Consider the following 57,671-nt stretch of genomic DNA (forward strand, 5'->3'; position numbering starts at 1 on the left):
ATAAACGGAAAAAGTAAAATGGAATTCAAGTCACTCAAAAACATCGAATCATCGTTCAGGCAGATACGCCTGTTCGGTATCGTCTTCCTCTCGCTGTGCGCAGTGATAACGGTATGGAGCGTGTGGAGTTCCTACCGCTTCGCGGAGCGGCAGCGGGAAAAGATCTATGTGCTGGACAACGGCAAGTCGCTGATGCTGGCACTCTCGCAGGACCTCTCGCAGAACCGTCCGGCGGAAGCGAGGGAGCATGTGCGCCGCTTCCACGAGCTGTTCTTCACGCTCTCGCCCGAAAAGAGCGCGATAGAACACAACGTGAAGCGTGCGTTGCTGCTGGCAGACAAGAGCGTGTACAACTACTATTCGGACTTCGCCGAGAAGGGGTACTACAACCGCATCATCGCCGGTAACATCAACCAAGTGCTGAAGGTGGACAGCGTGGTGTGCGACTTCAACGGCTATCCCTACCGCACCGTGACCTACGCCACGCAGAAAATCATCCGGCAGAGCAACGTCACAGAGCGCAGCCTCGTGACCACGTGCCGCCTCTTGAACTCGTCCCGTTCGGACGACAACCCCAACGGGTTCACCATCGAGGGATTCACCATCATCGAGAACAAAGATTTACAAACCATCAAAAGGTAAACGGACATGAAGAAAATCAAGAAATCACTGTGGAGTGCGTACTGGAAACTCCACGACAAAAAGAAAATGCTGGTGGAACGGCTCAAAGGGTATCTGGACGGCTTGCCGCCGAAGACACGCAGGCGCATCGTGCTGGCGATGCTCATCGCATTCGCCGCACTTGCCCTCTACACCTTCGGTAAAGCCGTCTATGACATCGGCAGGAATGACGGCAGCCGGATGGAGATAGACCATGCCGGACAGGTGGAACTGTCCGTGAAGCCGGATAACAATCACAATGTAATACCTTATTTATATGGAACAGACGAAGAATGAACCCAAGAACGAAAACAAGGCGGCTCCCGGCAACGACAAGCCGAAAAAGGAGCGCAAGCCGCTGACCGAAGCCCAACGGCTGAAACGCCAGAAAATGATAGTGCTTCCCGCTATGGTGCTGGTATTCATCGGGGCTATGTGGCTGATATTCGCCCCGTCCTCCGGCAAGGAGCAGGAGCCGGGAACAAGCGGCTACAACATCGAGATGCCCGATGCGGACAAGGAGAACCGCCGGATTATCGGTGACAAGGCGAAAGCCTACGAGCAGGGGGCAATGGAGGAACGGCAGGAGAACCGCAGCCGCGCCATGCAGCAGTTGGGCGACCTGTTCGACCGCGAAACGGTGGAAGCGGATGGGGACAGCGACTTCGACCTTGCCAATCCCGGCGGAACGGAAGAGGCGGTGAAGCCAGCACCGAAGACCATCCAGTCCTCGGCAGCCGCCTACCGTGACCTCAATGCCACGCTCGGCAACTTCTACGAGCAGCCGAAGAACGACAATGCGGAGATGGACGAGCTGCTGGAACGCATCGCCACCCTCGAATCCGAACTGGAAAGCGGAAAAGAGAGAAGCTCCACGATGGACGAGCAGGTGGCACTCATGGAAAAATCCTACGAACTGGCGGCGAAGTACATGGGCGGTCAGAACGGCACGCAGGCGGCAGCGGGACAGACCGCAGAGCCGTCCCCCGTGCAGAAAACCGGAAAGAACACGGCAAAACCCGTCAGGCAAGTGACGCATCAGGTGGTGTCCTCGCTCGGACAGCCCATGAGCAATGCCGAATTTGTCGCTTCCTTCTCGCAGGAACGCAACCGCAGTTTCAACACGGCGGTGGGCGTTACAACCGTACCGGACAGGAACACCATACCGGCATGCGTCTATGGGGCGCAGAGCGTGACGGACGGGCAGGCGGTCAGGTTGCGGCTGTTGGAGCCGATGGCGGTAGCAGACCGGATCATCCCCCGTAATGCGGTGGTGGTCGGCGCAGCCAAGATTCAGGGTGAACGGCTCGGCATCGAAATCACCTCGCTGGAACACGACGGTACGGTTATCCCGGTGGAGTTGGAGGTCTATGACACGGACGGGCAGCCCGGCATATTCATCCCCAACTCGATGGAGATGAACGCCGTCAGGGAGGTTGCCGCCAACATGGGCGGTTCGCTCGGCAGTAGCATCAACATCTCCACCAATGCCGGGGCGCAGCTCGCCTCCGACTTGGGCAAGGGGCTGATACAAGGCACGAGCCAGTACATTGCCAAGAAGATGCGCACCGTCAAAGTGCATCTGAAAGCCGGGTACAGGGTCATGCTCTATCAGGAGAAGAACTGATGTATAATCATAAGAAATCCAATCAATAACAACAACCCACTAAATTCAAAGTAAAATGAGAAAAGTAATCATGATGTTTGCCCTCGCTATGGGCATCGCAACTGCCAACGCGCAGGAAAACGTAACCGTTGAAACGACCAACGGAAGTGAAGAACTGACCTTGACAAAAGAGGTCTATCCGCAGAAGGAGGCGGACGGCGACCTGTATCACGGTCTGACGAGAAAGCTGGGCTTTGACCGCATGGTTCCCCCGCACGGCTTGGAAGTGACCTACGACAAGACCGTGCATGTCATCTTCCCGGCGGAGGTGCGCTATGTCGATTTAGGCTCGCCCGACCTGATTGCGGGCAAAGCCGACGGAGCGGAGAACGTCATCCGTGTGAAGGCTACCGTGAGGAATTTCCCGAACGAAACCAACATGTCCGTCATCACGGAGGACGGGAGTTTCTACACCTTCAACGTGAAATACGCCGCCGAACCGCTGCTGCTCAACGTGGAGATGTGCGACTTCATCCATGACGGCGAGGCGGTGAACCGTCCGAACAACGCGCAGGAAATCTACCTGAAAGAATTAGGCAGCGAAAGTCCGATGCTGGTGCGCCTTATCATGAAGTCCATCCACAAGCAGAACAAACGTGAGGTGAAGCATATCGGCTGCAAGCGTTTCGGCATCCAGTACCTTCTGAAAGGCATCTACACGCACAACGGGCTTCTGTATTTCCACACGGAAATCAAGAACCAGAGCAACGTGCCTTTCGATGTGGACTACATCACATGGAAAATCGTGGACAAGAAGGTGGCGAAGCGTACCGCCGTGCAGGAGCGTATCATCCTGCCGCTCCGCGCGCAGAACTACGCCACGCTCGTGCCGGGCAAAAAAAGCGAACGCACGGTCTTCACGATGGCGAAGTTCACCATACCCGACGGCAAGTGCCTCGTGGTGGAGCTGAACGAGAAGAACGGCGGCCGTCACCAGTCCTTCGTGATCGAGAACGAGGACTTGGTGCGCGCCAATACCATCAACGAACTTCAAGTGCGCTGACCATGAGAAAGTACATCGCAATAATCATCGCGTCGCTTGCCCTGTTCACGGGGCAGGCGCACGCCCAGCGATGCCTGCCGAAGATGCAGGGCATCGAGGTCAGGGCGAATCTGGCGGACGGCTTCAAACCCGGCGGCAACGACGGCGGGTACAGTTTCGGGGCGGCTCTCTCCACCTACACGAAGAAGGGGAACAAATGGGTGTTCGGAGGTGAGTATCTCCTGAAAAACAACCCGTACAAGGACACCGCCATACCTGTGGCGCAGTTCACGGCGGAAGGCGGCTACTATTTCAAGATACTTTCCGATGCCCGTAAAATCGTGTTCGTCTATGCGGGGGCTTCGGCTCTCGCCGGGTATGAATCGGTGAATTGGGGCGAAAAAGTGCTGCATGACGGTTCGACACTGCACGACCGGGACGCCTTCATCTACGGCGGTGCGCTGACGCTCGATGTAGAGTTTTACGTGGCTGACCGTATCGCCCTGCTCGCCAACCTCCGGGAGCGTTGCCTGTGGGGTGGCGACACGAAGAAGTTCCATACCCAATTCGGGGTGGGCATCAAGTTCGTCATCAACTGACACGCGGCATGGAACGGACGGATATAGACACCATGAGGCAAATATCCCTCGCGGACTTTCTCGCGCGGTTGGGGCATGAGCCTGTCCGAAGGAGCGGAAACGAACTTTGGTATCGTGCGCCGTACCGCAGTGAGCGCACGCCCTCTTTCCGTGTGAACGTGGCGAAACGGCTCTGGTACGACTTCGGTTTGGGCAAGGGCGGTGACATCTTCACGCTTGCCGGGGAGTTTGCCCGAAGCGGTGACTTCATGGCGCAGGCAAGATTCATAGCGGAAACCGCCCGTATGCCGTTTGTCGCATCGGAAAAGCCGTTGTACCTGCCGGAACCGTCCGAACCTGCCTTTGAGGGGGTGGAAGCCGTCCCACTGCTCCGCTCACCATTAACAGAGTATCTGGCGGAACGGGGCATCCCTTATGCCGTTGCATCCCGTCACTGCTGCCGCTTGAACTACGGCGTGCGTGGAAAACGGTATTTCGCAATCGGTTTCCAGAACGTGGTTGGCGGCTATGAAATCCGGAGCCGTTATTTCAAGGGTTGCGTGCCGCCGAAGGATGTGTCGCTGGTCAAAATGGAAAGTTCTCCGACTGGCGTGTGCAGTTTATTTGAAGGATTTATGGACTTCCTTTCCGCTGCCACGCTTGGATTGGAAACAGGCGACAGCCTTGTGCTGAACTCCGTCGCCAACGTGGGTAAGGCGGTAAAACACTTAGACGGGTACGGGCGCATCGACTGCTTCCTCGACCGTGACGAAGCCGGGCGGAGGACGCTGGAAGCCCTCAAAGGACACTACGGCGGACGTGTCTGTAACTGTTCCGCACTCTATGACGGTTGCAAGGACTTGAACGAGTATCTGCAACTGACAGCAAAAAAGAAATGAACAATAACTTAAAAATCAAAGGACAATGAACATACTGAACAACAAGAACAAGAGAATATCCATCTTCAAGGCGTTGGCACTCTGCCTGTTCGCCGCCGTGTCGCTCACGCTCGCATCGTGTGACGATGACATGGACATCCAGCAATCCTATCCGTTCACGGTGGAAACGATGCCCGTACCGAACAAGGTCACAAAGGGGCAGACGGTGGAAATCCGCTGTGAACTGAAAAGGACGGGCGATTACGCCAACACGCTCTACACCATCCGGTATTTCCAGTTCGAAGGGGAAGGCACGCTGAAAATGGCGGGCGGCATTACTTTTCTGCCCAATGACCGCTACCTGCTCGAAAACGAGAAGTTCCGGCTGTACTATACGGCTGAGGGCGACGAGGCGCACAACTTCATCGTGGTGGTGGAGGACAATTTCAAAAATTCCTACGAATTGGAATTTGACTTCAACAACCGGAACGTGAAGGACGACATTCAGACCGTCATCCCCATAGGCAATTACAAACCTCTGCCAAGATGATGCGTGTATTCATGGCTATCCTCTGTTCGCTGCTGGCGGTCTGCTCCGTGTCCGCACGGGACAGCCGTCGGAAGGGGACGGACAGGCAGGCGGCAATCTACCGCCTGCCGCCTTTTGAGCGGGCGGTTCGCTGTACGAAGTATTTTGAAGGCTGGCACTCGGAGAAACACCACCCATACGTGGGCTGGGGTCATCAGGTGCAGCCGGGGGAAAGGTATTCGGCACGCACCATGACGAAGCGGCAGGCGGACGCACTCCTGCGGAAAGACTTGCGTAAGTTCTGCGCCATGTTCCGTAAGTTCGGGCGTGACAGTCTGCTCCTTGCCACGCTCGCCTACAATGTCGGTCCATACCGGCTTTTGGGGAGCGGGAAGATACCCAAAAGCACGCTGATCCGAAAATTGGAGGCGGGCGACAGGAACATTTACCGGGAATATATCGCTTTCTGCAACTACAAGGGGAAACGGCACGCCATGCTGCTCAAACGGAGAAAGGCGGAGTTTGCGCTGCTGTACATTCCGTAACATGGCAAATGCCTGACAAATGAAACTCCGATGAAGCCGCAACTTCATCGGAGTTTCCGCTTTTCATACATTCGGGATTTTTCCTTTGCCGATTACTTCACCGTCCCTGCAATGCTCTATGATGCCGGGCGAAAATCCCATCTCCCCGATTGCGATATGCCGGATATACTCCACATATTCCTGACCTTGAAAAATCCTGCCCGTGAGGTTTTTGAAAATCATCCTTATGCTTGTTCCGTCATCGCTGTGCAGGATGATTTTTCCGTTCTGTCTGATTTCTTCCATGATTGAAACTTGTTTTTGTGAATACTATCGTAGATTGGGACAGCGGTTTCTTTGCTACTTTCTTTGTCCGCCGTCATGCTCACCGAAAGAAAGTAGGGCGGCTTTGTCCGCCGCCACTCAAAAATGGGTGTAGAGTCCTGTTACCATCGTGAACATTTCTTCCAGCATATCGCAATATATGCCATCGTGTGTTTCGATGTCCTTCGTCTTGCACTCGAATGTCTTTTTGCTGAACGTCCTGCGGTAGAAACGCATATTGTAGAGGTCTAAGCCGGCATCGTAGATGATGTCAAGGCGGTTGGCACTCGTCTTGTTCCTCGCAAGGCTCATGCGCAGTCCGTTACCCATATCTATAAAGTCCTTGCTTCCCGTCATGGCGGCAAAGCGTCTGCCGCCTATCTGCTGTAAAATAGTCTTCGCTATCATGCTTTTCTTGGTTGTAGGTTGGCGGTGCGGACACCGCCAACTTGTTTAACATTCTGTTATCTCGGCAATGGGTGTGTTTCGTTTCAACCATTCCATCAGGCACTCCATATTGTACTCGCTTGTGATGACTGCCGTATGGCTGTTGATGGCGGTAAACCTGCTGCTCTCGTAGTCGTCTATCCACCCTTTTAGGGTATCAACTCCCCACGCTTCGGCATCGTCAAAGATGCCGTCCAATACTTTGATAGGCTCACTGAACTTCACTATCAGCGTTTGATAGGCTGCGTTCATCGTCTGTCCTCCTTTCCTTCCTTTGCCGTGAGCCACTCATCCCGTGCTTCTCGGCACTCGTCCAATGTGGGTTTGACACAAGAGAACAACTCTCCGTCTGTGGGGTGGCGGTAGTCGTACTGCACAAGTGTCCGCTTGCGTCTGCCGATACCTAATTGGAAACGCTCGTATTTCTCCGTACCTGCTTCCGTGCAGGTGCTTACTCCGTTGATGGTCATCCGTGTTGCCATAATCGTTGATTTTAGGGTGGTTAAAAATGTACTGACAAAACTCTGTTCTTCATCACCATTTCGGGGTCGCTCGTGTAGCGTTGGTGCAGGTAGAAATGGTGGGAACCGAAGCCGTAAAGGAAAAACCTGTCAAGTCCGTGCTTCTCGGCAAAGTTCTTTACACTCCGTCTTAACTGCTCCTCACTCGTTGCAAGAGTGAGGAGGTTCACAAATTCAAGGAACATCGTGGGGATTTTATCGTCCCACAGACAAACCATGCTTTCAATTTTTACTTCCATACTATTGGGTATTATAGGTTGATACTATGCCGCTTCCATCCGCTGGCGGATAAGGTTCACGTTGCTGTTCACAAGGTTTACAATGCGGTCGTGGTACTCGGTATTGGAATTGTGCAAGCCACGACTTTGCACCACTTCCAATGTCTTCAAGGAAACCTCCACCGTTTCTATGCGCTTGCCGTCAATGGTAGCGGATAGGATAAGAGAGTTCTTTTCAAGGAAATAGGAGTTGGAAAACACGCAATGGTGCAGTTCCGTCCCTTCCGCTGCAAACTCCGCAACGCTCTCCAACACACGCACCTGCAAAGTGCCGTCCGTGAAGGCGATGCCGAAGAATATGCCTTTGAGTTTGCGGTATGCCTTCTCGTGTTTCTTCGCTTGGCGGATGCGTTCCTCCAACTTCTTGCGTTCTATCTCCTTGTTGCGCTTGTGCATAAGTCTGTCGTGTTCGGCTTTGAGGTCGGAGGGACAGACGTACTTCGGGCTGTTCGTGTCCTTGCCGAAATGCCGCAGGAGGTCTATGGTGTCACGCCACATGGAGCCGTCAGCAATGGTGTAGCCGTTGCGGATACATATCTTTACGGATGCCCAATACCTCTCTATGTCAAAGGAACTGCGGATATAGTGGCGCAACATGGGGTATTGCCCTGCCTTCAACAGCGTTTCGGCTCGGCTGTCGGAAAGGATAGCCGTGAAAAGGTCGTAAGGCAGTATGTTGTGGTATTCGCCATTGAAGCCGTTGCGTTTCAGTTCGGGTATGAAACGCTGTCGGGGATAGGTGCAGACGGGGTTTATATCGTATGCACGGAGTTTGTTGTTCTTGCGTACCTCCATGTCGCTGTATTCCGCCCATAGGTCGTAGTAAAGTATGGACATTCCACGCAGTCGGGCAATGGTGACGGTTGTGCCTTTGGGCGAAATCCACCTTTGCACCACTTCATAAATGGAATACCCGGCTGCCTGCCCTGCCTTGTATTGGGACTTGACGAAGAAGAAGCGTATCACTTGGTACTGCTTGCAGGTGGTGATGATGCAGAAATACTCGTTCTCGCTGAACACGCTCTTTCGGGTGCGCAACGCTTCCAACTCCATGCCGCAATGCGGGCAGGTGCATCCGCAAACGGTGTCCGCAAGGTTGTGTTCACTCCTCCACGAATGTCCGCACTCGGTGCAGATGTTCGTGCCGTCCGCCCTCTTGATGGCGTAATGTTTGAAGCAATGGCGGAAAGCGTAAGCCCTCTGTGTGGCGGTCAATTTCGGCAGTCGCTCGCTCAATCGTGCGACTTCCTGCTGTATGGGTGTTCTCGGTTTCATAATCAGAAATTGAATAGGTTGGGTTGTTGTACTTCTTGTGCGGTCGCTTTGGTGGCGGTTCTCGGCTTGCTGCGGTTCTGCAACTTGCGGAGTTCCTCCTCTTGGTATCTGCGGACTGCGTTCTGCCGTGCTTCCGCCTTTTCCTCTGCCGTGAGTTCCACAACGTGGTTCACCGCCACTTGGCACTGAATGGGCTTGCCTACCTCTATCTCGTTCTCGTCATAGTAGTGGACGGCTTGCCCGAATATCTCCCCGTCCGTGAAGCCGTTGCAACCGCTCCGCTGCACGTAGTTGAGAATGTAGGTGACACAATCGTCTATGTTCTTGGCAGGGTTGCGGTAGTTCCTCGCAAAGAGCGTATCTTCCGCTGCACGCTGCTCCAGATACATCTGTATCGTTCTCTTGAAATGTTCTGTTCCTTTCATATCGCTGTCTTTTTTAGATTGTCTGTTTCAGTATTTCTCTCCAATAGGTCGGCTCTACCTCGCTCAGAAGGAAGTCTGTAAAGTCCCTCCGTGCGTCCTTGTTCAGTTCTCGGTAGAGTTCACGGAACACGGATATGTTGCCGTTGATGTACGTTTCCACCATGTACACGAAGATGTTGTCCACCTCGTAGTATCTGCACTGCTGCGCTGCCGTTTTGCTGCTTCTCTTTGCCATGTCAGTAGGGGTTAAAGGGTGAATAACCAAAGGATGAAGCCGAAGAAGGCAATAGTGGAAAGGATAGCCACGATTACACCTATCGCCACTCGGAACACTCCGTTTACAATCTCTCTAATAATGCCCCAAAAGATGCCGAACATCCCGAAGGCGGTGCGTACCATCAAGCCGCATATCGCAAGCCCTATGTACTGCGCCATTTGTCTGAAATTTGCCGTTGCCGTCATATCTTCGCTGTTTTTGATTTTTTTGTTTTTTAATGCGGATTCAAGAGCTGAGGGAGTTGAGTTTCAAACTATCTTATCTGCCTCTCGTTTATCCGACATTTTTTTTATGCGTCTTTCTGTCGCATCGGTCGTTTTCGTTTCGGGTGCTTGAAAAGGTAGGGATTAGGGAATGCAAGGTTTTTCGGGAAAAATACTACCCGCAGGGCTGGAGATTTTTTCCGAAAACAGGAGGCTTGACCTTGCATTCCCGTCCAATCCCGGAATTACCTTTGCGCCCAGAACGGAAATGACTATCTGATGCGGCTCACTGAAAGACGCGAAAATGGAGGTAAACGGAAGTGGAGGCAGATTGGACAGGAAAACTTCAAAAGAGAAATCCGTAAAAAAGGGAAAACGCCAAAAGGAAAAGGGACATAGCCGGAGGCGTGAAACCGGGCAAACCACCGGCAAGGAAGTATGATTTTATATGTCTGGCCGAGCGTGTACGGTCGGACGGATAAAATCATTCTTCCCGGTTTGCCTGCCGTGTGTGACGGCTTGTTCCATTTATGGATCGGGCGGTCAGACACGGCTTTCCGCTTACGGCTCAAAGGAACAGTGGAAAAAGAAAAATCGTCAGAAACCCGTAAAAGCACCTCTTTGGCATAAGCACAAAAGAAATGGGCCTTGCATCATTAGTCTAAACTGTTGTTTAGGCGTGAGGCAAAGCCCTTTTCTCCGCTTATGCGTAGTCGGCATACGTTCGACCAAAATCCTTTTGGGCGATGGTGTGCCGACGGACAAAACCGCTTTTACGGAAAAACTTGTATGAGAAGAAAAAATTAGGGAGATTCATTTCAAAATCTCCCGTTTTATTGTTACTTTTGCATACGAAGAGTTCTTTGAAGGTTACGCAACGCGCAGAAGGATGATGCAGTAGATAACTAACTAAATCGTAACCTATTACTATCATGAGCAATTAACCTACGCTCAGTTCCAATAAATTACACTCTTTTCGTAACTTCCTACAACAAGTATAAAAAGAATGCGGACGAAACCAAATGGTTAAGCGATAGCCGCTACAAGAAATATGAGTACTTGGATTGCGAAGGTGCTAAGAAGGTAGATGCGAAGGCTTTTTTGGAGGCTCCGGCTTATATGTGGTATTTGACTTCAGAAGGTTCTTTGAAGAATATGATGGCGGAAGAAACTGACACAGAATCTTCTATCGAAGGTGCTATCATCTTGATCAATGAGAAAGAGGGAGTTTACGCTTTTGGTACGGATACGGTTAAGTTGACAAAAGGTCCGAAGGTTGAGGATGCTCAGAAGATGGGCTACAAAGTCGTAACGAAGGCTGACGAGGTGAATGGCGCATTGTCATTCCGTTTGGTTTCTCTATTGGCTGACGATTTGTATATGATCGCTAAGAATAATGGTACGATGTATGTTGCTAACAGCGAGTTGGCTGACGCTCAGAAACTGAAAGTGGTTGCCACTGAGGTTGCTGCTGAAGAGGGCGAAGAGGCTGTGTATGCTACTGTAGGTAACAAGGTTGTTAAACCTGTTTACTATATTACGGATCGTTTAGGCAAGAAAGTTCTTGTATCTGCAGATAGCAATTATAAGTTAGAGGATATCGATGGTGAAAATGGCTCTATCGACAATGAGAACGTTTTGAAGGTTTCTTTCTTATCAATGGGTAAGGATAATCAATATAAGATTGTTTATGGCGATGATGAGGAATCTGCTATTACAGCTAACGCTGCTTCCGGTATCTTGGAGGAAGGCGTTAAGTGTGACGACAAGAACGTAATCTTCGAGTTCGCTACGCAAGAAGCTCCTGCTTATGGCGCTCCTGCTATCGGCCATGTACAGATCACTACTTTGGAGGATGACAACAAGATGATCGCTAACCAGGAAGATGGTTTCGCTGCGTTGAAGGCTGAGGGTCAATCCATCTTGAAGAGCGATGTTTATACTCAAGATACGTTGACTATGTGGTTGGATACAGCTTGTGTGACATTCAATGAGACTATGCCGTTGTATTATATCTCTACGAAGACATTCAACGCAGAGGCTGAGACTCGCAACTTCTTGATTAACCCGGCTAATATTTCTGCCGAAATTGAGAAGAATAATGAAGATCCGGATGCGACAGAGATCGAGAATATCTATGATTATGCTCATGTAGCTGGTGATGATACTTATCGTGCGGCATTTGCGGCAGCTTCTGTATGTGGTCTTGACTCTATCGCTATCGATGGTGATACGATCGGTTTGATGCAATTGAATCCGGCAGCTGTTGCTTTTGAAGTAGCCGCTGAGATTAGCGATGAGGCTTATCGCATCGTTTCTAAGTTGCATGCTGAAAATGAGGAGTATGATGCAGAAGTTGAGGGTTCTCTTCCTTACGTGGAATCAGAAACGACTCTTTATCTGGCTCAATTGAACAACGTATTGTTCTGGACGGAAGATCAAGCTAAGGCTGAAATCTTCGTAATCAACCGTGCTTCCACTCCGACATCTAACGAAGGTATCGAGGCTGAGTCTGCTGTTAAGGTTATCGCTGGTAACGGTACAGTAACCGTACAGGGTGCAGCTGGTCAGACTGTAACGATCGCTACCGTATTAGGTAAGGCCGTTGCTAACGAGGTAGTTGCTTCCGACAACGCTACGATCGCTGCTCCGGCAGGTGTAGTATTCGTAACCGTAAACGGTGAGACTACGAAAGTGGTTGTTAAATAAGCACAATTGATATAGAATGCGAAAAGCATTTGAAGAAGATATATAATTCTAAGATTCCCGTGCGGAGATTCGTCTTCAAGTAAACCGTGAGGTTGAACATGCGGGGATATTAATACTAAAGTAAAAAATTAAAGCTCTCCGTCAGTATTTCCGTGAGGCAAGAAAGCGGAAAAAGAATAAGCCCCGGTCGGTTTCTCGATCGGGGCTTTTTGTCTATTCTTTGTCGTTTTTATCTTTAAGTCTCAATCCGGTTCTAGCGTTGAGGGGAGAGATTACCGAGTGGCCTAAATCGCTTTCAAGTTGTTTGCGGGCGGCCTCTGCTGCTTTTCCTCCTTGTTTGGCGATAACTTCGTGTTCTTCGAGATGTTGCGGATTCTTTTCTTTGGCAGTTTTACCGGCCCACGTTTGATAGATGATATCTGTAAGGGTAGCAAACTGAACGCCCTCTTGTAGTCCGTGTCGTTTCCATTCATCGGTTAGGTCTTTACGTATCTCGATGCTTTTAAGGCGTTGATTAATCCAATTATCCGAGTACCCCAACGCTTTATATTCCCTCATGGCTCGATCTATCGTTAACTCGGGGTCTTGCATTTCATCCAATCGCTCTTTTGCCACTTGGGCCATCCATAGCTTGAAAGGTTCTGCTTTAGGGGATGGGATGGATTGGATAAGCCGGAACAGCTGTTCTGTCGTAGCTACGTCGGTTTTGTAGTATTTCCCATCGGTAGAAGGTAATTTCAGTTGGTTACAATTTGTAACCGACTCATTTCCCTCTTTTCTTAGCCTATGTTTCAGCACCTTCCAGTAATTGCTAGGATTAGGACTATCTGTTAGGATAGCGACAACGCTAGGATCGTCATACTTGCCGGTATCGAAGCCGTGATTGTTGAATGTGAGACCACTGTTAAGGTGGTAGTTAAATACAGTTTCTCGATCGGGGCTTTTTTGGTGAATCTTTTTAATTTTGTACTTTTGTAGGCTTGCACGAATGTTATACATGAATAGGAGAATTAGACAATGGCCAGCGATGATATAAAACAGGCATGGAAAGTGCCGGAACCTACGTTAAGGAGGTTACCGTGGTATCTTGCGTTCGTAAAGTTGATGAAAGGGAAAGGGGAAGCGTTTATCTCATCTACCCAGATCGCTAAGGAGATAAATGTAGATCCTAGTCAGGTCGCTAAAGATCTCTCTTTTGTGAATATCTCCGGGAAGACGAGAGTGGGATACGATATTAACGCGTTGGTTGACGTACTGGAGGATTTCCTCGGTTTTACATCCCAGCATAAGGCATTTCTGTTTGGGGTAGGGAGTCTGGGCGCTTCTTTGTTGCATGACACCGGACTGAGCCAATATGGTTTGGAGATCGTGGCGGGCTTTGATGTCCGTGAGGATTTGGACGGGAGCATGATCAATGGCATTCCCGTTTTTCATATGGATGATTTTCCTGCCAAGCAGAAAGAATATGGCGCGACGATCGGGGTGATCACCGTGCCGGTGGAGAAAGCGCAGGAGGTGACAGACCGGATTATCGAGGGAGGAATCAAGGCTCTTTGGAATTTTACCCCGTTCCGTATATGGGTGCCGGAACATATCGTAGTCCAGAACACTTCTATGTATGCGCATTTAGCTGTTATGTTTAATCGATTGAACTCAATGAATCACTAAAATATGAAGATTATCGCCGTTGGAATGAACTATGCCGCTCACAATAAAGAGCTGCATCATTCGTTAGAATTATCAGAGCCTACTATTTTTATGAAGTCGGACTCCTCTTTGTTGAAAGATGGGAAACCGTTTTTTATTCCGGATTTTTCATCGGAAGTTCATTATGAGACGGAGATCGTGGTACGGATAGACCGTTTGGGGAAAAATATAGCCGAGCGTTTCGCTCATCGTTATTATAATGAGGTTACGGTCGGTATTGATTTCACGGCACGGGATTTGCAGAATAAATTGCGTGCGCAAGGGCTACCGTGGGAAATTAGTAAGGCGTTTGATAATTCGGCTGTGATCGGGACCTTTATTCCGCTGGAGCAAGCGGGGGATGTAAACCGGCTTCCGTTCCATCTGGATATCAATGGCTCGAAGGTACAGGAAGGCAATACCTCGAATATGCTGTTTTCGGTAGATAAGATTATCGCGTATGTAAGTCGCTTCTTTACGCTGAAAATAGGCGATTTGATTTATACCGGAACACCTGCTGGCGTAGGTCCCGTGAAGATCGACGATCATCTGGAGGGATATCTTGGCGAGCGGAAGCTTCTGGATTTTTATGTGAGATGAGAAGATTAATATATATATTCATTATAGGTTTATTACTTTGCTCATATACATGGGCGGATGGTAGCCGTTATGCTTCTAAATCCCTGTTATCGGAAGGGAAATGGGTGAAGATCCGGGTGGATAAGACCGGAATCTACAAATTATCCTATGCGGATTTGAAGAATATGGGTTTCTCGGACCCATCGAAAGTCTCTGTCCATGGCTATGGAGGATGGCCCTTGGATGAGGATTTCAGTAAAGAATATATCGATGATGTCCCTTCTACTCCGGTTTGGCGTGGGAGTGATTACCTGTTATTCTACGGGAAAGGGTCGGTTAAATGGGAATATGACTCGTCGAGCCAGACATTCGTGCATACGAATAATCCTTATTGTTTGTATGGTTATTATTTTGTGACCGATGCCACACCCACGAATGATATGACTTCCGTGGCTCAAGCGAGTGGTGCTTCCACTCGGATTACGACTTATGATGATTATCTATTGCATGAGCAAGAGTTAGTCTCCGTAAACCAATCCGGCCGGGAGTTTTTTGGAGAGGACTTTAGTGGGGCACGCCCTCGTACAATTTCTACCTTTTCTTCTATCCCCGGGATTACGGATGCGGACGGTAAGGTGACCATGCGTTTTATCTCAAGAATTAACTCTGGCTCCGGTACGGCTTCTTTAAGTATCAATGACTCCGAATTGTTGGATATAACCATACCTTCTATCCAAACAGTAAGCTCGAATGTCAGATCGTATACAAAGGCGATTCCCGGGACAACCACCGCGTTATGGAAGGGATCAAAAAGTGAGAAAAATAACGTAGTGGTTTCCTATAGTTCAAGTGGACATACGAATGTACGTTTGGACTATATCCGTATGCAATTTGTCCGTACGTTGCGCCCTTATGGGGCTTGTACTTTTTTCAGAAGCTTGACTTCTGTAGGAAATGCGTCTCGCTTTGTTATTAGCGAGGCGAATTCGAATACCTTGGTGTTTGATGTGACCGATGCGTTAAATGTGAAGAGAGTGGAAGCCGATCTGAATGGTTCTGAACTTTCATTTACAATACCAGCGGGTAGATTGAGGGAGTTTGTGTTGGTTCAAACCAATCAAACATTTCCTTCTCCGGAAGTCGTGGGAGAAGTCGCTTCCTCAAATCTGCATGGTTTGGAACAGAGGGATATGATTATTATATCGGCTCCGTCTTTGGTTCAGCAGGCGGAGCGTTTGGCGGTTGCGCACCGTGAGAAAGATGGCTTGACTGTTGAAGTCGTAACTCCAGAGGCGATTTATAATGAGTTCTCTAGTGGAACTCCAGATGCGACGGCATATCGTCGTTTGATGAAGATGTTTTACGATCGTAGTTCTTCTTTGGGTAATCCTCCAAAATATTTATTGCTTTTCGGAGACGGGATCTATGATAATCGGGGGATAAGCGGTGAGGTGCAAGGTGTTTCACGGAGTAATATGCTCCTGACTTTCCAGTCTCAAGAGTCATTGAATGTCTACTCTTATGCGACAGATGATTATTTTGCGTTTTTAGAGGATATTTCCGGCAGTAATTTTAGCCGAGATAAGATGTGTCTGGGTGTCGGGCGCTTTCCAATCCGTACAGTAACGGAGGCGACTCAGATGGTGGATAAGACGATTTCTTATATGGAGAATAAGGATTCGGGTAGTTGGAAGAATAACGTGACATTCGTGGCGGATGATGGAAATAATGAGGATAGCTTCACAACGAATCATATGAAGCAGGCAGATCAGCTTGCTGAGGCCATTGAAGAGATGCAACCCGGTTTTCTAGTTAATAAAGTGTATTTCGATGCTTATAAGCGTAGCAGCCTCGGGACTTATCCGGATGTGCATAATGAGATTGAGAAACTATTAAAAAGTGGTCAGTTGTTGATTAATTATACGGGGCATGGCAGTACGACCCATTGGGCGGACGAAAGCGTATGGACACAAACCGATATCAATAATTCCAGTTATAAGCATCTGCCGGTGTGGGTGACGGCTACCTGCGACTTTACCCGTTTTGACGATGTGAAAACTTCTGCGGGTGAATCTGTTTTCTTGAATCCTACCAGTGGGGGTATCGCTTTGTTTACGACGACCCGTGTCGTGTTCTCCGGTAATAATGCGAACTTAAATAAGGCACTCATCGATAACCTGTTCCAAGAAGGCGCGAATAGCCGTTATACGCTTGGAGAGGCGATGATGTATACGAAACGTCAACTCAATGACTCAAATAAATTGAACTTTATCTTAATCGGAGACCCGGCGTTAAAGTTTGCGTATCCAGAGTATAAGGCTCGGGTGACGGCTGTGAATGGAGAAGCTGTTTCTGATGAGCCTTTTGAGTTTAAGGCGTTATCCCGGATTACGGTAGAGGGTGAAATCTTGAATCCGTCAGGTTCTTTTGCCGCGGATTTCACGGGCGTATTAAGCTCGACCATATTTGATAGCCAAAGTTCCATTACGACTTTAGGGAATAGCTCTGAGAAATTCACTTATCTCGATTATCCGAATACGATTTATATAGGTAGAGACTCGGTTCGAAATGGAAAGTTCAGCTTTACTTTTATGGTCCCGAAGGATATCTCTTATTCCAATAAGAAAGGTAAATTAAACCTATATGCGTCTTCCGAGACAAAAGAGGCGCAGGGTTCTTTCTTCGATTTTATCGTGGGGGGGACTTCGGATACGGCGGAGACTGATACGATCGGTCCCAAGATCCGGCAGATCTATTTGAATGATTCCAGTTTTGTTTCGGGCGATAAGGTAAACACGACTCCTTATTTTGTAGCGAAGCTGTGGGATAAGAGCGGCGTGAATATAACCGGCAGTAGCGTAGGGCATGATATGATGTTGACGATTGATAGTATGCCCTCTATGAGCTATAACTTAAATAGTTATTATGCGTTGCTACCAGATAGTGAGAACGAAGGACTTGTCCAGTTCTCCATCCCCGAGATGGAGCCGGGAATGCATACGGCCGAGTTTAAGGTGTGGGATATCTTAAATAACTCCACAACCTATACCTTTACTTTTGAGGTGGCGGAAGGGTTGAAACCTAATCTGATCGAGATGTATGCCACCCCGAATCCGGCACGGGATCAGGTGGAATTCTTTCTGCATCACAATCGTCCGGAGTCGAACTTAAAGGTGACGGTTATGGTTTATGATATGACCGGTAAGTTCCTATGGAGTACAGAGAAGAGCGGTTCCTCCGAGTTGTTTAAGGCTTATATCGTAACTTGGAACCTGACGGATAACGGTGGCAGGCGGTTGCGCCCGGGAGTTTATCTGTATCGGGCGGCGATTAGCACGAATAACTCGAAAGAGGCGACGAAAGCGAATAAATTAATCATTCTCGCACAATAAAGTATCGGGTAATTAGTTTATAATAAGCATGGGGGTATGTTTATTACCCTCTAGGAATGATAAATGTAAATGTATTTTTAGAATAGAATATATGGTAAGAGTTTCAAGATTCAGTCTGTTACTAGCGGTTTTCAGCTTTTTGACGGCATTTACGGCTTTATATGCCCAAGGAGGCGCAGACGATGTTAAACATAAATTCGCCCCGATTAATACGGCGATACCGTCTTTGTCTATTGCGCCCGATGCTCGCGGAGGTGCTATGGGTGATAACGGTGTGGCTACTACGCCGGATGTGAATTCCCAATACTGGAACCCGGCTAAGTATGCTTTTAGTTATAGTAAGGCCGGAGTCGCTTTATCCTATACGCCTTGGTTACGTAAATTGGTGAATGATGTGGCTTTAGCATATCTGGCCGGTTATTATAAATTAGGCGATAGCGATATGCAGGCGATCGGAGCTTCCTTGCGTTATTTCTCTTTAGGAGAAGTACAGGAAAGCCGGGATGGAGGAATGGGTAATCAGCTCATATTGAATCCTTATGAGATGGCTTTTGATGTAAGTTATAGCCGTAAATTATCGGATGTGTTCTCTATGGCGGTCGCCTTGCGCTATATTCGTTCGGACATGGGTGCCTCGTCGGATGCGGATATGGTTCCGGATAACGCTTTTGCCGCTGATATCGCCGGTTATCTGGAGAAATACGTGATCTTAGGGAATAGCGAGTGCCTGTGGAGCTTTGGTTTTAATGTCTCCAATATCGGTACGAAGGTCTCTTACGACGGTGGAAATACCAACCAATTCTTGCCTACGATGTTAAAGGTTGGAACTGGTTTACTGTATCCGATCGATGATTATAACCAAATCGGTATCTATGTGGATTTGAGTAAATATTTAGTTCCTACCGAACCTATTCAAGAAGGTACGACTCCCGAGGATGAGGCTGCTTATAAGGAAAAACATGATGAATATAACAATATGTCCCCGATCACGGGTATCTTCAAATCATTCGGTGACTCGCCGAATGGCTTCAAGGGCGAGCTAGAGGAGATTATGGCCTCTATCGGTCTGGAGTATAATTACAATCAGCAGTTCTTTGTTCGTGGCGGTTATTACTATGAGAATAAATATCAGGGAAACCGTCAGTACTTCTCAGTCGGTGCTGGTTTCCGCATGAGTGTTTTCCAGTTGGATGCCGCTTATCTGATCAGTACGGTACAGAGTAACCCGTTGGACCAGACATTGCGCTTCTCCTTGTCGTTCGATATGGATGGAATCAAGAACCTTTTCAGATAAATGGATATGAAGATACGTGTAGGTTTTGGCTATGACGTCCACGCCTTGGTGCCGGACCGGGAATTATGGCTAGGCGGGATTAAGATCGAGCATACGTTGGGCCTATTGGGACATAGCGATGCGGACGTGTTGATCCATGCGATCTGCGACGCTTTACTGGGAGCGGCCAATATGCGGGATATCGGTTATCATTTCCCGGATACGGCTGGTGAATATAAGAATATCGATAGTAAGATCTTGCTCCGGGATACCATGAGGCTTTTAAGAGAGGCGGGCTATGAGTTGGGTAATATCGATGCCACCGTAGCCGCCGAGCGCCCTAAATTGAATCCCCATATCCCTCTGATGAAGAAAACGCTGGCCGAGGTCATGAACGTGGACGAGGAGGATATCTCTATCAAGGCTACGACCACGGAGAAGCTGGGCTTCACCGGACGGCAGGAAGGGATCTCGGCTTACGCTACGGTCTTGATACAGCGCATGGGATCGTAAACCAGAAAGTACTCCCTTTTCCTTCTTCCGACTCTACGCCGATCTTCCCGTGAAGATTCTCTAGGATCGTTTGGCAAATGGATAGTCCGAGTCCGGTTCCTTGGATAAAGGAATCGAATTTGGCGAAACGCTCGAATACGTGCGGGAGGTTCTTCCGCTCAATACCTTTTCCGGTATCTTTTACGTAAAAGTATAATCCATCTTCCCTCTCCTTGTATCCCATGCGGATAGCCCCTTGGAACGTGAACTTACAGGCGTTCGTGAGGAAGTTGGTGATCACTTGGGTCAAGCGATTCTTCTCGGAATAGATAACGCAATCCTGTTCAGGTATCTCGCAATAGAGAGTGACACCGTCTTTCACCCGGCTTTGGAAGGTCTGGTATAAGCTCCGGAATAGCGTGGATACGTTGAACTCGGAATAGATGAAATCCATTTGCCCGGCCTCGATCTTCGATAGGTCCAGGATATCGTTCACGAGTTGAAGGAGAAGCTCGTTGTTCGTCTCGATGATCTCGCAGAACTCTCTCGTCTCCTCGGAGTGGCAAGTTTCCGCTAGCAGGTTGGAAAAGCCTACGATAGCGTTCAGCGGGGTACGTATCTCGTGGCTCATGTTCGCTAGGAAGGCGGATTTCAACCGGTTGGATTCCTCTATCTTCTCCTTGTCCCTCAGTTCTTGTTCCATTTTTTTCCGTTGGTTGATGAGGGTAGTACCTCCGGTTAAGTAGGCGGGTTTTCCTTCCGGATCGGTTTTCCCTACGATCGCAAAGATCTCTATCCATGTATATTCAAGCCCTGTATCGTCTAAATAACGGATCTCCTCGTCGATCGATATGCTCTCGCCGGCGATTAGTTTATTGATCGCGTCTTGCATCTGTTCCAAGTCCTCGGGGTGAATGCCGCTATAAAACTCGTCCGCCGACATGCAGAATTGGCCGTCGGTTCCCTTGTCGCGAATGGATCTTTGGGTCAGGTAAATATTGTTACATTCGAGCCGTGCTTCTTTTACGTCCCATATCCATGTCATCATGTTGCTGGCTTTCAAGACGAGCTGGTATTTCTGGTTCAGGTCTTGCGCTTGGCGTGCGATTTGCAGCTCCTTGTCTTTGGCCTTTTGCTTTTGGATGAAGAGGCGGACCCGTAAGATCCCGATCGTTATCAATAACGCCAGAATGACGAGTAGGCTTATGATATGGATCTTGTATTTCTGTAAGAAACCGGGAGGCTCTTGGAAATACGTGGCGTTCGGGGGATATAGGCCGGGATCGATCTGGTGAAGCAATAGATGCTGGTAATTTAGGTAGGCCCTCGGGGTTTCCGCGGTCTGGATCGGGATTTCCTTACTATCTTTCCCCGAGAGGATCATTTCGATCGTGTTGACCGTCACCTGCGCATAATCCTCCGGAGAAACATAATATCCCCCGGCGAAATTCCCGTTTTCTGTTTGTACGTCTTGCAAGGTAAAGATTGGGGGGACGGAGAAACTATTGGTCATTTTCTGGACGTTATCGACTAGGTAACGATTCTCGTTATCCTTCCGGGTCCTGTACCATGAGTAATAAAGGACTCCGGTCTTATTGTCGAAAGAGGCCAGTCTGTCCAATAAGTTCTCGGTGGAAATGGAGGTGGTAGACAGTGGCTCGAATTGGATGCCCGGAAAATCTTTCCGTAGCACGGCCTCTACATCCGCTTTCGTTTGCTGGCTTATATAACGGCGGTCAAAAATAAAGGCCAGTTTGGTTAATTCCGGTTGTAGCTTTTTGATTAGCTCGATCGTTTGCTTGATATAGACTGGGTATTTTATAAAAGTGGCGTTATAGCCTTTTACTACGTCCGTGATGGGAACCAGCGTATCGAGCACGTTTTTATCTAGGTCTATCAGGTACTCTTCTTTCGGGTACATATAATCTCTGGCGTAGCAGATGATAGAGGGAATATCTTTCCATTCCTTGTCAAACAACGGGCGGGCGACAAGCCAAGAGGGATCTCCTATGCATACGACTAAGGTGGGTGGCACGGGAACTCTCTCTAGGATCATTGTTCTCTTCTCTTGAAACCCTTCCATAGTGCGGATACCGGGGATCTGTAAGGGAATCGCCTTTACGGTAAACCCTTCCTCCCCGAATTTTCTTTCTATATCAAGATAGGTCTGTTTCGTCCAGCTTTCCTCGAAGTTGATGGAGTGCAGTACGACTATAGACGGTTTCTCGCCGGAGCCTCGTGCGCTCATGTTCAAGTGGACCGTTAGTATAATAAAAATAAAAAGAATGATATTTCTCATGGCCGTTAATTCTAAGCGATATATGTAGCAAACGTGATTCTGGTAGCAAATGTAGTGATTCCGCTTTATTAAGCAAGAGGTTTGCCTGAAAATAAAGGTTTTATATGTAGTAAAATGGTAATAGTTCCATCTTGATAGGATAGCCTTTTCGCCCTTGTTTGCCTATTCGGAGATTAATACGTAGCTTTGAGCCAATAAAGTGGTATTTTTATGAAGAATAATGATTGGAAAGATCGATTAGGCGTGATGTACTCCACGAATCCCGATTTTCAATATAATACGGGAGATACGGAAGAGGAAGATACGTTGCCGAAGGAGAAACAAGCTTTGCGCATATCCTTGGATAAGCGGAACCGGGGAGGGAAGATGGTTACCTTGATCACCGGGTTCCGGGGCACTTCCGAGGATCTGACCGCCTTGGGAAAACTCTTGAAAGTGAAATGCGGCGTAGGCGGTTCCGCTAAGGACGGGGAGATAATCATCCAAGGGGACCTGCGTGCCAAGGTGTTGGATATCCTCCGGAAAGAGGGCTATTCGAAAAGCCGTACGATCTAATCCCCGATCGCTATGCTAACAATCTATAGGGCTTCCGCCGGGGCGGGCAAGACGCATAAGCTGACAGGGGAGTACCTGATGTTGCTCTTCTCCCAGCCGGGCGTTTACCGCCGGATCTTGGCCGTGACGTTTACGAATAAGGCGACGGATGAGATGAAAACCCGTATCGTTCAAGAACTTTATCACCTCGCTTCCGGCCGTGCGTCCGATTATATCCAGCTACTCTCTTCCGCCTATTCCTTGACGGAGCGGCAGGTGAGGGAGCAGGCCCGGAAGATTCTGGTCGCTATCCTGCACGATTACTCCGCTTTTAATATCAGTACGATCGACCGCTTTTTCCAGCAAACGATGCGTGCCTTTACCCGCGAGATCGGTTTGCAAGGCGGTTATGGCATCGAGATGGACCAAGAACTGGTCTTGACCGAGGCGATCGATAACCTGCTGGCCGATCTGGAGAAGCCGGAGAGCAAGGATTTGCTAGGTTGGCTGCTGCGTTTCGCCGAGGACAAGATCGAGGATGGAGGCGGCTGGAGTTTGCGGCAAGACATCATGTCGCTCAGCCGGGAGGTCTTTAAGGAGAGTTATAAGGCATTTAGCGAGGAAGTAGGTAAGGATATCGCGGATAAGCAGGCGCTCGATGCCTATAAGAATGAGCTATACGCCATTATCCGCTCCGTCGAGGCGGAGGCGAAACGTTTAGGAGAGGAGGGAGTGGCGTTGCTGAAACAGTTCGCCTTACAACCCTCGGATTTTAAGGGAGGAAGTCGTTCCCCGTTTTTCTATTTCGAGAAGCTGGCGAAAGGTGAGATGAAAGAGCCGACAGCCACGTTCCAAGCTTTGCCGGATAATCCGGATGCCTATACGACCAAGACGACTCCACCGGGTCTCCGGCAGATCATCGGGTGTGTATATGAGGAAGGGTTGAATGCCTGCGTAAAGAATATCGTATCCCTGTTCGCCAACCTGACGGCCTATAACACGGCCCGGGAGATCGTACGTTATTATTATACGTTAGGGATCTTAACCGATATCTCCCGGCAAATCGCCTCTTACCGGGAAGAAAAGAATGTCATGCTGATCGCCGATACGACCGAGTTGCTGAATAAGGTCATCAGCGGCAGTGACGCCCCCTTTATCTACGAGAAAACGGGTACGCACGTAGATCATTATATGATCGATGAGTTCCAAGATACCAGCGGCATGCAGTGGAATAACTTCCGCCCCTTGGTGGAGGAGAGTCTGGCGAATGGCCGGGCGAATCTGATCGTTGGCGACGTGAAACAAAGTATTTATCGTTTTCGTAACTCGGATTGGAAGCTATTGGACGAGCAAGTCCGCAGGGATTTCGAGGACGAGCAAGTCCGTGAGGAAACCCTGATGGATAATTGGCGAAGCTGCCGCCATATCGTGGAGTTTAATAACGCATTCTTCACCGCCGCTCCGGCGATCCTGCAGGATCTATATAATGAGGCGTTGAAAAACTCCTCATTAAGCGAGGAAGAGCGCACGGCCTTTTCTGCGAGGATCATGGCGGCCTACGACGATAGTTCCCAGCGTGTCCCCCCGCCCTTCCAGAAGAAGGATGGACATGTACGGATCGATTTCCTCTCCGGTGATGAGGATAAGGACTGGAAGCAGGAGGCGATGGAGCGATTGCCCGCTACCTTGGAGCGCTTGCAGGATAACGGTTACGCGCTAAAAGATATCGCCATACTCGTGCGTACCAATCAAGAAGGCGCTTTAGTGGCTGATACGTTGCTAGCCTATAAGGAAGAGCATCCGTCCGACCGATACAATTACGATATCATCTCCGATGATGCCCTGTTCGTGGGTAGTTCTCCGGCGGTCCGTTTCCTGATCGCCGTATTGCGCTATTTGCGAAATCCGGAGGACCGGACGAACAGGAAATTGGCGATGTATGCCTATCAAGTATTAACCGGAAAATTCGGGGAGAGCGAGGCGGATGAGTCTGTTTTCCAAAACCTTCAGTCTATTTCCCGGCAATCCTTGTACGAGGTAACCGAAGGGCTCTTCCGTAACTTCTCCGCTTACTTCCCGGAAACGGAACAGGTATTCGTGCAAGCTTTTCTGGATATGGTTTCCGAGTACGCCCAAAAAGAAAGCGCAGATTTGAACCGTTTCTTGAGATGGTGGGACGAGACCGGTTATCGAAAGACGATCGCTACCCCGGATGGGCAAAACGCTATCCGCATCTTGACCGTACATAAATCCAAGGGCTTAGGTTTTAAGGTCGTTATCATTCCTTTCGGGGACTGGGAGATCGACCATAAGCCGACAAAGCCCGTTATCCTTTGGTGCCACCCGGAGAAGAAGCCGTTTGACCGCCTGCACTTAGTTCCTGTCCGTTACGGACAGATCCTGAGTAGCACGATTTTCGCCAAGGATTATTTCAAGGAGCGCTTGCATGCTTTCATCGATAACTTGAACACCTTATACGTCGCTTTTACCCGTTCGAAAGAAGAACTGATCGTATTCTCCCCCCGTCCGAGGAAGATCAACAAGGAAGGTAAGGTTGAGAAGATAACTTCCATCGCCGATCTATTGTGGGCGGGGGTGGAGACGGATATCGAGGATGATACCTTTGAAAGGGGCGAATGGTGGCATCCAGCTTCGGGTAGAACGGCAGAAGATACCCTGGAGGAAATCCCCATGAGCCGCCTGTATTCCGTTTCCCCGGTTGATCGTTTACAATTACGCCTGCATGGGAAAGGATTCTTTTTCGATAATGCCAGGCGGAAGCACGGTACCTTGATGCATGAGGTATTGAGTCGGATACGTACGCCGAAAGATATTCCCGCTTCGGTCGAAAGTTATCGGTTAGCCGGGGTGATTAACCGGGAGGAAGCGGCGGAGTTGATCAGCCGTCTGGAAGAATTATTGCAAGCGGAGGAGGTAAAGGCTTGGTATGATGGTTCCGCCCGTGTCTTGAATGAAGTGGATATCCTGTTCGGTAAAGGCTTGTCTAAACGCCCGGACCGGGTGATAATAAAAGGAGGTAAGGTTATTGTCGTGGATTATAAATTTGGCGAACGGCAAGATAAGCGCCATCCTAATCAGGTAAGAAATTACCTGCAATTAATCCGTAAAATGGGTTTCGAGCGGGTCGATGGATACCTTTGGTACGTAGAGTTAGGTAAAATAGAGGCAGTGAATAAGTGATATATTTTTGATATTCGGTAAAAATGAATATTTTTGCAGATTCTTAGTATAAAACGATACAGTCAAAGAAGAATGAAAGTACATAAAGAAGGAACCGGTTTACTGCTTACGTTGTTTACAATATTATTTATTGTGAATATAACTTTGTACCATACGGTAGGTAAGGGTATGCTGTTTTATTCTGTCGCTTTTGTTTCTACCGTATTGTTCCTATTGGTATTAAACTTCTTCCGTAGTCCTTTCCGCCGGTTTCCTTATGATTCGGAAGGCTTGGTGATCGCTCCCGCCGACGGTACGATCGTTGCCATCGAGGAAGTGATGGAGAACGAGATCCTTCATAAGGAGTGCCTACAGATATCTATCTTTATGTCTATCTTCAACGTGCATGCTAATTGGTTTCCCGTAAACGGTACCGTTAAGCATGTTTCCCACCAGAACGGGCGTTTTATGGCGGCTTATCTGCCGAAGAGTAGTACGGAGAACGAACGTTCGGCGGTCGTGATTACCACGAGGAACGGGGTGGATGTCTTGGCTCGTCAGATTGCCGGGGCGATGGCACGCCGCATCGTTACGTATGCCAAGCCGGGAGAGAAATGTCATGTGGACGAGCAAATGGGGTTTATTAAATTCGGTTCTCGCGTGGATGTCTACCTGCCGGTAGGAACAGAGGTGTTAATAGAGATGGATCAAAAAGTAACAGGCAATCAAACGCCTATAGCCCGTTTGTCAAAATGAGTATAAGAAAACATATTCCTAATACAATTACGTGTCTAAGCCTTCTGTCCGGTTGTGTCGCCAGTGTTATGGCCTTGCACGGAAATCTTTTATCTGCGTTGATTTGGATTATTATAGCCGCGGTCTTTGATTTCTGCGATGGCTTTGCCGCTCGTTTATTGAAGGCTTACTCGCCGATGGGAAAGGAATTGGATTCCTTGTCGGATATGGTAAGTTTCGGCTTCGCTCCGGGCATGGTGGTCTATTGGTTGTTGGGAGAGGCTTCTACGGCTTTGCCTTTTGGCTCTTTGAATACGTATATCCCTTATCTGGCGTTCGTGATCCCTACGTTTTCAGGTTTGCGTTTGGCTAAGTTCAATATTGATGAACGGCAAACTACCTCGTTTATCGGCTTGCCGGTTCCGGCGCATGCTTTATTTTGGGCTTCGGTGGGATATTCTGTTTTACCGGTTGTCCATGCGAATGAAGGCTTGTTCGTGTTGGTGACTGTTATCTTGGCGTTTATTACCTCCTTGCTGTTGGTGTCTGAGATACCGATGTTCTCGCTGAAGGTGAAATCCTTAGCGTGGAAGGGTAATGAGCTTCGCTATATATTGATCGCTTGTGCCATTATTTTCGTGGCGTTATGGGGATTCTTGGGAATCTCTGGAACCATCCTGTTATATATAGTCTTGTCTATTTTTAACAAAAAGGGATAAACAAGAATTCTTATCTTTGTGTTTGTGATAGTAAAGAATCATTTAAGTATCGGATTATGTTTAAGTTTTTGTTTGTAATATTCTTTTTCTTTATCCTGTTGGTGTTTCTGATGGGTTTCTCCATCTTGCGTACCTTTAAGAACATCTTTTTTGGTAGCGGAAACAGCACTCGTAAGGGAGAACAACGTCGTCAAACAAATAGCAATACTTCCGGACATCGTTCTACGACTACTACCGCCCGGGACGATGATGATGATCGTACACCTTATGTGCACCGTAAGAAGATATTCGCCAAGGATGAAGGGGAGTATGTGGATTACGAGGAAGTTAAATAGAGCTTAGCGTCTTTGCTTAAAGAAACGCTGCATTTCTTCCGCGCACTCTTTTTCAAGGATACCTTTTTTGATAATCGCTTTCGGATGGAAGGCTTGAGGGGCGAATTTGGAGAAACCTCTTTTATCATCGGATGCCCCGTATACGATCGTGCTTAATTGTGCCCATCCGATCGCGCCGGCACACATTATGCAGGGTTCCACGGTTACGTATAGACTACAATTTGTCAGGTATTTCGCTCCTAAGACTCCGGCGGCGGCCGTAATCGCCAACATCTCGGCATGTGCGGTCACGTCGTTCAAGCATTCGGTTTGATTATGCGCCCTCGCTATGATCTGGTTGTTGCAGACGATAACAGCTCCTACGGGAACCTCACCCTCGGACGCTGCCGCACGAGCTTCCACCAACGCTTGCTTCATGAAATATTCGTCATTGAAAGGATTCATCTTCTCATCTCATTTTCGTTGAAAAGAGTCGGATAATCCTCCTCCAAGGTCTTGAGGATGTGAGAAAGGATCGTCTCTCGGTACCAACGGGACTTATTCTCGATCTTGTAGCGTGAAAGGTAACGTTTTACCGCTTTATGCTCTTCGTCATTCAGCATAAAGGTCACTTTGTGTACCCTCGGATGATTGGGGTGAGCCGATGAATATTTACGTTCTTCTTTCATACATTTGCAAATGTACGAGTGAATAGCCGAATAACAAAGAAAATGGCTATATTTGTGCAAATTAATGCGATGGCAAGACAGAACGATATGGGTCGGGAAGGTGAGTCTGAGGCTCGTGCCTATCTGGTAAAACATGGATATAACGTGTTGCATACCAATTGGCATTGGCATCATTATGAACTGGATATTATCGCTGTCAAGGAAGATGAGTTAATCGTGGTGGAGGTAAAGACACGCTCTGAGGATTTTTTGCTTTCACCGGAAGATGCGGTAGACACCAAGAAGATTCGGAGGATTGTCGCCGCTGCGGATGCCTATGTCCGTTATTTTAATATAGACTTACCAGTCCGTTTTGATATCGTGACATTGATCAAGAAAGAGACGGGTTTCCTGATCGACCATATCGAAGATGCTTTCTATGCTCCTTGCCGTTAAAAGATAAAAGTTATGAATATAGAAGAAGTACGTGAATACTGCCTTTCCTTGAAGAATACCATCGAGTGTTTCCCGTTCGATGAGGTATCGCTGGTCTTTAAGGTAGAGAATAAGATGTTCCTGCTGCTTCCTTTGGATGCGGAGGAGCCTCATGTCTCCTTGAAATGTAGTACGGATTATGTGGAAGAGTTACGGGAACATTATACGGCGGTTGAGCCAGCTTACCATTTTAATAAGAAATACTGGAATAGCATTTATCTGGACCGGGATATGGAAGACGAGGAGATTAAACGCTGGATCTTCCATTCTTACCGGGAAGTGATCGCTAAACTACCAAAAAATATAAGGGAAATTTATAATGATGAGCACTGATAATGAATCTCCCCGCATCTTGCGTGTGGCGGAAACCGCTTCTACGAATAGCTTGCTTCGTGAGTTGGTCATCAAGGAATCTCTTGCGGAAGGAAGTGTGGTCGTTGCCGATTTCCAGACAGCCGGACGTGGTCAGATCGGGAATACTTGGGAGTCTGAGGCGGGAAAGAACTTGATGTTTAGCTTAGTCCTGTACCCTACGTGCATCCCTGCGAACCGTCAGTTCTTGATTTCTCAAATAGCAGCTCTAAGCGTGAAGGAGGCGTTGGACTTATATGCGGATCATATCACCGTGAAGTGGCCGAACGATATTTACTGGAAAGACAAGAAGATTTGCGGAATGTTGATTGAGAACGACCTGTCGGGGCATAATCTGTATTGCTCCATCATCGGGATCGGCATAAACTTGAATCAAACGGTATTTCGAGGAGATGCTCCGAATCCTGTATCTTTGTTTCAAATAATCGGTAAGGAAGTAGATCGGGAAGAGGTTTTGCACCGTTTCCTCTCAATATTCTATCGCTATTATTTATCTCTTCTCCAAGAGGAACACGAGGATATTCGAGCTCGTTATCAATCCGCTTTGTATAGAAGAGAGGGGTATCATGGTTATAAGGATGAGTCCGGCGAGTTCGAGGCCTGTATCCATGATATAGAATCAACCGGGCATCTTTTGCTAGCATTACGGGATGGAAGCATTCGCCGTTATGCTTTTAAGGAAGTCTCTTATTGCAAATGACTTTTTGATCGGAGTGTTTTTTTACCACGTATTTTTATAATGTACACGTACATTGTAAAATGTGTGTAATAGTGTATATCTGTTGGAGGAATGAACCGAAGATAAGTATTGTGGTATTGGATAAGAGATGGTTTGTCTTTATAATCGGCGGTTTCGTAATGAATAGCCTATTTGATTGATAAGAAAGCGTATATGGTAACAAAAAAATAATAGGGAAGATTTGCACGAATCAAAGAAACGCGTACCTTTGCAATGATGAATAAAACCGATTGCCCTAAGTCCGTTTAAAAGGCAGGCAATCCAATAGAAGAGCTTATTACACTTTAGTATTAATATTAAATTATTTAATTATGAACAAAAAGTTTTCTACGCTTTTGTGCGCTAGCTTGCTTTTTTCTTCAGCATTTACAGCTCAGGCAGAGGATTTGAGCGGTGCTCTTAAGGGCGGTGATGCTACCGAAATGAGTGAGTTGGGTTCTACAACGCCGAAGGGAGTTTATCAATTAAGAACTTCTGATGGTAAAATTCTTACTGTAAATGATAAGGGTGAGTACAAATTGGTCACTTCTGCGAATTTGTCAGACGTGAAGTCTTCTTTGTGGTGTGTTCAGATCACTGAGGCACAAGACAGAGGACAACAACCTATCTATGACTTTGTGAACAAGGGACAGAGTGCAATGTTGGCGATTAATGTGCCCGATGGCATGAAAGTTGGTGAAACGACTGGTGCTCTTTCTGTTGGTGAATCTTATGGTGGATGGGCCTTCTCTTCTGTTTATAAGGAAAGCTTAGAAAGGAATCAAACATTATATACTTATCAAGAGGCAGATAATGTGTTGATTTTATTAGCGGAGGGCGATGGTATTAAGGCTAAGAAAATCAAAGCAAATGAGGCTGAGAATTATCAAGACGCATTGAAGTTCACGTTGTTCAACGCAGGTACATATGTGTTGAGTGCCGCTGAGATTAATGCTTATTTGAAAGAAAATAAGAATGTCTTGAAATTTAATCCGGACGCTAACGCAGATGTAAACCCGTTCTCTACAACAGCTTTTGTTGCTAAAGGTATTAACAGCGATACTGATCATAACTTCGTGTATGTAACGGATAAAGCAAAAGAAAATTCTTATTTGAAGGTAGATACTGCCGCTAATGGTGTAGGTACTCAATTCTTGAAGTTTGGTTGGACTGATGTCAAAGCTAAGGGTTCTGAGGATGCTTTAACGTCAGGTGAAATCGCTAACCAACACAAGTTCTTGTTTACTTACAGACCTTCTGGCGATAGCTTGTTCATTCAGGTTCAAGAGGCTCGTTATTTGCCGGAGAAGAGAACAGAGAATGACTATTGGAAGGATATGACTCCAATTAAGTACGGTACTGTATATCATGCGGTTACTTGCGAAGGAACAGATTCAGCTGATTCTTTGTTCGTTAAGTTGCAGAACTTTACTGTTGCGGATCGTATTGCTACAATTGGCAAAAAACCGATTAATACACACATTAGTTTTGGTGTAGACGGCTGTTTCACTAGCACGGACAAGACATCTGTAAACGATGGTGTTTATGTTATCAAGAACGCTAAGGGTGAAGTATTGGCTGCTCCTATCCATCTGAACGACAACGTTGCTGGCGAGGCTAATAATGATGTTCAATGGGTTAAATTGGATGCTCAAGATCCGAAGCATATGCCTGCTTATCAATGGGTTGTGTTGAAAACAATGCATTCTGATAAGGCTATCGAAACTTCTCCTGTTGTAATTACGAACCGTGAGTTCCCGCAATTTACAGCGACTGTTCAATTTACGAAGAATGAGAAAGGAGAGTTAGTTGGTAATGCATCTATAGATAATAAAGTCCTTTCTGCTGTTACATTTGACGCATTGGAAGAAAGTTTGATTAAGGATGCTAAGTTGGGTTATAAGTATATTTCAGATGCTGAGTTATCTGTAAACAAGTATAAATTTAACTACTTGAATCCGTTTACTCCGGATTATTGGATCGCAAACGGTGATGGCAAAGACTCTTTGCTTTATGTGAAGAAAGAGGCTAGCCGCTATGAGTTGGTTAAGGGTTCTACTGCTGCTTATGGTTATAAGGTTACTGATGAGGCTAAAAAATGGATCAAGGGCTTGGCTCAATTGGAGAGAACTAACTATGTAGTTAAGTTGGCTAACACCGATAAATATTTGCGTGAGGAGTCTGTTTATGGCCAGAAGTATGCTATGGGTGCTATCGCTACACCGGATACATTCTTCTTTAAGGAGAATAACCATGATGGAGCTAAGCATTTCTATGCTATTCTTAAATCTCATTATGTCGCTAATGAGGCTGGCTTTGACTATAAGTATGCTGCAAACATTGAAAATGTGGCTACTACTCATAAAGTAGGTATCGCAGATGATGGTAAAGAGGCAGGTTTGAAGGTTGAGCTTTTGAATGAGAAGAGAACTTCTTCTTTCTCAGTAGAACCAGACAATACTCCGTTGTATCGTCGTTTCAACAATGAATTGTTAGGTGAGAACGTAAATGATGCTTCTGATAGCTTGTATTTTGTTGAGTCTATCCGTAAAGAGTACTTAATGGATGAGAACAACACGAACTTGCAACATTCTACAGTAGACTACGCTGGTATCTGGAATAAAGATAAGGCTAATGGTAAATTGGCATTCCGTGTTGATACTGCATGGTTGAAACGTGGCGCAGGCGAGATCAAACCTCAATACCTGATTTCTGCATTCCAAGATGTAATCGCAGGTGAGAAGATCATTCCTTGTACAGAGGATGGCAAGCACATCAAACCCGATGGAACTCCGACAGATAATCCTTACGAATGTGTACACGCTGTTCATATTAAGACTCCGGCATTCGTTTATGGTAAGTATCTAGTTAACTTCTCTGATTCTGCCGCTACTTGTGAAGCTGACGTAAATCCGTTTATCTTCAATACGAAGGCTGTTTCTAACAGTAGCTATACTCGTGTAGGTTTTGTTCCTGCTGTTCAATATGGTGATACATTGTTAGTCTTGACTGGCAAGTATGCAAGCATGACGAAAGAGCAATTGAAGAACGAGGGTATCGAATCTATGATCGCTACTTATAAGAAAGAATATCCTTCATTTATCAATTACTTGAATGGTGATAACCATAAGAATGTAACTTGGTCATTCCGTTATGTAAATCCTGAGGCTGCTGCTGTAGCTTATGAGGATGGCAAGGAAGGCGAGAACAACGCATTCTTGATCGAGTCTAATGTATATGCTGCTGGTGAGAAATATCAGACAGTAAAAGGCAACAAGGATGAGGCTATCGCCCCTGAAAAGGCTGCCGCTTGGTTGAAGATGCACAATGGTTGCTTGGTATTGACAGATGTGAATGCTACATTCGACAACGCTAAGACTGGTGGTGACGGTGCATTGGTATTCAACGCATTCCAGAAGACTGAAAAAGAAGATATGGTAACTTCTAATGACGAAATCGCTACTGAAGGCGTATCCGTAGTAGCAGGTAACGGTACTGTAACTGTTCAAGGCGCTGCTGGTAAGTCTGTAGTTATCACTAACATCTTAGGTAAGGTTGTTGCTGAGACAGTTCTTACTTCAGACAACGCAACTATCGCTGTACCTGCTGGTATCGTAGCTGTAGCTGTTGAGGGTGAAGAGGCTGTTAAGACAATCGTTAAATAAGTAGAAAACTGATCGAATTTCCGTAAGGAAAGACACAGTTCATAAGATAGAGCTCCGTCGATGTACTTCGGCGGGGCTTTTGTGCGTTCCCCTACGAGTGTTTCATATTTAAATACAAAAACAAGGTATCTTAGTTTCATTGAGCAAGTATCCTAAGTTCATTGGCGAAGTATCTTAGGCGTATGGGGCGATGAAACTAAGATACTTTTCTCATGAGCACCTTGTGTGAGTATCGGTGTCGTCATATGCGACTACCGGCGTGGATTGTAAGGACTACTCGTGCAGGTTCTAGGCTCTACTGCCCTGTTATTCTTTCTTTTTGATAGATAAATGTCTATATGTGTGACATCCCTTTTCGGTGGAGAGCGTAAAATAGCAGAGGCTGGATGACTGTAAACGGCATTTTTCATTGAAAAAGCCCCCTTTTTGTACGTGATAAGTGGTGAAAGCCTATGCGATAGGTCGCGTTGGGCAACGCCGGTAGTGCCGATGGGCATCGTGAATAGTCAAGAATAGGGTTGTTGATACTTGTGGATGGGCATCATAACCTTGTTACGACCCAGTTCTAACCCCATAAACCCCCTCAAGCAACCCACTAAATATGAATTACAATGAATGAATTCCGCTAGAATGAAAGGCCGTTTTTCGATAAGACGCTGTCATGTAAATGATTGCTGAAATTTTTTCTCGTATTTGAGAATGAACTGTCCATCAGCCCGGAAAAATCGATTCTCCGGGACTTGATATTACAAATTGTCAAAATGGTAAACGTGGTTTAGCTATGGTTTCTCGTTAGTCATATTTATGGGATTCTTGATATGGTATATTGTTTATTCTGCTTATATTTGCGATATCATGGAAGAAAGGAAATGGTTTGAGGAGCTACCGGACTTATGTCCACCTTCGGATGCTATGGCGTGTAGTGGGGTGTTTTATAGAATTGCGGAAGGAAATCCTGTGAAATCATTGGATTTCTTCTTGCAAAGAAGATGGCATGATTAAAAAGACATTTGGTGTGGCTCATTATTCTTGGTGGCGATCTTATTGTTTTGATGTAAATAAGGCAAAGGTAATGATGTTATGACTAATTTGTTTTTAGATAGGATCCTAGAGTTTTATGATGTGCCTCAAATCCTTGTGGCTAAAGATTCTTTTGGTACGCAATACTTATGCCTGCTTTTCGATGATGGGGCTGGATGCAGGTATACGGGTATTAAGATTTCATCCTCTAGGCTGGATGATTATTGGGGAGGAAGGATCGATTTAAGGACTCTTTATCTGAATCCGGAGAATGACAATGAATATTTCAATGTGTCTTATAATGATAATCATTATGAGCTACAGTCTTTTGAGGGAAAGGCCTTGCCGGAGGAAAGGCTTCCGGAAAAGGGATATTTTCATGTGGAATCACGGTCTGAGATCTATACGATAAAGGTTCCTTCCTGCGATAAAAATATATTCCAAGACATTGCCCGAAGGATGGGATGGGTCTGTATGTAACTTAAAACTTCGTTATCATTTCCAAAAAAACACCTATATACCAGCCTTATAACCCCCTATTTGATTTATTCTGCTTATATTTGCGAGTTATCAACAGTTAGGGCGATTTATCAACAAAACAAGCATTGTTTTGATTGAACCCTGTTTGGTTCAGTTTTTAATGTTTAGTTTTGCCCTCGAATTAATTAGGTATAGTATGGGAAAGATTATCGCTTTAGCAAATCAGAAAGGTGGAGTCGGGAAGACAACCACCACGATTAATCTGGCTGCGTCATTGGCCGCTCTTGAGAAAAAGGTGCTGGTCGTAGACGCTGATCCGCAGGCGAATGCCTCATCCGGTCTGGGTGTGGACATACGTAATGTAGAACTTTCTATCTATGAATGTCTGGTGAACGGTGAGGACGCGAGCGGCGCTATCACACAGACTGAAGTGGAAGGACTGGATATCATCCCCTCTCATATCGATTTGGTGGGAGCGGAGATCGAGATGCTAAACTTGGAGAATCGTGAACGGATATTGAAGCAGATATTGACACCGCTGAAAGAGAAGTACGATTTTATCCTGATCGACTGCTCTCCTTCTTTGGGATTGATAACCGTGAATGCCTTGACAGCCGCCGATTCGGTGATCATCCCGGTACAATGCGAGTATTTCGCCTTGGAAGGTATCAGTAAGCTGTTGAACACGATCAAGATTATCAAATCAAAGCTGAACCCGGCACTGGAGATAGAGGGATTCCTCTTGACTATGTATGATTCCCGCCTGCGTTTGGCGAACCAGATTTATGAGGAAGTGAAACGTCCGTTCCGTGATTTGGTATTTACTACCGTGATCCAACGAAACGTGAAGTTGAGCGAGGCTTCCAGTTACGGTAAACCTGTCTTATTGTATGACGCGGATTCGAAAGGATCTATCAACCATATGCAGTTGGCACAGGAGATTGTTGAAAAAAATAAAGGATTATGGCAGCATTAAAAAGATCGGCGTTAGGCCGTGGATTAGACGCGTTAATTACGATGGATGACCTGAAGACAGGTGGTTCATCGTCTATTAGTGAGATCGAGTTAAGCAAGATCCAGCCTAATCCGGAACAACCTCGATCCATCTTTGAGGAAGAGACCTTGGAGGAGTTGGCTACCTCTATCCGCTCGTTAGGCGTGATACAGCCGATTACGTTGAAGGAAATCGGCCCCGAGCAATATATGATCATCTCTGGCGAACGCCGTTATCGTGCGTCGCTAAAAGCAGGTTTGGAGCGTATTCCCGCTTATATTAAGACGGCGGCCGACGAAAACGTGGTGGAGATGGCTTTGATAGAGAATATCCAACGAGAGGACTTGAACTCTATCGAAATCGCGTTAGCTTATCAAAAATTAATCGATAATTACGGCTTGACCCAAGAGGGGCTGAGCGAAAGGGTTGGAAAGAAACGTGCTACGATCGCTAATTACCTTCGTTTATTGAAACTTCCCGCCGAGATCCAAGTAGGATTGAAGGACAAGAAGATCGATATGGGACATGCCCGGGCATTGATCCCGGTGGATGATCCGGAGGTTCAATTAGCTTTATATGAGCAGATATTGGCTCAAGGACTCTCCGTTCGTAACGTGGAGGAGATGGTGCGTAATATAGCCGAGGGAATACAACCGGAATTGCCGGAAAAGAAAAAATCGGATCGTAAGCCGATACTTCCGGAAGAGTTTAAATTGCTGAAAGATCATTTGTCCCGTTACTTCAATACGAAAGTCCAGTTGACTTGCAATGAGAAGGGAAAAGGTAAAATTACGATTCCTTTCGCCACGGAAGAAGAGTTGGAGCAATTGATCGGGTTACTGGATAAATTGAAATGAGAAATCGAATCATACTCCTTTTGATCGGATTCATGTGCTATGCCGGGATGGGTAACGCACAGGAGGATAAGACGGAGAAAGCCGTTCCTGCTATAGTTTCCGATTCCGTGGAGGTAGCTGCCCCGGATTCTACCGTGCAAGCCGTCTTGATGGCGGCCGATTCGGTGGGTGTACCGGAAGTGAAGATGAAGCTGGCTTTTAAGCCGAATCCGACAAAAGCGGTCTTGTTCGCCTTGGTACCGGGTCTGGGACAGATCTATAACCGGAAATATTGGAAATTACCGATCGTTTACGGTGGCTTGATGGGATGTATGTATGCCGTGACTTGGAACAACAAGAACTATAAGGATTATTCGACGGCTTATAAGGATATCATGTATGATGCCGCTAAGAATCTGGAAAATCCGGATGCTTGGAGTAAAAGTTGGCAAGACTTGACTTCCATGGCTCCTGAGGATGCGATTAATAATTCAAATTTCAAGGATCAATTGAAAAGACAGAAGGATTATTTTCGTCGATATAGAGACTTGAGTATAATTATTACGGTCGGGGTGTATGCGTTGAGTATCGTGGATGCCTACGTGGATGCCCAGTTATTCGATTTTGATATATCACCGGATTTATCCTTGCATTTGGAGCCGGTTGTTAGTCCGAAGACGAGTGTCACGCCTCGTACTTACGGATTGAATTGCAGTCTAAAATTCTGATATACATGAAAAGATACCTGCTAGCACTCATTTGTTTAAATTGTTTGGTCTCATTGGTCTATGCGCAGGAAGAGACCCGAATTGAGGAAAAAGATACCTTAAGCTCGCTGGAGTCTGAGGTCGGATTGATTCCGGAAAGCTTGGATGCGAACGTGGATAGTTTGCTCCGTACTTGGCATGTGCAATATTTCTCAAAAAGAGAGGACTTTTGCCATGATGACGACGAGAATGTCTATTTCCCGGATTCGGTCTATATCGACCGCCTGTCTAGGCTTCCCAGCGTGATCGCTTTGCCCTATAATAATATAGTGCGTGATTGTATTGACTTATATGCGGAGCGTAAACGAAATTTAGTGCGTTATATGCTGGGGATGGCGGACTTTTATTTTCCGATAATCGAGCAGGTGTTGGATGAGCATGGCCTGCCTATTGAATTGAAATATCTCGCCGTCGTGGAAAGTGCCTTGAATCCGGTAGCCCTCTCTCGTGTGGGCGCTTGTGGTTTATGGCAATTCATGCTTCCTACGGGTAAGAGCTATGGCTTGGAGATTAATAGCTTGGTGGACGAGCGCCGGGACCCCTTGAAAGCGACCGAGGCCGCTTGTAAGTATTTCAAGGATATGTACGCTATCTATGGGGATTGGAATTTAGTGTTGGCATCTTATAACTGCGGGCCGGGCAACGTGAATAAAGCGATCCGTCGTTCGGGGGGCAAGACGGACTTCTGGGATATCTTCCCTTATTTACCGAAAGAGACTCGTTCATACGTCCCCTTATTTATCGCCGCCAATTACGTCATGAATTATTATTGCGAGCATAACATCTGTCCGATGCAAACCAGCTTGCCGCTAGCCACGGATACGGTCATGGTGAATAATGCCCTACATTTGCAGCAGGTATCGGATCTATTGCAAGTAGATATTGAGACGTTGCGTGCGTTAAATCCACAATATAAAAGAGACATCGTTCCGGGTAATACCCGCCCTTCGGTTTTGAAACTACCTGCGGCGGAAACCTATGCTTTTATCGATAAAGAAGATACGGTCTATACGCATCGGATCGAGGAACTGTTGGCGAATTGCATTTCTGCGAATAACTCTAATGGCTCTTTACCAAGTGGTGCGACCCGGGAAAAAATCACCCACGTGGTATTGAGTGGTGAGAATCTTTATACGATCGCTAATCGCTATGGAGTGACAGCGAAAGATATCCGTAAATGGAACGGGCTAGGCTCCAACCGGGTAGCGAAAGGAAAACGGTTAAGATTATATGTAGATAATGGGGGTGTCGCTTTTGCCTCGGCTACCAAGACTCCGGTGAAATCAACTACCGTGACTGCGAAATCAACTGCGACAACAACGAAAAAGTCAGCTTCCGCCGCTACAAAACAGATCGCTTCCGCTAATAAAGATTTTGTCTCTTATAAGGTTAAATCGGGAGATTCGCTTTATTCGATTTCCAAGAAATACCCTGGGGTTACCGCCTCTTCCTTACAAAAGGTGAATGGGCTGTCAAGTCCGGATATCCGTCCGGGTCAAGTACTGAAGATACCGGTAGGATGATCATTCGGGGATAATTCGTCTTTAACTCTTTTTTTTCGCTTTCTTCCTGCACTGGAGAAGGATGTGAATGATTTTTTATTCCTTTGTATACGAAAAAAGATACAATCGTATGGGTTCATTGGATGAAAAGATATCAGTGGTCAAGGCTAAACCTTGGTTGGTCAGTTTGGTTTGCGCGGTGTTTATCGCCTACCCGAATTTGGCATGGATCTTTTGTGACATGAGCTATCTGGCTCCGAACGATCATCAAGGATTTTTACTCTTCTTTGGGTTCCGTTTTCTTTACTTCTGGGGACTTATTTGGTTTTTGCTGAAAAGTAACTTGAGGCATGAGGATTGTACCTCCTTCTTCGAGCGGTTGCTCTGGAATGCCCTGTACGTTTCCGGAGGCTTTGTTGTCTATAAATTGATCTCCATCCTGACTATTAGTTATGATCGTTTTTTGAGTATCATTATCTTCCAGTTTATCGTGTTGGCGTTGTTATGTACCTTGATCGGCTATATACAAATGCTATATCACAATCAACGGGAAAAGGATCAATTGATCGAGAATCTGCGTGTCGAGAATTTGCAGAGCCGCTGCGATGCATTGGTGAACCAGATCAATCCGCATTTCTTTTTCAATTCATTGAATGGAATCTCCTCCTTGATACGGAAGAAAAACGATGAGAATACCTTGTTGTATGTTACGAAATTGTCCGATATATTCCGTTATATCCTTCAGAGTGATAAAAAGAATTTGGTACCACTGTCGGAGGAGCTTGCGTTTATAGAGGCTTTTCAGCATGTAATGGTAGTCCGTTTCGCCAATAAGCTTACTTTTACGATCGAAGTTCCCGAAGATAAGCGGAACTTGCGAATTCCCGTATTATCTTTGCTTCCGTTGGTAGAGAACGTGACGGTACATAATATTATAGACAGCGAGCACCGGATGGATATCTTGATCCGGCTGAACGAGCGAATGGAACTGGTTGTTTCTAATCCAATCTATCCGAAATTGACCTTACCGGATACGAATGGAACCGGGCTTAAGAATCTGGAGAATCGTTTCTTGCTATTAATGAATAAACAAATACGGGTAGAATCTGATGAGGATGAGTTTCAGGTATACCTACCCCTAAAATGATGCTATATGAGAATACTGATCGTAGAGGACGAGACCGCCGCCTATGAGAACTTAGCGGATATGTTGGTTACAATAGATCCCACGATTGAGATCATGGGAAATACGGAGAGTGTCCGGCAAACGGTACGTTGGCTGCAAGCCAATCCGAGGCCGGATTTGATTTTTATGGATATTCATTTATCGGACGGTTCCGCTTTCGCTATTTTTGACCAGATAGAGGTGGAGGCACCGATTATCTTTACTACGGCGTACGATCAATATGCGATCGACGCTTTCAAAGTAAACAGCATAGACTATATCTTGAAGCCGATTAAGCCGGAAGAATTGAAACGGGCCTTAGATAAGTTTAGCCGATGGAATCATCAAGATATCATCCATTATTTATCCCAATTAACACAGTTGTCTACTACTCCTAAATACAAGGATAAACTACTGATTCCTGTTAAGGATAAATTGTTGCCTATTAGCTTGAAAGATGTGTCTTGTTTCTATACGGCTGATAAGAGTACATATGTTTATTTAAAGACTGGTAATTCGTATCCATATGCTAAAACATTGGAACAGATAATTTCTTCTTTAAGTCCTGCTGATTTTATCCGTGCGAATAAACAATTCATCATTTCTCGTGATAGCGTGAAGGACATAACAATTTGGTTTGATAGCCGTTTGCTCGTTACTTTGGATATAGAAGTGCCTGAGCGTATATATATTAGTAAAAATAAGGCATCCGAGTTTAAGTCTTGGATAGTAAGTCTGGAATAATAATTAAATAGAAATGCCGGTTCTCTTAAAGCCGGTATTTTTTTGCCCTTTTCGTGTTCAATCCCCATTTTTTCCTTTTCGTCAACAATCGGAAACTTCCTATCCGATAATTCTTCATCTTTGCAATATAAACAAGGAGATACATCAATAAGATGTAAGTTGAAATTTTGATGTTAATCCGAGTTTTATCATACACATTAGATAGGTTAATAGGTTTGTAAAAAAGGATTAGTCCGAAACAAAAGAATGTTTAGGCTATCTTCTCTAAAATGAGTGTTTGTTTTGTAAATGGTTTTGTAATAGGTAAATTGTAGGTATTATGAGAAAGTTAATTATGGCGGTAGCGGTTTTGGGAATGAGTGCTACAATGAATTTTGCGAAAGCGCAATGTGTGAATGAATATGGGAATAAAGAACCGTTTGCGGTAGAGTTTAGCCGATTGAGTTCTTATCTAGGATTGGCTCCTTACCAAATGGAGGAGGTACTTAACATTAATGATTATTTTGTACAAGAACAAAGAAAGAGTTTGAGCAAAGACCTGAAGCGTCAGGATGAACGATTGCAAAAAGCCGTGTACGGCAATTTGAAGCTGATGAAAGAGGCGTTGACTGCCGATCAGTATCGCAAGTATGTCATATTGTTAAATGTAACTAACAACAATAACCGATTAACCGGAGCTGTGACATTTACGGATATCTATTTGGCTGAGAATAAATGAGTGTAACCTTGGCTCGATGTGATGTTGATTAGAAAGGCGATCCTTGTGTCGAACAGGGATCGCCTTCTTTGCTTCTGTCCTTTTCCTTTTGGAAGTGCGCTATCAGATTTTAGCGAAAGCTTGATCCAGATCATCTATAATATCATCTATATATTCGGTTCCGATGCTCAAGCGTACGGTGGATGGTGTTATGTGCTGTTGGGCAAGTTCTTCCGGGCTCATTTGGGAATGAGTGGTCGTGTATGGATGAATGACAAGGCTCTTTACATCGGCGACATTCGCTAGTAGGGAAAAGATCTCCAGTGAGTCGATGAATTTCCAAGCGGCTTCCTGCCCGCCTTTGATCTCGAAGGTGAAGATACTGCCGGCACCATTCGGGAAATATTTATTGTAAAGTTCATGGTCCGGATGGGTAGGAAGTGATGGATGATTCACTTTTTCTACTTTCGGATGTTTTGATAAATAATCCACGACTTTCAATGCGTTTGCTACATGGCGCTCCACGCGTAGGGATAAGGTCTCTAATCCTTGCAACAATATAAAAGCATTGAAAGGAGAGATCGTTGCCCCGGTGTCGCGAAGAATGACCGCACGGATACGGGTGACAAAGGCGGCGGAACCTGCTACGTCCGCAAATATGGCTCCATGATAACTTGGGTCTGGTTTGGCTAATGTAGGAAACTTATCGGCATTCGCCTTCCAGTCGAAAGTACCTCCATCTACAATTACACCTCCTAGGCTACTGCCGTGTCCCCCTATGAACTTTGTGGCGGAATGGATGACGATGTCAGCTCCATGTTCGATCGGACGAATCAAGTAGGGGGTTCCGAACGTATTGTCTACGATTAATGGAACATGGTATCGGTGAGCGACTTCCGCTACCGCATCCAGATTCGTTACGTCAGAGTTAGGATTCCCGAATGTCTCTACATAAATGGCTTTCGTGTTTTCCCGGATGGCTGCTTCTAATGCGTTTAGGTCATTTACATTGATAATCGTATTAGTAATGCCTTGGGAGGCCAGTGTATGGGTGATCAGGTTGAAGGAACCGCCATATAAATTATCGGCTGCGATAATATGATCTCCTGCCCTCACTATGTTCTGTAATGCATAGGTGACAGCCGCTGCTCCTGAAGCCACGGCCAAACCTGCCACACCTCCTTCTAAGGCAGCTACACGTGCCTCGAAAACGCCTTGCGTGGAGTTTGTCAAACGTCCGTAAATATTCCCTGCGTCACGTAGGCCGAAACGGTCTGCCGCATGTTGTGCGTTATGGAATACATAGGAAGTTGTTTGATAAATGGGTACCGCACGTGCGTCGGTTGCGGGATCCGGTTGTTCTTGTCCTACATGAAGTTGTAATGTCTCGAAATGTAACTTCTTTGTTGCCATAGTCATCTTGTTTATTTAGTTCTTATTCTGTTGGCAAATGTATGATGTGTGTGCTTTTTGGACAAGATTCGTTGAGAATATAGAAAATAATACTATTTTTAGGGCTATAAATAGAATACATCTTCGGCGAAGGACGCTGGGGAATCAATCCGATAGAATTTTTTTCTTATGAATGTTTCAGATAAGTTAGACAAGGTGGATCTGCAAATCCTCCGAACGTTACAAGATAATGCCCGGTTGACTACGAAAGAGTTGGCGGCAAGGGTCAGTCTCTCGTCAACCCCGGTGTTCGAGCGTTTAAAACGTCTTGAGAATAGTGGATATATAAAGAAGTATATAGCGGTACTAGATGCGGAGAAGCTGAATCAAGGCTTTGTTGTCTTTTGTAGCGTGAAATTGGTTCGGCTGAATAAGGATATAGCTTTTGAGTTTACCCGGATTATCCAAGAAATCCCCGAGGTAACGGAGTGCTATAATATTTCAGGCGATTATGATTACTTATTGAAGATACACGCTCCCAATATGAAATATTATCAAGAGTTTATTTTAAATGTGTTAGGAACGATCGATAGTTTGGGCTCGTTGAGAAGTACTTTTGTCATGGACGAGGTTAAACACGACTATGGGATCCATATTTAAGCAGTAGATATTCTATTTTTGTCTTTTGTTAGGGTTTCCTTCCAAATATTTGTATATATTTGTGGCTATACAGTATAAAAATGGGAGGTGTAAAACCATGGACGATACAAAGGACACAAAAGATATAAAAGAAACGGGCGAGGCTGCGTCCGTTCTCTCTGCGGACGAACAGATGATACAAGATGGGTTCAATGCGTTGTTGAACGATTATTTGAAGTCAAACCACCGCCGTAAGGTCGAACGAATCACGAAAGCTTTTAATTTCGCCAATCAAGCGCACGCCGGAGTGAAACGGCGTTCCGGCGAACCTTATATAATGCATCCTATCGCCGTGGCTCGTATCGTATGCCGGGAGATGGGTTTGGGCTCTACCTCTATTTGCTCTGCGTTATTGCATGATGTCGTGGAAGATACCGAGTATACGGTGGAGGATATCCGGGATATGTTCGGAGACAAGATCGCCCAGATCGTGGATGGCTTGACGAAGATATCCGGTGGCATTTTTGGGGAACAGGCCTCGGCTCAAGCCGAGAACTTCCGTAAGTTGCTGCTGACTATGAGTGACGATATACGGGTGATTCTAATCAAGATCGCAGACCGTCTTCATAATATGAGGACTTTGGGTTCCATGCTTCCCGCCAAGCAATTTAAGATCGCGGGTGAGACTCTTTATCTGTATGCTCCTCTGGCGCATCGTCTGGGTCTCTTCTCGATCAAGACGGAACTGGAGGATTTGAGTTTTAAATATGAGCATCCGCAAGAATATGACTTCATCAGCGCTAAGTTGAAAGCGACAGAAGAGAGCCGTAATAAATTATTCGAGCGTTTCGCCGCCCCTGTGGACGAGAAGCTGAAATCGATGGGACTTCAGTATGAGATGCGTGCCCGTGTGAAATCGGTCTATTCCATTTGGAATAAGATGGAAAGCAAGGGTGTCGCTTTCGAGGATATTTATGATATTTATGCGGTCCGCATTATTTTTGACCCGCTTCCCGGTGTGGACGAGAAAAACCAATGTTGGGATATCTACTCGGCTATTACGGATATTTACCGGATTCGTCCCGACCGTATCCGTGATTGGGTGAGCCGTCCGAAAGCGAACGGTTATCAAGCGCTTCATCTGACCGTTATGGGACCGGATGGACAATGGGTAGAGATCCAGATCCGTAGCCGCCGTATGGATGATATCGCAGAGAAAGGCTTCGCTGCCCATTGGAAATACAAGGAATCCAACGTGGAGGAGGATACGGAATTGGATAAATGGATACAAACCATTACCGAGATCTTGGAGAGTCCGGACCCGAATGCGCTGGATTTCTTGGATACGATCAAACTGAACTTATTTACTTCCGAGATATTTGTTTTCACTCCGAAAGGAGATATAAAGACATTGCCCCAAGGGGCTACCGCCTTGGATTTCGCTTATGCGCTTCACTCCGATATCGGTAATAAATGTATTGGCGCTAAGGTAAACCATCGTTTGGTGCCATTGAGTCATCCGCTGTCCAGTGGAGATCAGGTGGAGGTCTTGACTTCCCGTTCTCAGGAGCCGCAACCGGAGTGGTTGAACTTCGTGACTACCGCTAAGGCTCGTGCGAAGATTGATGCCGTATTAAAGCGTGTCCGTAAAGAGGTCGCTAAGTATGGAGAGATAAAAGTTCTTGATGCCTTCAAGCGTTCGGAGCTTGAGGCGAGTACATCCAATCTGGATAAATTAGGCATGTACTTTGGATTCTCGAAACGCGAGGAATTCTTTTATGCGGTAGAGAAGGGGGATGTGGTTTTGCCCGAGAATTTAAAGAAGCTGTTGAAGGAGAAGACGGATAATGTCTTGTTTAAGTATGTGAAACAGGCGTTGGGTGTCGCTTCCAAGAAGGTGAAACAACCCGAAGAGGAGGAAGCCAAGAAAGAGAAGCCTAAATATGATAAGAAAAAGCCTTATTTATTGAAAGAGGAGGCTTTTGAGCGTAATTATGTAATTGCCGAATGTTGTAAGCCGATTCCGGGAGATGACTCTTTAGGTTTTATCAATGATGATGGAAATGTAGTAGTTCATAAACGTTCCTGCCCGATCGCCATGCGCTTGAAAAGTAGCTTTGGCGAACGTATCTTGAATACGGTTTGGAGCAGCCATATGAACGCTTCTTTTGAGGCCACGCTAGAGGTGAAAGGTATAGACTCGATAGGCGTATTGAATACGATCACGAAAACGATTTCCGAGGATTTCAACGTGAACATCATGCGCTTGCTGATCGAGGCGAAAGACGGCGTGTTCGAAGGTAAGATAAAGATGAAAGTTCATGACGTAGAAGATATCCAGAAAATGTGCGTGACTTTGTCGAAGATACAGAATATTAAATCTGTCGGACGTGTAGCGGATTAAGTGTAGGATAAGTAGGGAGCATTGTTTACTATAGTTCCCGTGGAACTATAGTAAACGTTTATCGTTTACGCACACACACTCATATGCCAACCGATTACGATACAAATGTAATATTATTTTTTTAAACATTATACATGACTTAGGACAAATACATCAAATTATTTACTCCGACTATTCCTCCATCCTGTTTAGGTCGAGCCTCTCTTGCTTGATATAGGTTACCCAATAGCTTTAGGTATAATTGTTCATATCATCCAGTAATAAACATTTTTTTCGCTATATACAAACCTACTTGTCACTTGATCTATTCCTTAATGATCGCCGTGGGATGTACAAACCAAGTCGCGATCTGTATATTCCATGATGTGATCTGTACAGACCACGCCGTGGTTTATGGAATTATACGGCATGCGAACAAGAATCTATACGCTACCAAGTAAGAATTCATACAGGAGTAGAGCGTTATTAAGCCGCATTACGTTTCTTATAAAGGATTTTACTTACTCCTATTACTTTCAACTTCTATAGTTCCACGGGAACTTGCCTTCCTAATACATATTTATTAATGTATAGTGTTTTTATCAATGAGATTAATGTTAATTTAAATGTATGCCTATGAAGAATCAGACAAGAATGTGATTAATACCTGTGAAATGTGTAACCTTATTTCGTGAATAATTAATTCAACAAACTATTATTATCAATATGAATAAAATATCTAAACTATTTTCTTTAAGGAATATAGCGAGATTTTCTGCACTTAGTTTGCTGGTGTCCGCGTTCTCTACGACAGATTTGGCGGCTATGGGAGCAAACGAGACTAATGTGTTGCCGGTAGTGAATGTCGCTCAGCAGAGTAAAAGTGTTTCCGGAGTAGTCGCCGACAAGTCTGGTGAGCCGATTATTGGCGCTAACGTAGTTGTGAAGGGGGCGAACGTGGGTAGCATTACCGACTTTGATGGTGCTTTCAAGATCGAGAATGTACCTAGTGCTGCTATCCTGCAAATCTCTTATATTGGTTTCAAGACGCAAGAGATTCCGGTAGGAAGTAAGTCTTCTTTCAATATAACGCTAGAGGAAGATTCCGAAACTTTGGATGAGGTTGTGGTTGTCGGTTATGGCTCGTCCGTGAAAAAGGACTTGACTACTGCTGTGACCAGTGTGAAAAGCAAGGATTTCTTGGCGGGTGCCGTGAATGATGCGATGCAGATGATCGATGGTAAGGTGGCCGGTGTATCGGTAAACAGTGCGGCCGCTGCCGACCCGAACTCCAGCTCTAGTATCCAAGTGCGCGGTGCTTCTTCCTTGAAAGCGGGTAATAGCCCGTTAGTCGTAATTGACGGTATGCCCGGCGGCGACCTTCGTAACATCGCACAGGCAGATATCGAGTCGATCACGGTATTGAAAGATGGTTCTGCCGCTGCCATCTATGGTTCTCGCGGTGCCAATGGTGTTATCTTGGTGACCACTAAACAGGGTAAGGCAGGTAAGACTACTATCACGTATGATGGATACGTAGAGCATGATTTCGTGGCAAGCCGGCCGGATATCTTGGATGCGGATGAGTATTTGGAGAAGGTGACCGGTGCGAAGGATTATGGGTATCGTACGAATTGGTACGATGAGGTGCTGAACAAGGATAACTTCGGACATAACCATAATATCTCTTTATCCGGAGGTAGCGAGAGCACGATCTTCCGTGTTTCTGCCAACTATCGTCAGAAAGGGGGACTCGATATCGCTTCTAATCGTAAGGAATATGGCTTGCGCGGTAGTTTCAAGCAGACTACGTTGGAAGGCTTGCTGGAAGTAGGCGGAAACTTCTCGTACCGTGTGGCCGATGAGGATTATACGGATTATGGCTCTTTCAAGCAGGCGGTCCAGTTGAATCCTACCTATAGCGTAGACGAGATGGACGCTTTCAAGGGCAACAGTTATTCTTATAATCCGGTGAAGAACTTGACCGAGCGTGACCGCGGAGCTTTGCAGGAATACTCGATCATCGACTTGAACGCAAAGTTGAATATCTTGGATAACTTGAGCACGGAGCTGAAACTCGGTCGCCAAGGGCATAGCAAGAAAGAGCAAGACTATAAGTTCAAGACATTCCGCGAGTGTATCGATGGCGGATACAATGGCTGGGCGAAGATCACGCAAGAGAACTGGACGGACTGGACGTTGGAGTGGTTGGGTAACTACAACTTTAAGATCAACGAGGTGCACGACTTCAAGATCATGGCCGGTTACTCTTACCAAGAGTTTAATTACGAGAAATTGATGGCCAACAACCGTAACTTTCCCTCAGATGCGTTCATGACTAATTATTTGCAAGGTGGCGATTATGAGAAGGTAAGCGGTCGTCTTGGCATGGAATCGCAAAAGACGCAGGAGAAGACCATCGCTTTCTTGGGCCGTATCAATTATAACTGGAACGACATTTTCTTGTTCACGGGATCATTGCGCCATGAGGGTAATTCCAAGTTTGGCGTGGATCATAAGTGGGGTACTTTCCCGGCGGCTTCCGCCGCATGGCGCATGTCCAAGCTGCCCGTGTTCGAGAATAGTGGAATGGTAGACGACTTGAAGCTTCGCTTCTCTTACGGTGTGACCGGGCGTTCCGGTTTCGACCGCTATATCTCATTGGCCAAGTACTCCGGATATGGAGAGTACTATAGCGATCAGTTCGGCTGGTTGCAGGGGTATGGACCGGGCAATAACCCGAACTATGACTTGGCTTGGGAGAAGCAGATCTCTTACAACTTGGGTATCGACTATACCTTGTTCGAATCTCGCTTGTCTGGTAGCTTGGACTTCTTTATCCGCGACGGTAAAGACGTGATCGGTGATTACAAGGTGCCCCTGCCCCCTTATTTGCACGAGTCTATCGTGGCCAACGTGGGAACAACTACCTCCAAGGGCTTCGAGTTCCAGGCGAATTGGGATGCCGTGCGGACAGAGGATTTCTCTTATTCCACGAACGTGATGTTGTCTTATACGACCTCAAAACTGAAATCATTCTCGAATGAAAAATATCAGTTAGGTTTCATCGAGGGCGAAGGTTTCCCATCTCCGGGGAACCCAGGATCAGCCCAGCGCTTGCAGGATGACACGCCTATCGGTTCTTTCTATGGCTTCCGCTACGCAGGTGTGGATGATGCTGGCAATATCTTGATCTGGAAAGGTGGAGAGATCGGCGGAGATACGAAACTCGGCTCGGATGGTGATGAGAAAGATAAGGTGTATCTGGACGGTACGGGTGTGCCCAAATGGGAGTTGTCGTGGGGCAATACCTTCACGTATAAGAATTTCGACCTTTCTTTGTTCTTCCGCGGACGTTTTGGATACAAGGTGATGAACCAATATGAAATGTATTACGGTTTGCAAGTGGTTGCGGGTGACAATAAGCTTTCTTCCGCTTACGAGGAGAACGCCCATATTAAGGGTCCCAAAGTGATTTGCGACTACTTCTTGCAGAATGGCAACTATTTGCGCCTGGATAACATCACGGTGGGATGGACACCGAAGTTGAATACGAAATGGATCTCAAGCTTGCGTGTGTATGGAACCTTGAAGAACGTATTTACGCTGACGAAGTATTCGGGCGTGGATCCTACGACCGTAACGACAACCGGTTTGTGGCCGGGCATTGGTGGCATGGATGTATATCCGACCGCACGTAGCCTGACGTTTGGTGTACAAATTACTTATTAATCTTAATCAAAGAAATAGACATGAAAAGAATCAAATCTATAGTATGCGGTACGGTAGGTGCATTGGGGCTGTTGGCGATGACATCTTGCACGGACTTGACCGAGACGATATATTCGGACTTGACGAAAGACAACTATTATACGGATAAGGCTTCGGTAGAGGCGGCCGTGGTGCGATGCTTTGAACATAGTGATAACGTGACATGGCGTGGTGACATCTGGAAATTACAGGAGCTTACCGCTGATCATTTCGTATGGACGCAAAAGGGTCGCCATGGGTATGACGATGGTATGTGGATTCGTTTGCATGAGCACAAATGGAATTATATCCAGGCGCAGATCAATGGAGGGTGGGTACAGTCGTACCAGTGTATCAGCCAGGTGAATACCGTATTGCGCGACTTCAATACGTTAGATTTCAGTTCGATCGGTGTGACCGATGAGGAGAAAGCCGCTTATTTCAGTGATTTACGTGTGTTGCGGGCTTGGTACTACATGTTCTTGCTGGATTTCTTCCGCGAGGTGCCTATCGCTACTGAGCAGCAGGGTGCGGAGGAGATCGTTGCGCAAAGCCCGGCTAAGGATGTGTTCAATTTTATCGAGTCTGAATTGAAGGATGCGCTTCCTTCCTTACCTAAGGAGAAACGTATCGGTCGTTGGACGCAAGGCCCTGCGGCAGGTTTGCTAGTTCGCTTGTACTTGAACGCGAAGGTTTGGGTTGGAGAGGATCGTATGGCCGACTGTAAGAAGTATGCGCAGGATATCATCAATGGCGTGTATGGATCCTATAGCATCAATCAGTCTGATTACCGTGATCCGTTCCGTTCGGGTATCAATGGCTACCAGTCTCCTGAGAACTTGTTTGAGTTCTGGCACGAGCGCGGTCGTTTGGAGCAACAGACGATGTGGGCAGACGGAATGCACTATTCCGCAGCTCAGACGATAGGTAGCGATGGAGGAGGTAACAACGGTATTCACTTGCAACCTTCCCGCGATTTCCAAGGAAACGTGTACCAATTCGCCAGCGGGTTGGGTAATCCGTTCGAAAAATACGCTAAGTGTGATTACCGCGTGATTCCGTTCCATACCACCGATGCAAATGGCGGTTATGAGGGCTTCTTCTTGCAAGGCATGCAAATGCAGTACGACAAGTCCAAACAATATGGTTTCACGGATCAGTACGTGAACGGCTCTGAGGAATATGCCGGTGTTCCTTTGGTATTCGTAGACCAAGTCGGTCGTTTCTCCGAGCAAGCAGAGTTGAAGAAGAAAGACGGTGAGAGCGATGAGGCTTATAAGGCTCGTTTTATCACTTACATGAAGGAGGTGGCCGAGCGTGGTTATTTCATTTGCAATGACGCGGATGTGATCGCTAAGAAGTCGCAGGTTACGACCGGTGAGGAGAATTCCGGTATCCGTTTCAACAAATTCCCTTATTTGCCAGATCACGACGGGTTATTCCGTTCTCAATCCACGCCGGAGATGCGTTTGGCCGAGATCTACTACTCCTTGGCTGAATGTTATTACAGAGAAGGAAATAAGGCGAAAGCCGCTGAATTACTGGATTATGTGCGCATTAGAAACTATCCCACCGAGGAATGGAGCAAGTACAGTTATGTAGCTAATCCTGCCAAACTGACCGATGCGGAATTCTTGGATGAGTGGGGACGCGAGTTCTTGGGCGAGCGTCGCCGTCGCGTGGACTTGATCCGTTGGGGTAAGTTCGGTGAGGCTTGGTGGAATAAGGAGAAAGATCCTTCCGATAAGGAATATACTTATTTCCCGATCCCGCAGAACCAGTTGAATGCAAGTCCTGTCTTGAAACAGACTACCCCAGGCTGGGAGTAAATTAAGTTTAGTATTGAAAAGTAGGGGAGGAGCTTGCCGGAAACTTCAGACGTTGTTCGGACGTTGTACCGGCACTTCCTTTCTGCTATAAAACAAAAGTGTAGCACTTCGCTACACTTTTGTTTTATAAAAGCTTTATCAGCCGACAATCAAATAAGTTATATAAGCTATATAACAAGCGATCAATAGGATTCCCTCCGGCCTAGTGATGGTCCGTTTCTTGAAGAAAAGGCCAAAAATATAAAGCAATACGCATGAACCGATCATGACGCCCAAATCCAGATTGGTAATGCCTTGTATGTTCATCGGCGTGATTGTCGCGCTACAACCTAATACGAAGAATATATTGAAGAGGTTGGAACCGATAACATTTCCGATCGCCATCTCCGGGTTCTTCTTTAATGCGGCCACGACGGAAGTCGCTAACTCAGGAAGAGAGGTTCCTCCGGCCACTAAAGTCAAACCGATAATAGATTCGCTGACACCCAGTCCACGGGCGATACCAGAAGCTCCATCCACGAAAAATTGTCCTCCGTAAATCAAACCAGCCAATCCACCAATGATGAATAAACTCGCTTTCCAAATGGGCATTATTTTAATCGTGCTCTCTCCATTTTCCTCTCTATTATGTGCGATCGCGAATGTATAGCCAAGGAAAATGGCGAAGAAGCATAATAGTAACATTCCATCGCTACTACTGATACTATTGTGCGATGCGCCGTTGATCAAAACGTCATTCGCACAAATAAATAATACGATTGAGGCAAGCACGCAAAGAGGGATCTCTTTGCTCAACGTACCTTTCGTGACGCTGATCGGTACGATAGCGGCCGTACAGCCGACAATCATCAAGGCGTTAAATATATTGCTTCCTACTACATTACCAATAGCGATATCCGAGCTTCCTTTCAAGGCGGATACGACACTGACCGTTAATTCCGGTGCGGAAGTCCCAAACGCCACAATAGTTAGCCCGATTACTAAGCTGGAAATATTGAAGCGTTTGGCTACCGAGGCGGCACCATCTGTCAAGGCGTTAACCCCGACTAAAATTAGTAGTAAACCGCCAATTAGTAATACGATATCCATTAGTCTTTAGAATGGCAAATCATCGATTGGATTGGCCGGTCCGAAATCAGGAGCGGATGAGGCTGGAGCCGTAGGAGCGGAAGCCGGAGCGAAATTATCCGGAGTTACTCCCATCGGAGCGGCTTGAGGAGCTGCCGCCATCGGACGGTCTACTTTCCATGCGTTGATACTGGTGAACCAGCGGCCTTGGTACTCACGGCTGTCAATGTCGAAAGAGACTGTCAATTCCTCGCCCGGCTGAATGGCCGCTTGAGCGATCTTATCCGCTCCGAATATCTGGAAGCATACTTTCTTGGGATATTGATCGTGTGTCTCTAATACGTACTCTTGTTTTTTCCATTCGTTTCCGGCTTTGCTGACACCGCCTACTTCCGGTAGGACTTGAATAATTTTTCCTGTAATTTCCATGTCTTGTATTTTATTTGCTTATGTTTTATTTAATTGGGGACGAAGGTACGGTTTTGTTCTGGTTTTATCAACAGAATAATCACACTTTCGGGGCAAAAGCATCGAATGCGTCTTTCATAGCTAACAGCTCTTCTTTGATCTGTTTCAGGCGGTTTACGATCTCTTCTTGCCGGATCGTCGTCTCTTTATTGTCCTTCAGTTTTTGCCGTGCGCCGGCCAAGGTCATCCCTCTCTCTTTAACCAGATGGTAGATGAGGCGTACCGCGTCGATATCCTCCTGCTTGTAAAAACGGGTACCTTTGCTCGTCTTCCTTGGATTGATGATATCGAACTCCTTCTCCCAAAAGCGAAGGGTGGACTCGTTCACGTCGAACATCTGCGCCACCTCGCTGATGGAAAAATAGAGCTTGAGATCTTTATTCTTTTTTAGACTCATACTGCTAATGAAGTTTAATCCATAACCTGACCATGATTCTCGGCAATCTGGATCATACGGTCGTATTCCTCAGGTGAGAGATCCATGTAATAGTATTTAGATGGGTTATCATACTTCCCTCGTACGATTACCTCATAATGCAAGTGAGGGCCGGTAGATTTCCCGGTATTTCCAACCTCGCCAATCACCTCTCCACGAGTAACCTTTTGTCCGACACGTTTCTTGAACTTACTCATATGACCGTATAAAGTCTGATAGCCGTAGCCATGATCGATAATCAAACAATTTCCGTATCCCTGTTTCCAAGCGGCGAAAGTGACAACGCCATTACCTGTCGCGTAGATCTCCGTTCCCACTTTAGCCGAGAAATCCATTCCGGAATGGAAACGAGGTGTACGGTAAATCGGGTCGATACGTACGCCATAGCCGGAAGCGGTACGACGCAGATCCTTATTGGAAATCGGCTGGATCGCCGGGATACATTTACTTCTCTCTTCTTGGTTCTTTCCTAGGGAGATCAGTTCTTCCAAGGAATTGGATTGGATATATAATTGCTTACGTAGCATATCCATCTTTTGGGTCGTGGAGACAACAAGCTCCGGATTGGACAGGCTCATCAAATGCTCGTAACGGTTTGTCCCTCCAAACCCGGCTTTCCGAACGGACTCGGGGATGGACTCGGCTTGGAAGATCGCCCGGTACAGATTCTCGTCACGCTGTTGGATATCATCCAATACGTCTAACGCGTTATTTAAGCGAAGGGAAAGCACCTCGTATTGAGTTTGCAATAGGCGGTTCTCCTTACGTAACTGAGATTCCATCGGAGAGTCCACCAAATGCATCATGACGAAAAAAGTGGCTACGCCGAACGCTATTCCGGTGCTTAAATGGCGGAGAACGGTGAACAGCCGGTCTTTGCTAGATGGGTATACACGCTCATAATTGAGAGTGTTCGGATTGTATAAATAGTATGTTTTGCGACTTTTAAAGAGTTTCATCTACATTTTTTGTTATCTGAATGCACGCAAAAATAATAATTTGCAGTACTTTTGCAAATTGTTTTTCAGAATATTAACGAGAACTATATAAATAGATTATGTTGACAGCAAAAGAAATCCGTGAATCCTTCAAGCAATTCTTCGCTTCTAAGGAACACCAGATCGTGCCTTCCGCTCCAATGGTGGTGAAGGGTGACCCCACGTTGATGTTTACGAACGCGGGAATGAATCAGTTTAAAGATATTATCTTGGGCAACGTGCCCCGTAAGTATCCTCGTGTCGCGGACTCTCAGAAATGTCTTCGTGTTAGCGGTAAGCATAACGATTTAGAGGAGGTAGGACATGATACCTATCATCATACGATGTTTGAGATGCTCGGAAACTGGTCGTTCGGAGATTATTTTAAGAAAGAGGCGATCAACTGGGCTTGGGAATACTTGGTAGAGGTATTGAAGCTGAATCCGGAGCGTTTATATGCCACCGTATTCGAGGGAAGCCCCGCTGAAGGCTTAGATCGTGATAACGAAGCTGCTGGTTATTGGGAGCAATATTTACCGAAAGATCATATTCTGAACGGTAACAAACATGATAACTTCTGGGAAATGGGGGATACGGGTCCTTGCGGTCCCTGTTCCGAGATCCATATCGACCTTCGTTCGGACGAGGAGCGTGCGGCGGTCAGCGGCGCCGATATGGTAAATAAGGATCATCCGCAGGTAATCGAGATCTGGAATCTTGTATTTATGCAATTCAACCGTAAGGCCGATGGTTCTTTGGAACCGCTGCCGGCTAAGGTGATCGATACCGGTATGGGATTCGAGCGTCTGTGTATGGCATTGCAGGGTAAGACCTCAAATTATGATACGGACGTATTCCAACCGATTATCAAGGTAATCGCGGGAATGGCGGGTACGACTTACGGTACGGATAAACAGCAAGACATCGCCATGCGTGTGATTGCCGACCACATCCGTACGATCGCTTTCGCTATCACGGACGGACAGTTGCCTTCCAACGCTAAGGCCGGTTATGTAATCCGTCGTATCTTGCGGCGTGCCGTTCGTTACGGTTATACGTTCTTGGATCGCAAGGAAGCGTTTATGTATAAGCTTTTGCCCGTATTGATCGAGACGATGGGCGACGCTTATCCGGAATTGATCGCTCAGAAAACCTTGATTGAGAAGGTTATCAAGGAGGAGGAAGAATCTTTCCTTCGTACCTTGGAAACCGGTATCCGTTTGCTGGATAAGAAAATGGAGGAGACGAAGGCTGCGGGCAAGACAGTCTTGAATGGCGTAGATGCCTTTACATTATATGATACCTACGGATTCCCGTTGGACTTGACGGAATTGATTCTTCGTGAGAACGGCATGGAAGCCGATATCGAGGCCTTCAATAAGGCTATGCAGAAGCAGAAAGAGCGTGCCCGTAACGCCGCCGCTATCGAGACAGGCGACTGGATCACGCTGAAAGAGGGTGAATGTAAGTTCGTGGGTTATGATTTGTTCGAATGCGAGGCAGAGATCTTGCGTTATCGCCAGATCAAACAAAAGAATAAAGTATTATACCAGATCGTTCTGGATCAAACCCCGTTCTATGCGGAAATGGGTGGACAGGTCGGTGATACGGGTTGGTTGATCGCCGACGACGAGAAGATCGACGTGATCGATACGAAACGTGAGAATAACTTGCCGGTTCATTTGGTAGCGAAACTCCCGAAAGATGTGACAGCTACTTTTACTGCGAAGATCAACGAGAAAAAGCGTATCCAGTGTGAGTGTAACCACTCTGCCACGCACCTTTTGCATGAGGCGTTGCGTGAGGTATTAGGTACGCACGTAGAGCAGAAAGGTTCGTATGTTTCGCCTGATTCTTTACGTTTCGACTTCTCTCATTTCCAAAAAGTGACGGACGAGGAAATCCGTAAGGTGGAAATATTGGTTGGAGAGAAGATCCGTGCGAACTTCCCGTTGGAAGAGCATCGCAATATGCCGATCGCCGAAGCAAAGGCGCTAGGGGCTATGGCTTTGTTCGGTGAGAAATATGGCGATGAGGTACGTGTCGTGAAATACGGAAGCTCCGTGGAGCTATGTGGTGGTACGCATATCCCGGCAACCGGTATGATCGGTTCTTTGCGCGTGATAGGAGAGAGCTCTATCGCCGCAGGAGTCCGTCGTATAGAGGCGGTTACGGCCGAGGGCGCCGAGCAATTCGTATATGCCCAGCAAGATCTGATCCGTGAGTTGCGTGCGTTGATGAACCATATGCCGAATTTGGCGCAAGCGATGAAAAAGTCTATCGAGGAGAACGCCGAGATGAAGAAACAGATCGAGGATTATATCCGTGAGAAGTCTATGCGTTTGAAAGAGGAGATCGTGGCGAAAGCTTCGGAGAGCAATGGTATCAAGGTTATGCAGTTCGTTGGTAAGGCAAATGCGGACGCTATGAAGAACGTGGCTTTCCAGATCAAGGCGGAGACAACCGATAGCTTTGTCTTTGTTGCCGGTATCATAGACGATAACAAATGCACGCTCATGCTTATGTTAAGCGATGATTTGGTGAAAGAGGGCTTGCATGCCGGTAAGATCGTAAAAGAGGCCGCTAAGCATATCCAAGGCGGTGGTGGTGGACAACCCCATTTCGCTACGGCCGGCGGTAAGAACATGGAGGGCCTTTCCATTGCGGTTGGCGCTGTGAAAGAGGCTGTTGGAGTACAGTAAAATCGGTTCGGAAGAAATTGACTTTTCTTTCGGACTTAATGATAGATTCCTTCGGATCGAATAAGAATTCCATCCGAAGGAATTTTTTTATGTCGTTTTGATAATCGGAATACATGTTTTACCTTTGTGGTCTAAGGTTTTAAATAAAAAAGATATGTCAGAGCAAAAAGTGGTTATTTGCAAGGACCTGAAATCGGAACTGCAAGATTTTCTCTCCTCTCTAAAATACGATAAGTTGTTCATCCTTATGGATACGAATACCAAAGAGAAATGTTTTCCCTTGGTAGAGGATATACCGGCCTTTCAAAAGGCGCCGATTCTCGTGATGGAAGCGGGTGATATGAATAAGGGTTTTGTCTCATTAGCCCAGATATGGACAGCTTTGTCGAATGAGGGGGCTTCCCGTAACTCCTTGCTGGTGAATT

At 46.5% G+C, this 57,671-nt stretch carries 55 protein-coding genes (1 of these 55 cut by a window edge); 37 read left to right on the plus strand and 18 right to left on the minus strand.

From position 1 onward, the window contains the following. Window positions 1-18: 18 nt before the first annotated feature. From traK to CI959_RS09940, 8 genes are read left to right on the plus strand one after another with little or no spacing between them, the layout of a single operon-like run. Window positions 19-642 carry a conjugative transposon protein TraK gene (gene traK, locus CI959_RS09905; RefSeq protein ID WP_007366506.1) on the plus strand — a complete coding sequence of 208 codons (624 nt, stop codon included), beginning with the start codon at window positions 19-21 and terminating at the stop codon, window positions 640-642. 6 nt (window positions 643-648) lie between these two features. Further along, window positions 649-957 carry a TraL conjugative transposon family protein gene (locus CI959_RS09910; RefSeq protein ID WP_007366505.1) on the plus strand — a complete coding sequence of 103 codons (309 nt, stop codon included), beginning with the start codon at window positions 649-651 and terminating at the stop codon, window positions 955-957. Next, on the plus strand, window positions 938-2,287 hold the full coding sequence (gene traM, locus CI959_RS09915; RefSeq protein ID WP_007366504.1) for a conjugative transposon protein TraM: 1,350 nt from the start codon (window positions 938-940) through the stop codon (window positions 2,285-2,287). Before CI959_RS09910 ends, traM begins: the two co-directional genes overlap by 20 nt. A 55-nt stretch (window positions 2,288-2,342) precedes the next feature. After that, window positions 2,343-3,329: a conjugative transposon protein TraN gene (traN, locus tag CI959_RS09920; protein WP_007366503.1), complete on the plus strand. Its 987-nt coding sequence runs from the start codon at window positions 2,343-2,345 to the stop codon at window positions 3,327-3,329. 2 nt (window positions 3,330-3,331) lie between these two features. After that, entirely contained in the window at window positions 3,332-3,907 is a 576-nt protein-coding gene (locus CI959_RS09925) for a conjugal transfer protein TraO (protein WP_007366502.1), read from the plus strand. Between the two features lie 8 nt (window positions 3,908-3,915). Further along, a complete protein-coding gene (locus tag CI959_RS09930; RefSeq protein WP_007366501.1) occupies window positions 3,916-4,785 on the plus strand; it encodes a toprim domain-containing protein in 870 nt (289 codons plus the stop codon). A gap of 25 nt (window positions 4,786-4,810) precedes the next feature. After that, entirely contained in the window at window positions 4,811-5,314 is a 504-nt protein-coding gene (locus CI959_RS09935) for a DUF3872 domain-containing protein (RefSeq protein ID WP_007366500.1), read from the plus strand. Continuing rightward, window positions 5,311-5,838, plus strand: a complete 528-nt coding sequence (locus tag CI959_RS09940) for a lysozyme (RefSeq protein ID WP_007366499.1) — start codon at window positions 5,311-5,313, stop codon at window positions 5,836-5,838. Before CI959_RS09935 ends, CI959_RS09940 begins: the two co-directional genes overlap by 4 nt. A gap of 63 nt (window positions 5,839-5,901) precedes the next feature. On the opposite strand, the gene CI959_RS09945 is transcribed toward CI959_RS09940, so the two are convergent. The 9 genes from CI959_RS09945 to CI959_RS09985 form a co-directional block, all read right to left on the minus strand. After that, on the minus strand, window positions 5,902-6,123 hold the full coding sequence (locus CI959_RS09945) for a hypothetical protein (protein ID WP_007366498.1): 222 nt from the start codon (window positions 6,121-6,123) through the stop codon (window positions 5,902-5,904). Between the two features lie 117 nt (window positions 6,124-6,240). After that, the gene (locus CI959_RS09950; protein WP_007366497.1) at window positions 6,241-6,549 is read right to left on the minus strand and encodes a hypothetical protein; all 309 of its coding nucleotides are present in this window, start codon (window positions 6,547-6,549) and stop codon (window positions 6,241-6,243) included. A gap of 45 nt (window positions 6,550-6,594) precedes the next feature. Then, window positions 6,595-6,840 (minus strand): hypothetical protein, encoded by a 246-nt coding sequence (locus tag CI959_RS09955; protein ID WP_007366496.1) that lies wholly within the window; start codon window positions 6,838-6,840, stop codon window positions 6,595-6,597. Continuing rightward, window positions 6,837-7,070 (minus strand): DUF3873 domain-containing protein, encoded by a 234-nt coding sequence (locus CI959_RS09960; RefSeq protein WP_007366495.1) that lies wholly within the window; start codon window positions 7,068-7,070, stop codon window positions 6,837-6,839. The genes CI959_RS09955 and CI959_RS09960 overlap by 4 nt, the downstream gene beginning before the upstream one ends. Window positions 7,071-7,090: 20 nt before the next feature. After that, window positions 7,091-7,348 carry a hypothetical protein gene (locus CI959_RS09965; RefSeq protein ID WP_007366494.1) on the minus strand — a complete coding sequence of 86 codons (258 nt, stop codon included), beginning with the start codon at window positions 7,346-7,348 and terminating at the stop codon, window positions 7,091-7,093. 24 nt (window positions 7,349-7,372) lie between these two features. Continuing rightward, window positions 7,373-8,662: a PcfJ domain-containing protein gene (locus CI959_RS09970; RefSeq protein ID WP_014224642.1), complete on the minus strand. Its 1,290-nt coding sequence runs from the start codon at window positions 8,660-8,662 to the stop codon at window positions 7,373-7,375. Window positions 8,663-8,664: 2 nt separating this feature from the next. Further along, a complete protein-coding gene (locus CI959_RS09975; RefSeq protein ID WP_007366492.1) occupies window positions 8,665-9,087 on the minus strand; it encodes a PcfK-like family protein in 423 nt (140 codons plus the stop codon). Between the two features lie 13 nt (window positions 9,088-9,100). Further along, window positions 9,101-9,322 carry a hypothetical protein gene (locus tag CI959_RS09980; protein WP_007366491.1) on the minus strand — a complete coding sequence of 74 codons (222 nt, stop codon included), beginning with the start codon at window positions 9,320-9,322 and terminating at the stop codon, window positions 9,101-9,103. An 11-nt stretch (window positions 9,323-9,333) separates the two neighbouring features. Continuing rightward, window positions 9,334-9,549 carry a hypothetical protein gene (locus tag CI959_RS09985; RefSeq protein WP_007366490.1) on the minus strand — a complete coding sequence of 72 codons (216 nt, stop codon included), beginning with the start codon at window positions 9,547-9,549 and terminating at the stop codon, window positions 9,334-9,336. Window positions 9,550-10,626: 1,077 nt separating this feature from the next. Between CI959_RS09985 and CI959_RS10005 the strand changes: the two genes are divergently transcribed. Next, on the plus strand, window positions 10,627-12,276 hold the full coding sequence (locus tag CI959_RS10005) for a DUF6383 domain-containing protein (protein ID WP_255223115.1): 1,650 nt from the start codon (window positions 10,627-10,629) through the stop codon (window positions 12,274-12,276). Between the two features lie 213 nt (window positions 12,277-12,489). Here the strand turns inward: CI959_RS10005 and CI959_RS10010 are convergent, their stop codons facing one another. Next, window positions 12,490-13,275 carry a Bro-N domain-containing protein gene (locus tag CI959_RS10010; RefSeq protein WP_009276451.1) on the minus strand — a complete coding sequence of 262 codons (786 nt, stop codon included), beginning with the start codon at window positions 13,273-13,275 and terminating at the stop codon, window positions 12,490-12,492. An 18-nt stretch (window positions 13,276-13,293) separates the two neighbouring features. Here CI959_RS10010 and CI959_RS10015 point away from each other — a divergent pair, with 18 nt between their 5' ends. The 5 genes from CI959_RS10015 (at window position 13,294) to ispF (ending at window position 19,719) form a co-directional block, all read left to right on the plus strand. Beyond that, window positions 13,294-13,944 carry a redox-sensing transcriptional repressor Rex gene (locus tag CI959_RS10015; protein WP_057316865.1) on the plus strand — a complete coding sequence of 217 codons (651 nt, stop codon included), beginning with the start codon at window positions 13,294-13,296 and terminating at the stop codon, window positions 13,942-13,944. 3 nt (window positions 13,945-13,947) lie between these two features. Beyond that, a complete protein-coding gene (locus CI959_RS10020) occupies window positions 13,948-14,562 on the plus strand; it encodes a fumarylacetoacetate hydrolase family protein (protein ID WP_005861219.1) in 615 nt (204 codons plus the stop codon). Next, window positions 14,559-17,933, plus strand: coding sequence for a type IX secretion system sortase PorU (porU, locus tag CI959_RS10025; RefSeq protein WP_057316863.1), 3,375 nt, complete (start codon window positions 14,559-14,561; stop codon window positions 17,931-17,933). Before CI959_RS10020 ends, porU begins: the two co-directional genes overlap by 4 nt. A 91-nt stretch (window positions 17,934-18,024) precedes the next feature. Beyond that, window positions 18,025-19,227 carry a type IX secretion system outer membrane channel protein PorV gene (gene porV / locus CI959_RS10030; protein ID WP_005861221.1) on the plus strand — a complete coding sequence of 401 codons (1,203 nt, stop codon included), beginning with the start codon at window positions 18,025-18,027 and terminating at the stop codon, window positions 19,225-19,227. A gap of 6 nt (window positions 19,228-19,233) precedes the next feature. Further along, window positions 19,234-19,719 carry a 2-C-methyl-D-erythritol 2,4-cyclodiphosphate synthase gene (gene ispF, locus CI959_RS10035; protein ID WP_005861223.1) on the plus strand — a complete coding sequence of 162 codons (486 nt, stop codon included), beginning with the start codon at window positions 19,234-19,236 and terminating at the stop codon, window positions 19,717-19,719. Here ispF and CI959_RS10040 read toward each other — a convergent pair. Continuing rightward, the gene (locus CI959_RS10040; protein ID WP_172606902.1) at window positions 19,688-21,997 is read right to left on the minus strand and encodes a PAS domain-containing sensor histidine kinase; all 2,310 of its coding nucleotides are present in this window, start codon (window positions 21,995-21,997) and stop codon (window positions 19,688-19,690) included. The genes ispF and CI959_RS10040 overlap by 32 nt on opposite strands. A 210-nt stretch (window positions 21,998-22,207) precedes the next feature. Here CI959_RS10040 and CI959_RS10045 point away from each other — a divergent pair, with 210 nt between their 5' ends. From CI959_RS10045 to CI959_RS10065, 5 genes are all read left to right on the plus strand, one after another. Beyond that, on the plus strand, window positions 22,208-22,552 hold the full coding sequence (locus tag CI959_RS10045; protein WP_005861235.1) for a translation initiation factor: 345 nt from the start codon (window positions 22,208-22,210) through the stop codon (window positions 22,550-22,552). Between the two features lie 12 nt (window positions 22,553-22,564). Beyond that, entirely contained in the window at window positions 22,565-25,732 is a 3,168-nt protein-coding gene (locus CI959_RS10050) for an exodeoxyribonuclease V subunit beta (protein ID WP_057316861.1), read from the plus strand. 72 nt (window positions 25,733-25,804) lie between these two features. Next, entirely contained in the window at window positions 25,805-26,467 is a 663-nt protein-coding gene (locus CI959_RS10055; protein ID WP_057316859.1) for a phosphatidylserine decarboxylase family protein, read from the plus strand. Then, entirely contained in the window at window positions 26,464-27,165 is a 702-nt protein-coding gene (locus CI959_RS10060) for a phosphatidylcholine/phosphatidylserine synthase (RefSeq protein ID WP_005861239.1), read from the plus strand. The genes CI959_RS10055 and CI959_RS10060 overlap by 4 nt, the downstream gene beginning before the upstream one ends. A 56-nt stretch (window positions 27,166-27,221) precedes the next feature. After that, complete coding sequence (locus CI959_RS10065; protein WP_005861240.1) at window positions 27,222-27,500, plus strand: DUF4834 family protein; 279 nt, start codon at window positions 27,222-27,224, stop codon at window positions 27,498-27,500. A 3-nt stretch (window positions 27,501-27,503) separates the two neighbouring features. Here CI959_RS10065 and CI959_RS10070 read toward each other — a convergent pair whose 3' ends face one another. Together CI959_RS10070 and CI959_RS10075 are read right to left on the minus strand one after the other, a co-directional pair. After that, complete coding sequence (locus tag CI959_RS10070) at window positions 27,504-27,944, minus strand: nucleoside deaminase (RefSeq protein ID WP_008780688.1); 441 nt, start codon at window positions 27,942-27,944, stop codon at window positions 27,504-27,506. Further along, window positions 27,941-28,168 (minus strand): hypothetical protein, encoded by a 228-nt coding sequence (locus CI959_RS10075; protein ID WP_005861242.1) that lies wholly within the window; start codon window positions 28,166-28,168, stop codon window positions 27,941-27,943. Before CI959_RS10075 ends, CI959_RS10070 begins: the two co-directional genes overlap by 4 nt. 69 nt (window positions 28,169-28,237) lie before the next feature. On the opposite strand from CI959_RS10075, the gene CI959_RS10080 reads away from it, so the two are divergent. The 12 genes from CI959_RS10080 (at window position 28,238) to CI959_RS10145 (ending at window position 41,623) form a co-directional block, all read left to right on the plus strand. Next, window positions 28,238-28,603: a YraN family protein gene (locus CI959_RS10080; protein ID WP_008773876.1), complete on the plus strand. Its 366-nt coding sequence runs from the start codon at window positions 28,238-28,240 to the stop codon at window positions 28,601-28,603. A gap of 12 nt (window positions 28,604-28,615) precedes the next feature. Continuing rightward, entirely contained in the window at window positions 28,616-28,975 is a 360-nt protein-coding gene (locus CI959_RS10085) for an MmcQ/YjbR family DNA-binding protein (RefSeq protein ID WP_005861248.1), read from the plus strand. Next, the gene (locus CI959_RS10090; protein ID WP_008780689.1) at window positions 28,962-29,714 is read left to right on the plus strand and encodes a biotin--[acetyl-CoA-carboxylase] ligase; all 753 of its coding nucleotides are present in this window, start codon (window positions 28,962-28,964) and stop codon (window positions 29,712-29,714) included. The genes CI959_RS10085 and CI959_RS10090 overlap by 14 nt, the downstream gene beginning before the upstream one ends. 350 nt (window positions 29,715-30,064) lie before the next feature. Next, the gene (locus CI959_RS10095; RefSeq protein ID WP_057316856.1) at window positions 30,065-33,397 is read left to right on the plus strand and encodes a DUF6383 domain-containing protein; all 3,333 of its coding nucleotides are present in this window, start codon (window positions 30,065-30,067) and stop codon (window positions 33,395-33,397) included. Window positions 33,398-34,477: 1,080 nt separating this feature from the next. Next, window positions 34,478-34,897, plus strand: coding sequence for a DUF6575 domain-containing protein (locus CI959_RS10110; protein WP_057316852.1), 420 nt, complete (start codon window positions 34,478-34,480; stop codon window positions 34,895-34,897). Window positions 34,898-35,093: 196 nt separating this feature from the next. Next, window positions 35,094-35,873 carry a ParA family protein gene (locus CI959_RS10115; protein ID WP_005861254.1) on the plus strand — a complete coding sequence of 260 codons (780 nt, stop codon included), beginning with the start codon at window positions 35,094-35,096 and terminating at the stop codon, window positions 35,871-35,873. Beyond that, window positions 35,861-36,748 (plus strand): ParB/RepB/Spo0J family partition protein, encoded by an 888-nt coding sequence (locus tag CI959_RS10120; RefSeq protein ID WP_005861256.1) that lies wholly within the window; start codon window positions 35,861-35,863, stop codon window positions 36,746-36,748. Before CI959_RS10115 ends, CI959_RS10120 begins: the two co-directional genes overlap by 13 nt. Next, the gene (locus CI959_RS10125; protein ID WP_005866821.1) at window positions 36,745-37,455 is read left to right on the plus strand and encodes a DUF5683 domain-containing protein; all 711 of its coding nucleotides are present in this window, start codon (window positions 36,745-36,747) and stop codon (window positions 37,453-37,455) included. Before CI959_RS10120 ends, CI959_RS10125 begins: the two co-directional genes overlap by 4 nt. Before the next feature lie 5 nt (window positions 37,456-37,460). Then, window positions 37,461-39,017 (plus strand): lytic transglycosylase domain-containing protein, encoded by a 1,557-nt coding sequence (locus tag CI959_RS10130; RefSeq protein ID WP_008773871.1) that lies wholly within the window; start codon window positions 37,461-37,463, stop codon window positions 39,015-39,017. A 67-nt stretch (window positions 39,018-39,084) separates the two neighbouring features. Continuing rightward, window positions 39,085-40,143: a sensor histidine kinase gene (locus CI959_RS10135; RefSeq protein ID WP_172680041.1), complete on the plus strand. Its 1,059-nt coding sequence runs from the start codon at window positions 39,085-39,087 to the stop codon at window positions 40,141-40,143. A gap of 6 nt (window positions 40,144-40,149) precedes the next feature. Beyond that, window positions 40,150-40,905, plus strand: a complete 756-nt coding sequence (locus CI959_RS10140) for a LytTR family DNA-binding domain-containing protein (protein WP_008773869.1) — start codon at window positions 40,150-40,152, stop codon at window positions 40,903-40,905. Window positions 40,906-41,224: 319 nt separating this feature from the next. After that, window positions 41,225-41,623, plus strand: coding sequence for a hypothetical protein (locus tag CI959_RS10145; RefSeq protein WP_005861266.1), 399 nt, complete (start codon window positions 41,225-41,227; stop codon window positions 41,621-41,623). A gap of 102 nt (window positions 41,624-41,725) precedes the next feature. Here the strand turns inward: CI959_RS10145 and CI959_RS10150 are convergent, their stop codons facing one another. Then, the gene (locus tag CI959_RS10150) at window positions 41,726-43,015 is read right to left on the minus strand and encodes an O-acetylhomoserine aminocarboxypropyltransferase/cysteine synthase family protein (protein ID WP_005861268.1); all 1,290 of its coding nucleotides are present in this window, start codon (window positions 43,013-43,015) and stop codon (window positions 41,726-41,728) included. A 168-nt stretch (window positions 43,016-43,183) separates the two neighbouring features. On the opposite strand from CI959_RS10150, the gene CI959_RS10155 reads away from it, so the two are divergent. From CI959_RS10155 to CI959_RS10170, 4 genes are all read left to right on the plus strand, one after another. Then, window positions 43,184-43,654 carry an Lrp/AsnC family transcriptional regulator gene (locus CI959_RS10155; RefSeq protein ID WP_005861270.1) on the plus strand — a complete coding sequence of 157 codons (471 nt, stop codon included), beginning with the start codon at window positions 43,184-43,186 and terminating at the stop codon, window positions 43,652-43,654. A 97-nt stretch (window positions 43,655-43,751) separates the two neighbouring features. Continuing rightward, window positions 43,752-46,037, plus strand: coding sequence for a bifunctional (p)ppGpp synthetase/guanosine-3',5'-bis(diphosphate) 3'-pyrophosphohydrolase (locus CI959_RS10160; RefSeq protein WP_005861271.1), 2,286 nt, complete (start codon window positions 43,752-43,754; stop codon window positions 46,035-46,037). A gap of 705 nt (window positions 46,038-46,742) precedes the next feature. Further along, entirely contained in the window at window positions 46,743-49,748 is a 3,006-nt protein-coding gene (locus tag CI959_RS10165; RefSeq protein WP_057316851.1) for a SusC/RagA family TonB-linked outer membrane protein, read from the plus strand. Window positions 49,749-49,768: 20 nt separating this feature from the next. Next, the gene (locus tag CI959_RS10170; RefSeq protein WP_011966896.1) at window positions 49,769-51,595 is read left to right on the plus strand and encodes a RagB/SusD family nutrient uptake outer membrane protein; all 1,827 of its coding nucleotides are present in this window, start codon (window positions 49,769-49,771) and stop codon (window positions 51,593-51,595) included. A gap of 138 nt (window positions 51,596-51,733) precedes the next feature. Here CI959_RS10170 and CI959_RS10175 read toward each other — a convergent pair whose 3' ends face one another. The 4 genes from CI959_RS10175 to CI959_RS10190 all read right to left on the minus strand — a co-directional run bounded on the left by CI959_RS10175 (window position 51,734) and on the right by CI959_RS10190 (window position 54,526). Beyond that, window positions 51,734-52,684, minus strand: a complete 951-nt coding sequence (locus CI959_RS10175) for a calcium/sodium antiporter (RefSeq protein ID WP_057316850.1) — start codon at window positions 52,682-52,684, stop codon at window positions 51,734-51,736. 6 nt (window positions 52,685-52,690) lie between these two features. Further along, the gene (locus CI959_RS10180) at window positions 52,691-53,092 is read right to left on the minus strand and encodes a DUF3127 domain-containing protein (protein WP_005861275.1); all 402 of its coding nucleotides are present in this window, start codon (window positions 53,090-53,092) and stop codon (window positions 52,691-52,693) included. Window positions 53,093-53,171: 79 nt separating this feature from the next. Beyond that, window positions 53,172-53,528, minus strand: a complete 357-nt coding sequence (locus CI959_RS10185) for a MerR family transcriptional regulator (RefSeq protein WP_005861277.1) — start codon at window positions 53,526-53,528, stop codon at window positions 53,172-53,174. Window positions 53,529-53,542: 14 nt separating this feature from the next. Continuing rightward, complete coding sequence (locus CI959_RS10190; protein WP_005861279.1) at window positions 53,543-54,526, minus strand: M23 family metallopeptidase; 984 nt, start codon at window positions 54,524-54,526, stop codon at window positions 53,543-53,545. Window positions 54,527-54,624: 98 nt separating this feature from the next. Here CI959_RS10190 and alaS point away from each other — a divergent pair, with 98 nt between their 5' ends. Together alaS and aroB are read left to right on the plus strand one after the other, a co-directional pair. Continuing rightward, complete coding sequence (gene alaS, locus CI959_RS10195; RefSeq protein ID WP_057316848.1) at window positions 54,625-57,246, plus strand: alanine--tRNA ligase; 2,622 nt, start codon at window positions 54,625-54,627, stop codon at window positions 57,244-57,246. A 154-nt stretch (window positions 57,247-57,400) separates the two neighbouring features. Then, window positions 57,401-57,671: the start of a 3-dehydroquinate synthase gene (gene aroB / locus CI959_RS10200; RefSeq protein WP_005861282.1), read on the plus strand. It continues 791 nt past the right edge of the window; only the first 271 of its 1,062 coding nucleotides appear in the window; its start codon is at window positions 57,401-57,403; its stop codon lies beyond the right edge, outside the window.

This window comes from Parabacteroides sp. AT13, from assembly GCF_002272965.1.
In the GTDB taxonomy this organism is placed as follows: Bacteria; Bacteroidota; Bacteroidia; order Bacteroidales; family Tannerellaceae; genus Parabacteroides; species Parabacteroides distasonis.

What these genes read in the sequence shown, in the direction of transcription:
- CI959_RS10065 (WP_005861240.1), top strand. Translation starts at nt 27,222, where the DNA reads ATGTTTAAGTTTTTGTTTGTAATATTCTTTTTCTTTATCCTGTTGGTG.
- CI959_RS10075 (WP_005861242.1), bottom strand. Translation starts at nt 28,168, where the DNA reads ATGAAAGAAGAACGTAAATATTCATCGGCTCACCCCAATCATCCGAGG.
- CI959_RS10145 (WP_005861266.1), top strand. Translation starts at nt 41,225, where the DNA reads ATGAGAAAGTTAATTATGGCGGTAGCGGTTTTGGGAATGAGTGCTACA.
- CI959_RS10160 (WP_005861271.1), top strand. Translation starts at nt 43,752, where the DNA reads ATGGACGATACAAAGGACACAAAAGATATAAAAGAAACGGGCGAGGCT.
- CI959_RS10055 (WP_057316859.1), top strand. Translation starts at nt 25,805, where the DNA reads ATGAAAGTACATAAAGAAGGAACCGGTTTACTGCTTACGTTGTTTACA.
- CI959_RS10015 (WP_057316865.1), top strand. Translation starts at nt 13,294, where the DNA reads ATGGCCAGCGATGATATAAAACAGGCATGGAAAGTGCCGGAACCTACG.
- CI959_RS10120 (WP_005861256.1), top strand. Translation starts at nt 35,861, where the DNA reads ATGGCAGCATTAAAAAGATCGGCGTTAGGCCGTGGATTAGACGCGTTA.
- traN (WP_007366503.1), top strand. Translation starts at nt 2,343, where the DNA reads ATGAGAAAAGTAATCATGATGTTTGCCCTCGCTATGGGCATCGCAACT.
- traK (WP_007366506.1), top strand. Translation starts at nt 19, where the DNA reads ATGGAATTCAAGTCACTCAAAAACATCGAATCATCGTTCAGGCAGATA.
- CI959_RS10010 (WP_009276451.1), bottom strand. Translation starts at nt 13,275, where the DNA reads ATGTATAACATTCGTGCAAGCCTACAAAAGTACAAAATTAAAAAGATT.
- CI959_RS10080 (WP_008773876.1), top strand. Translation starts at nt 28,238, where the DNA reads ATGGCAAGACAGAACGATATGGGTCGGGAAGGTGAGTCTGAGGCTCGT.
- CI959_RS10095 (WP_057316856.1), top strand. Translation starts at nt 30,065, where the DNA reads ATGAACAAAAAGTTTTCTACGCTTTTGTGCGCTAGCTTGCTTTTTTCT.
- CI959_RS10180 (WP_005861275.1), bottom strand. Translation starts at nt 53,092, where the DNA reads ATGGAAATTACAGGAAAAATTATTCAAGTCCTACCGGAAGTAGGCGGT.
- CI959_RS10050 (WP_057316861.1), top strand. Translation starts at nt 22,565, where the DNA reads ATGCTAACAATCTATAGGGCTTCCGCCGGGGCGGGCAAGACGCATAAG.
- CI959_RS10130 (WP_008773871.1), top strand. Translation starts at nt 37,461, where the DNA reads ATGAAAAGATACCTGCTAGCACTCATTTGTTTAAATTGTTTGGTCTCA.
- CI959_RS10110 (WP_057316852.1), top strand. Translation starts at nt 34,478, where the DNA reads ATGACTAATTTGTTTTTAGATAGGATCCTAGAGTTTTATGATGTGCCT.
- CI959_RS10170 (WP_011966896.1), top strand. Translation starts at nt 49,769, where the DNA reads ATGAAAAGAATCAAATCTATAGTATGCGGTACGGTAGGTGCATTGGGG.
- CI959_RS09965 (WP_007366494.1), bottom strand. Translation starts at nt 7,348, where the DNA reads ATGGAAGTAAAAATTGAAAGCATGGTTTGTCTGTGGGACGATAAAATC.
- ispF (WP_005861223.1), top strand. Translation starts at nt 19,234, where the DNA reads ATGAAGATACGTGTAGGTTTTGGCTATGACGTCCACGCCTTGGTGCCG.
- CI959_RS09910 (WP_007366505.1), top strand. Translation starts at nt 649, where the DNA reads ATGAAGAAAATCAAGAAATCACTGTGGAGTGCGTACTGGAAACTCCAC.
- CI959_RS10045 (WP_005861235.1), top strand. Translation starts at nt 22,208, where the DNA reads ATGAAGAATAATGATTGGAAAGATCGATTAGGCGTGATGTACTCCACG.
- CI959_RS09960 (WP_007366495.1), bottom strand. Translation starts at nt 7,070, where the DNA reads ATGGCAACACGGATGACCATCAACGGAGTAAGCACCTGCACGGAAGCA.
- CI959_RS09955 (WP_007366496.1), bottom strand. Translation starts at nt 6,840, where the DNA reads ATGAACGCAGCCTATCAAACGCTGATAGTGAAGTTCAGTGAGCCTATC.
- CI959_RS10135 (WP_172680041.1), top strand. Translation starts at nt 39,085, where the DNA reads ATGATTTTTTATTCCTTTGTATACGAAAAAAGATACAATCGTATGGGT.
- CI959_RS10115 (WP_005861254.1), top strand. Translation starts at nt 35,094, where the DNA reads ATGGGAAAGATTATCGCTTTAGCAAATCAGAAAGGTGGAGTCGGGAAG.
- CI959_RS09945 (WP_007366498.1), bottom strand. Translation starts at nt 6,123, where the DNA reads ATGGAAGAAATCAGACAGAACGGAAAAATCATCCTGCACAGCGATGAC.
- traM (WP_007366504.1), top strand. Translation starts at nt 938, where the DNA reads ATGGAACAGACGAAGAATGAACCCAAGAACGAAAACAAGGCGGCTCCC.
- CI959_RS10070 (WP_008780688.1), bottom strand. Translation starts at nt 27,944, where the DNA reads ATGAATCCTTTCAATGACGAATATTTCATGAAGCAAGCGTTGGTGGAA.
- CI959_RS09925 (WP_007366502.1), top strand. Translation starts at nt 3,332, where the DNA reads ATGAGAAAGTACATCGCAATAATCATCGCGTCGCTTGCCCTGTTCACG.
- CI959_RS10150 (WP_005861268.1), bottom strand. Translation starts at nt 43,015, where the DNA reads ATGGCAACAAAGAAGTTACATTTCGAGACATTACAACTTCATGTAGGA.
- CI959_RS09970 (WP_014224642.1), bottom strand. Translation starts at nt 8,662, where the DNA reads ATGAAACCGAGAACACCCATACAGCAGGAAGTCGCACGATTGAGCGAG.
- CI959_RS10165 (WP_057316851.1), top strand. Translation starts at nt 46,743, where the DNA reads ATGAATAAAATATCTAAACTATTTTCTTTAAGGAATATAGCGAGATTT.
- CI959_RS10155 (WP_005861270.1), top strand. Translation starts at nt 43,184, where the DNA reads ATGAATGTTTCAGATAAGTTAGACAAGGTGGATCTGCAAATCCTCCGA.
- porV (WP_005861221.1), top strand. Translation starts at nt 18,025, where the DNA reads ATGGTAAGAGTTTCAAGATTCAGTCTGTTACTAGCGGTTTTCAGCTTT.
- CI959_RS09975 (WP_007366492.1), bottom strand. Translation starts at nt 9,087, where the DNA reads ATGAAAGGAACAGAACATTTCAAGAGAACGATACAGATGTATCTGGAG.
- CI959_RS09935 (WP_007366500.1), top strand. Translation starts at nt 4,811, where the DNA reads ATGAACATACTGAACAACAAGAACAAGAGAATATCCATCTTCAAGGCG.
- CI959_RS10040 (WP_172606902.1), bottom strand. Translation starts at nt 21,997, where the DNA reads ATGAGAAATATCATTCTTTTTATTTTTATTATACTAACGGTCCACTTG.
- CI959_RS10085 (WP_005861248.1), top strand. Translation starts at nt 28,616, where the DNA reads ATGAATATAGAAGAAGTACGTGAATACTGCCTTTCCTTGAAGAATACC.
- CI959_RS09985 (WP_007366490.1), bottom strand. Translation starts at nt 9,549, where the DNA reads ATGACGGCAACGGCAAATTTCAGACAAATGGCGCAGTACATAGGGCTT.
- CI959_RS09940 (WP_007366499.1), top strand. Translation starts at nt 5,311, where the DNA reads ATGATGCGTGTATTCATGGCTATCCTCTGTTCGCTGCTGGCGGTCTGC.
- CI959_RS10020 (WP_005861219.1), top strand. Translation starts at nt 13,948, where the DNA reads ATGAAGATTATCGCCGTTGGAATGAACTATGCCGCTCACAATAAAGAG.
- CI959_RS09930 (WP_007366501.1), top strand. Translation starts at nt 3,916, where the DNA reads ATGGAACGGACGGATATAGACACCATGAGGCAAATATCCCTCGCGGAC.
- CI959_RS10060 (WP_005861239.1), top strand. Translation starts at nt 26,464, where the DNA reads ATGAGTATAAGAAAACATATTCCTAATACAATTACGTGTCTAAGCCTT.
- CI959_RS10175 (WP_057316850.1), bottom strand. Translation starts at nt 52,684, where the DNA reads ATGGATATCGTATTACTAATTGGCGGTTTACTACTAATTTTAGTCGGG.
- CI959_RS10090 (WP_008780689.1), top strand. Translation starts at nt 28,962, where the DNA reads ATGATGAGCACTGATAATGAATCTCCCCGCATCTTGCGTGTGGCGGAA.
- CI959_RS09950 (WP_007366497.1), bottom strand. Translation starts at nt 6,549, where the DNA reads ATGATAGCGAAGACTATTTTACAGCAGATAGGCGGCAGACGCTTTGCC.
- CI959_RS10190 (WP_005861279.1), bottom strand. Translation starts at nt 54,526, where the DNA reads ATGAAACTCTTTAAAAGTCGCAAAACATACTATTTATACAATCCGAAC.
- porU (WP_057316863.1), top strand. Translation starts at nt 14,559, where the DNA reads ATGAGAAGATTAATATATATATTCATTATAGGTTTATTACTTTGCTCA.
- CI959_RS09980 (WP_007366491.1), bottom strand. Translation starts at nt 9,322, where the DNA reads ATGGCAAAGAGAAGCAGCAAAACGGCAGCGCAGCAGTGCAGATACTAC.
- CI959_RS10125 (WP_005866821.1), top strand. Translation starts at nt 36,745, where the DNA reads ATGAGAAATCGAATCATACTCCTTTTGATCGGATTCATGTGCTATGCC.
- CI959_RS10185 (WP_005861277.1), bottom strand. Translation starts at nt 53,528, where the DNA reads ATGAGTCTAAAAAAGAATAAAGATCTCAAGCTCTATTTTTCCATCAGC.
- CI959_RS10140 (WP_008773869.1), top strand. Translation starts at nt 40,150, where the DNA reads ATGAGAATACTGATCGTAGAGGACGAGACCGCCGCCTATGAGAACTTA.
- alaS (WP_057316848.1), top strand. Translation starts at nt 54,625, where the DNA reads ATGTTGACAGCAAAAGAAATCCGTGAATCCTTCAAGCAATTCTTCGCT.